64 protein-coding genes are annotated in these 53,328 nt (G+C 66.6%); 25 read left to right on the top strand and 39 right to left on the bottom strand.

What is annotated here, in order from left to right:
* Positions 1 to 134: 134 nt before the first annotated feature.
* Together ACWEFV_RS23375 and ACWEFV_RS23380 are read right to left on the bottom strand one after the other, a co-directional pair.
* Entirely contained in the window at positions 135 to 629 is a 495-nt protein-coding gene (locus tag ACWEFV_RS23375; protein WP_450071932.1) for a pyridoxamine 5'-phosphate oxidase family protein, read from the bottom strand.
* Positions 626 to 1,579 carry an AraC family transcriptional regulator gene (locus ACWEFV_RS23380; RefSeq protein ID WP_450071933.1) on the bottom strand — a complete coding sequence of 318 codons (954 nt, stop codon included), beginning with the start codon at positions 1,577 to 1,579 and terminating at the stop codon, positions 626 to 628. The genes ACWEFV_RS23375 and ACWEFV_RS23380 overlap by 4 nt, the downstream gene beginning before the upstream one ends.
* Positions 1,580 to 1,652: 73 nt before the next feature.
* Between ACWEFV_RS23380 and ACWEFV_RS23385 the strand changes: the two genes are divergently transcribed.
* Complete coding sequence (locus ACWEFV_RS23385; protein WP_450071934.1) at positions 1,653 to 2,648, top strand: SDR family NAD(P)-dependent oxidoreductase; 996 nt, start codon at positions 1,653 to 1,655, stop codon at positions 2,646 to 2,648.
* A gap of 128 nt (positions 2,649 to 2,776) precedes the next feature.
* On the top strand, positions 2,777 to 3,646 hold the full coding sequence (locus tag ACWEFV_RS23390) for an SDR family oxidoreductase (protein WP_135458342.1): 870 nt from the start codon (positions 2,777 to 2,779) through the stop codon (positions 3,644 to 3,646).
* Here ACWEFV_RS23390 and ACWEFV_RS23395 read toward each other — a convergent pair whose 3' ends face one another.
* From ACWEFV_RS23395 to ACWEFV_RS23415, 5 genes are all read right to left on the bottom strand, one after another.
* Positions 3,647 to 4,489 carry a polysaccharide deacetylase family protein gene (locus ACWEFV_RS23395; RefSeq protein ID WP_450071935.1) on the bottom strand — a complete coding sequence of 281 codons (843 nt, stop codon included), beginning with the start codon at positions 4,487 to 4,489 and terminating at the stop codon, positions 3,647 to 3,649.
* Positions 4,482 to 5,396 (bottom strand): agmatinase, encoded by a 915-nt coding sequence (gene speB / locus ACWEFV_RS23400; protein ID WP_450072078.1) that lies wholly within the window; start codon positions 5,394 to 5,396, stop codon positions 4,482 to 4,484. The genes ACWEFV_RS23395 and speB overlap by 8 nt, the downstream gene beginning before the upstream one ends.
* A gap of 79 nt (positions 5,397 to 5,475) precedes the next feature.
* Positions 5,476 to 6,237, bottom strand: a complete 762-nt coding sequence (locus ACWEFV_RS23405; protein ID WP_450071936.1) for an SDR family NAD(P)-dependent oxidoreductase — start codon at positions 6,235 to 6,237, stop codon at positions 5,476 to 5,478.
* On the bottom strand, positions 6,234 to 6,962 hold the full coding sequence (locus ACWEFV_RS23410; protein ID WP_450071937.1) for an SDR family NAD(P)-dependent oxidoreductase: 729 nt from the start codon (positions 6,960 to 6,962) through the stop codon (positions 6,234 to 6,236). Before ACWEFV_RS23410 ends, ACWEFV_RS23405 begins: the two co-directional genes overlap by 4 nt.
* Entirely contained in the window at positions 6,925 to 8,421 is a 1,497-nt protein-coding gene (locus ACWEFV_RS23415; RefSeq protein WP_450071938.1) for an APC family permease, read from the bottom strand. Before ACWEFV_RS23415 ends, ACWEFV_RS23410 begins: the two co-directional genes overlap by 38 nt.
* 164 nt (positions 8,422 to 8,585) lie before the next feature.
* Between ACWEFV_RS23415 and ACWEFV_RS23420 the strand changes: the two genes are divergently transcribed.
* Genes ACWEFV_RS23420 through ACWEFV_RS23430 form a run of 3 tightly spaced genes read left to right on the top strand, consistent with a single transcriptional unit; the run spans position 8,586 to position 10,980 of the window.
* Positions 8,586 to 9,962: a PucR family transcriptional regulator gene (locus ACWEFV_RS23420; RefSeq protein WP_450071939.1), complete on the top strand. Its 1,377-nt coding sequence runs from the start codon at positions 8,586 to 8,588 to the stop codon at positions 9,960 to 9,962.
* A gap of 48 nt (positions 9,963 to 10,010) precedes the next feature.
* Positions 10,011 to 10,394, top strand: coding sequence for a VOC family protein (locus tag ACWEFV_RS23425; protein WP_450071940.1), 384 nt, complete (start codon positions 10,011 to 10,013; stop codon positions 10,392 to 10,394).
* A gap of 13 nt (positions 10,395 to 10,407) precedes the next feature.
* Positions 10,408 to 10,980: a TetR/AcrR family transcriptional regulator gene (locus ACWEFV_RS23430; protein WP_450071941.1), complete on the top strand. Its 573-nt coding sequence runs from the start codon at positions 10,408 to 10,410 to the stop codon at positions 10,978 to 10,980.
* A 19-nt stretch (positions 10,981 to 10,999) separates the two neighbouring features.
* Here the strand turns inward: ACWEFV_RS23430 and ACWEFV_RS23435 are convergent, their stop codons facing one another.
* From ACWEFV_RS23435 to ACWEFV_RS23455, 5 genes are all read right to left on the bottom strand, one after another.
* Positions 11,000 to 11,452: a DUF5078 domain-containing protein gene (locus ACWEFV_RS23435; protein WP_450071942.1), complete on the bottom strand. Its 453-nt coding sequence runs from the start codon at positions 11,450 to 11,452 to the stop codon at positions 11,000 to 11,002.
* A 13-nt stretch (positions 11,453 to 11,465) separates the two neighbouring features.
* A complete protein-coding gene (locus ACWEFV_RS23440; RefSeq protein WP_450071943.1) occupies positions 11,466 to 11,804 on the bottom strand; it encodes a DUF732 domain-containing protein in 339 nt (112 codons plus the stop codon).
* A 14-nt stretch (positions 11,805 to 11,818) separates the two neighbouring features.
* Positions 11,819 to 14,719: an MMPL/RND family transporter gene (locus tag ACWEFV_RS23445; protein WP_450071944.1), complete on the bottom strand. Its 2,901-nt coding sequence runs from the start codon at positions 14,717 to 14,719 to the stop codon at positions 11,819 to 11,821.
* On the bottom strand, positions 14,716 to 15,144 hold the full coding sequence (locus ACWEFV_RS23450; RefSeq protein WP_450071945.1) for an MmpS family transport accessory protein: 429 nt from the start codon (positions 15,142 to 15,144) through the stop codon (positions 14,716 to 14,718). Before ACWEFV_RS23450 ends, ACWEFV_RS23445 begins: the two co-directional genes overlap by 4 nt.
* Positions 15,145 to 15,509: 365 nt before the next feature.
* On the bottom strand, positions 15,510 to 15,827 hold the full coding sequence (locus tag ACWEFV_RS23455; RefSeq protein ID WP_450071946.1) for a winged helix-turn-helix transcriptional regulator: 318 nt from the start codon (positions 15,825 to 15,827) through the stop codon (positions 15,510 to 15,512).
* A 15-nt stretch (positions 15,828 to 15,842) separates the two neighbouring features.
* Between ACWEFV_RS23455 and ACWEFV_RS23460 the strand changes: the two genes are divergently transcribed.
* Positions 15,843 to 16,190 (top strand): hypothetical protein, encoded by a 348-nt coding sequence (locus tag ACWEFV_RS23460; protein ID WP_450071947.1) that lies wholly within the window; start codon positions 15,843 to 15,845, stop codon positions 16,188 to 16,190.
* A gap of 66 nt (positions 16,191 to 16,256) precedes the next feature.
* On the opposite strand, the gene ACWEFV_RS23465 is transcribed toward ACWEFV_RS23460, so the two are convergent.
* Genes ACWEFV_RS23465 through ACWEFV_RS23475 form a run of 3 tightly spaced genes read right to left on the bottom strand, consistent with a single transcriptional unit; the run spans position 16,257 to position 18,127 of the window.
* Positions 16,257 to 16,556 carry a DUF3349 domain-containing protein gene (locus ACWEFV_RS23465; RefSeq protein WP_450071948.1) on the bottom strand — a complete coding sequence of 100 codons (300 nt, stop codon included), beginning with the start codon at positions 16,554 to 16,556 and terminating at the stop codon, positions 16,257 to 16,259.
* 7 nt (positions 16,557 to 16,563) lie between these two features.
* Complete coding sequence (locus tag ACWEFV_RS23470; RefSeq protein WP_135458361.1) at positions 16,564 to 16,848, bottom strand: hypothetical protein; 285 nt, start codon at positions 16,846 to 16,848, stop codon at positions 16,564 to 16,566.
* 25 nt (positions 16,849 to 16,873) lie between these two features.
* Positions 16,874 to 18,127, bottom strand: a complete 1,254-nt coding sequence (locus ACWEFV_RS23475) for an anion permease (RefSeq protein ID WP_450071949.1) — start codon at positions 18,125 to 18,127, stop codon at positions 16,874 to 16,876.
* A gap of 265 nt (positions 18,128 to 18,392) precedes the next feature.
* On the opposite strand from ACWEFV_RS23475, the gene ACWEFV_RS23480 reads away from it, so the two are divergent.
* From ACWEFV_RS23480 to ACWEFV_RS23490, 3 genes are all read left to right on the top strand, one after another.
* Positions 18,393 to 18,755 carry a DUF3349 domain-containing protein gene (locus ACWEFV_RS23480; RefSeq protein ID WP_450071950.1) on the top strand — a complete coding sequence of 121 codons (363 nt, stop codon included), beginning with the start codon at positions 18,393 to 18,395 and terminating at the stop codon, positions 18,753 to 18,755.
* Between the two features lie 41 nt (positions 18,756 to 18,796).
* Positions 18,797 to 19,891, top strand: a complete 1,095-nt coding sequence (gene menE, locus ACWEFV_RS23485; protein ID WP_450071951.1) for an o-succinylbenzoate--CoA ligase — start codon at positions 18,797 to 18,799, stop codon at positions 19,889 to 19,891.
* A gap of 67 nt (positions 19,892 to 19,958) precedes the next feature.
* Positions 19,959 to 20,573 (top strand): pyridoxamine 5'-phosphate oxidase family protein, encoded by a 615-nt coding sequence (locus tag ACWEFV_RS23490; RefSeq protein WP_135458370.1) that lies wholly within the window; start codon positions 19,959 to 19,961, stop codon positions 20,571 to 20,573.
* Here the strand turns inward: ACWEFV_RS23490 and ACWEFV_RS23495 are convergent.
* The gene (locus ACWEFV_RS23495; RefSeq protein ID WP_450071952.1) at positions 20,567 to 21,427 is read right to left on the bottom strand and encodes a GNAT family N-acetyltransferase; all 861 of its coding nucleotides are present in this window, start codon (positions 21,425 to 21,427) and stop codon (positions 20,567 to 20,569) included. The genes ACWEFV_RS23490 and ACWEFV_RS23495 overlap by 7 nt on opposite strands.
* Positions 21,428 to 21,484: 57 nt before the next feature.
* Positions 21,485 to 22,147: a TetR/AcrR family transcriptional regulator gene (locus ACWEFV_RS23500; RefSeq protein WP_135458374.1), complete on the bottom strand. Its 663-nt coding sequence runs from the start codon at positions 22,145 to 22,147 to the stop codon at positions 21,485 to 21,487.
* 188 nt (positions 22,148 to 22,335) lie between these two features.
* Here ACWEFV_RS23500 and ACWEFV_RS23505 point away from each other — a divergent pair, with 188 nt between their 5' ends.
* The 4 genes from ACWEFV_RS23505 to ACWEFV_RS23520 are packed head-to-tail and all read left to right on the top strand — an operon-like array spanning position 22,336 to position 26,471.
* Entirely contained in the window at positions 22,336 to 22,761 is a 426-nt protein-coding gene (locus ACWEFV_RS23505; protein WP_135458376.1) for an MmpS family transport accessory protein, read from the top strand.
* Positions 22,758 to 25,661: an MMPL/RND family transporter gene (locus ACWEFV_RS23510; RefSeq protein WP_450071953.1), complete on the top strand. Its 2,904-nt coding sequence runs from the start codon at positions 22,758 to 22,760 to the stop codon at positions 25,659 to 25,661. The genes ACWEFV_RS23505 and ACWEFV_RS23510 overlap by 4 nt, the downstream gene beginning before the upstream one ends.
* The gene (locus ACWEFV_RS23515; RefSeq protein ID WP_450071954.1) at positions 25,661 to 25,990 is read left to right on the top strand and encodes a DUF732 domain-containing protein; all 330 of its coding nucleotides are present in this window, start codon (positions 25,661 to 25,663) and stop codon (positions 25,988 to 25,990) included. The genes ACWEFV_RS23510 and ACWEFV_RS23515 overlap by 1 nt, the downstream gene beginning before the upstream one ends.
* Before the next feature lie 16 nt (positions 25,991 to 26,006).
* Positions 26,007 to 26,471, top strand: a complete 465-nt coding sequence (locus tag ACWEFV_RS23520; RefSeq protein ID WP_450071955.1) for a DUF5078 domain-containing protein — start codon at positions 26,007 to 26,009, stop codon at positions 26,469 to 26,471.
* On the opposite strand, the gene ACWEFV_RS23525 is transcribed toward ACWEFV_RS23520, so the two are convergent.
* Complete coding sequence (locus tag ACWEFV_RS23525) at positions 26,432 to 26,956, bottom strand: YkgB family protein (RefSeq protein WP_450071956.1); 525 nt, start codon at positions 26,954 to 26,956, stop codon at positions 26,432 to 26,434. The genes ACWEFV_RS23520 and ACWEFV_RS23525 overlap by 40 nt on opposite strands.
* Before the next feature lie 102 nt (positions 26,957 to 27,058).
* Between ACWEFV_RS23525 and ACWEFV_RS23530 the strand changes: the two genes are divergently transcribed.
* Positions 27,059 to 28,414, top strand: coding sequence for a hypothetical protein (locus ACWEFV_RS23530; RefSeq protein WP_450071957.1), 1,356 nt, complete (start codon positions 27,059 to 27,061; stop codon positions 28,412 to 28,414).
* On the opposite strand, the gene ACWEFV_RS23535 is transcribed toward ACWEFV_RS23530, so the two are convergent.
* From ACWEFV_RS23535 to ACWEFV_RS23555, 5 genes are read right to left on the bottom strand one after another with little or no spacing between them, the layout of a single operon-like run.
* Positions 28,340 to 28,807 (bottom strand): hypothetical protein, encoded by a 468-nt coding sequence (locus ACWEFV_RS23535; RefSeq protein WP_450071958.1) that lies wholly within the window; start codon positions 28,805 to 28,807, stop codon positions 28,340 to 28,342. The two genes, ACWEFV_RS23530 and ACWEFV_RS23535, sit on opposite strands and share 75 nt — an antisense overlap.
* Positions 28,804 to 29,904, bottom strand: coding sequence for a molybdopterin-dependent oxidoreductase (locus tag ACWEFV_RS23540; RefSeq protein ID WP_450071959.1), 1,101 nt, complete (start codon positions 29,902 to 29,904; stop codon positions 28,804 to 28,806). Before ACWEFV_RS23540 ends, ACWEFV_RS23535 begins: the two co-directional genes overlap by 4 nt.
* A complete protein-coding gene (locus tag ACWEFV_RS23545; protein WP_450071960.1) occupies positions 29,901 to 30,530 on the bottom strand; it encodes a methyltransferase domain-containing protein in 630 nt (209 codons plus the stop codon). Before ACWEFV_RS23545 ends, ACWEFV_RS23540 begins: the two co-directional genes overlap by 4 nt.
* A 1-nt stretch (position 30,531) precedes the next feature.
* Positions 30,532 to 31,188, bottom strand: coding sequence for a TIGR04282 family arsenosugar biosynthesis glycosyltransferase (locus ACWEFV_RS23550; RefSeq protein WP_450071961.1), 657 nt, complete (start codon positions 31,186 to 31,188; stop codon positions 30,532 to 30,534).
* Complete coding sequence (locus ACWEFV_RS23555) at positions 31,185 to 31,844, bottom strand: glycosyltransferase family 2 protein (RefSeq protein ID WP_450071962.1); 660 nt, start codon at positions 31,842 to 31,844, stop codon at positions 31,185 to 31,187. Before ACWEFV_RS23555 ends, ACWEFV_RS23550 begins: the two co-directional genes overlap by 4 nt.
* A 103-nt stretch (positions 31,845 to 31,947) precedes the next feature.
* Between ACWEFV_RS23555 and ACWEFV_RS23560 the strand changes: the two genes are divergently transcribed.
* Together ACWEFV_RS23560 and ACWEFV_RS23565 are read left to right on the top strand one after the other, a co-directional pair.
* Positions 31,948 to 32,634, top strand: coding sequence for a response regulator transcription factor (locus ACWEFV_RS23560; RefSeq protein ID WP_450071963.1), 687 nt, complete (start codon positions 31,948 to 31,950; stop codon positions 32,632 to 32,634).
* Entirely contained in the window at positions 32,618 to 33,646 is a 1,029-nt protein-coding gene (locus tag ACWEFV_RS23565) for a sensor histidine kinase (RefSeq protein ID WP_450071964.1), read from the top strand. The genes ACWEFV_RS23560 and ACWEFV_RS23565 overlap by 17 nt, the downstream gene beginning before the upstream one ends.
* Before the next feature lie 3 nt (positions 33,647 to 33,649).
* Here ACWEFV_RS23565 and ACWEFV_RS23570 read toward each other — a convergent pair whose 3' ends face one another.
* Genes ACWEFV_RS23570 through ACWEFV_RS23585 form a run of 4 tightly spaced genes read right to left on the bottom strand, consistent with a single transcriptional unit; the run spans position 33,650 to position 36,923 of the window.
* Positions 33,650 to 34,777, bottom strand: coding sequence for an NAD(P)H-dependent flavin oxidoreductase (locus ACWEFV_RS23570; protein WP_450071965.1), 1,128 nt, complete (start codon positions 34,775 to 34,777; stop codon positions 33,650 to 33,652).
* Between the two features lie 50 nt (positions 34,778 to 34,827).
* Positions 34,828 to 35,859, bottom strand: a complete 1,032-nt coding sequence (locus ACWEFV_RS23575; protein ID WP_450071966.1) for an NAD-dependent epimerase/dehydratase family protein — start codon at positions 35,857 to 35,859, stop codon at positions 34,828 to 34,830.
* A complete protein-coding gene (locus ACWEFV_RS23580) occupies positions 35,856 to 36,632 on the bottom strand; it encodes an S-methyl-5'-thioadenosine phosphorylase (protein ID WP_450071967.1) in 777 nt (258 codons plus the stop codon). Before ACWEFV_RS23580 ends, ACWEFV_RS23575 begins: the two co-directional genes overlap by 4 nt.
* A 6-nt stretch (positions 36,633 to 36,638) precedes the next feature.
* A complete protein-coding gene (locus ACWEFV_RS23585) occupies positions 36,639 to 36,923 on the bottom strand; it encodes a hypothetical protein (RefSeq protein ID WP_135458405.1) in 285 nt (94 codons plus the stop codon).
* Positions 36,924 to 36,982: 59 nt separating this feature from the next.
* Here ACWEFV_RS23585 and ACWEFV_RS23590 point away from each other — a divergent pair, with 59 nt between their 5' ends.
* Positions 36,983 to 37,855: a 1,4-dihydroxy-2-naphthoate polyprenyltransferase gene (locus tag ACWEFV_RS23590; protein WP_450071968.1), complete on the top strand. Its 873-nt coding sequence runs from the start codon at positions 36,983 to 36,985 to the stop codon at positions 37,853 to 37,855.
* Positions 37,856 to 38,020: 165 nt separating this feature from the next.
* Complete coding sequence (locus ACWEFV_RS23595; RefSeq protein WP_450071969.1) at positions 38,021 to 39,370, top strand: MFS transporter; 1,350 nt, start codon at positions 38,021 to 38,023, stop codon at positions 39,368 to 39,370.
* A 51-nt stretch (positions 39,371 to 39,421) separates the two neighbouring features.
* Here the strand turns inward: ACWEFV_RS23595 and ACWEFV_RS23600 are convergent, their stop codons facing one another.
* A complete protein-coding gene (locus ACWEFV_RS23600; protein ID WP_450072079.1) occupies positions 39,422 to 39,703 on the bottom strand; it encodes a DUF4229 domain-containing protein in 282 nt (93 codons plus the stop codon).
* A gap of 75 nt (positions 39,704 to 39,778) precedes the next feature.
* Here ACWEFV_RS23600 and ACWEFV_RS23605 point away from each other — a divergent pair, with 75 nt between their 5' ends.
* Positions 39,779 to 39,940, top strand: a complete 162-nt coding sequence (locus ACWEFV_RS23605) for a hypothetical protein (protein ID WP_167857985.1) — start codon at positions 39,779 to 39,781, stop codon at positions 39,938 to 39,940.
* Positions 39,941 to 39,946: 6 nt separating this feature from the next.
* Here ACWEFV_RS23605 and ACWEFV_RS23610 read toward each other — a convergent pair whose 3' ends face one another.
* From ACWEFV_RS23610 to ACWEFV_RS23645, 8 genes are all read right to left on the bottom strand, one after another.
* Complete coding sequence (locus ACWEFV_RS23610; protein ID WP_450072080.1) at positions 39,947 to 41,173, bottom strand: nucleotide-binding protein; 1,227 nt, start codon at positions 41,171 to 41,173, stop codon at positions 39,947 to 39,949.
* Between the two features lie 251 nt (positions 41,174 to 41,424).
* Complete coding sequence (ccsB, locus tag ACWEFV_RS23615) at positions 41,425 to 42,393, bottom strand: c-type cytochrome biogenesis protein CcsB (protein WP_135458413.1); 969 nt, start codon at positions 42,391 to 42,393, stop codon at positions 41,425 to 41,427.
* Entirely contained in the window at positions 42,390 to 43,916 is a 1,527-nt protein-coding gene (locus ACWEFV_RS23620; RefSeq protein ID WP_450072081.1) for a cytochrome c biogenesis protein ResB, read from the bottom strand. Before ACWEFV_RS23620 ends, ccsB begins: the two co-directional genes overlap by 4 nt.
* An 80-nt stretch (positions 43,917 to 43,996) precedes the next feature.
* Positions 43,997 to 44,788, bottom strand: coding sequence for a cytochrome c biogenesis CcdA family protein (locus ACWEFV_RS23625; RefSeq protein WP_450071970.1), 792 nt, complete (start codon positions 44,786 to 44,788; stop codon positions 43,997 to 43,999).
* Positions 44,785 to 45,393, bottom strand: coding sequence for a TlpA disulfide reductase family protein (locus tag ACWEFV_RS23630; RefSeq protein ID WP_450071971.1), 609 nt, complete (start codon positions 45,391 to 45,393; stop codon positions 44,785 to 44,787). Before ACWEFV_RS23630 ends, ACWEFV_RS23625 begins: the two co-directional genes overlap by 4 nt.
* Complete coding sequence (locus ACWEFV_RS23635) at positions 45,394 to 45,981, bottom strand: histidine phosphatase family protein (protein WP_450072082.1); 588 nt, start codon at positions 45,979 to 45,981, stop codon at positions 45,394 to 45,396. It lies immediately after the preceding gene.
* A gap of 23 nt (positions 45,982 to 46,004) precedes the next feature.
* A complete protein-coding gene (gene hemL / locus ACWEFV_RS23640; RefSeq protein WP_450071972.1) occupies positions 46,005 to 47,315 on the bottom strand; it encodes a glutamate-1-semialdehyde 2,1-aminomutase in 1,311 nt (436 codons plus the stop codon).
* A gap of 57 nt (positions 47,316 to 47,372) precedes the next feature.
* Positions 47,373 to 47,759, bottom strand: a complete 387-nt coding sequence (locus tag ACWEFV_RS23645; RefSeq protein ID WP_135458424.1) for a nitroreductase/quinone reductase family protein — start codon at positions 47,757 to 47,759, stop codon at positions 47,373 to 47,375.
* A gap of 80 nt (positions 47,760 to 47,839) precedes the next feature.
* On the opposite strand from ACWEFV_RS23645, the gene ACWEFV_RS23650 reads away from it, so the two are divergent.
* Positions 47,840 to 48,238 (top strand): nitroreductase family deazaflavin-dependent oxidoreductase, encoded by a 399-nt coding sequence (locus tag ACWEFV_RS23650; protein ID WP_135458426.1) that lies wholly within the window; start codon positions 47,840 to 47,842, stop codon positions 48,236 to 48,238.
* A 39-nt stretch (positions 48,239 to 48,277) separates the two neighbouring features.
* Entirely contained in the window at positions 48,278 to 48,658 is a 381-nt protein-coding gene (locus tag ACWEFV_RS23655; RefSeq protein WP_090424844.1) for a nitroreductase family deazaflavin-dependent oxidoreductase, read from the top strand.
* On the opposite strand, the gene ACWEFV_RS23660 is transcribed toward ACWEFV_RS23655, so the two are convergent.
* Positions 48,645 to 48,788: a hypothetical protein gene (locus ACWEFV_RS23660; RefSeq protein ID WP_167857986.1), complete on the bottom strand. Its 144-nt coding sequence runs from the start codon at positions 48,786 to 48,788 to the stop codon at positions 48,645 to 48,647. The genes ACWEFV_RS23655 and ACWEFV_RS23660 overlap by 14 nt on opposite strands.
* Before the next feature lie 259 nt (positions 48,789 to 49,047).
* Here ACWEFV_RS23660 and ACWEFV_RS23665 point away from each other — a divergent pair, with 259 nt between their 5' ends.
* Complete coding sequence (locus tag ACWEFV_RS23665; protein ID WP_450071973.1) at positions 49,048 to 49,329, top strand: WhiB family transcriptional regulator; 282 nt, start codon at positions 49,048 to 49,050, stop codon at positions 49,327 to 49,329.
* Between the two features lie 116 nt (positions 49,330 to 49,445).
* The gene (gene mddA / locus ACWEFV_RS23670) at positions 49,446 to 50,216 is read left to right on the top strand and encodes a methanethiol S-methyltransferase (RefSeq protein ID WP_135458430.1); all 771 of its coding nucleotides are present in this window, start codon (positions 49,446 to 49,448) and stop codon (positions 50,214 to 50,216) included.
* 67 nt (positions 50,217 to 50,283) lie between these two features.
* Here mddA and ACWEFV_RS23675 read toward each other — a convergent pair whose 3' ends face one another.
* The gene (locus ACWEFV_RS23675; protein ID WP_450071974.1) at positions 50,284 to 51,408 is read right to left on the bottom strand and encodes a hypothetical protein; all 1,125 of its coding nucleotides are present in this window, start codon (positions 51,406 to 51,408) and stop codon (positions 50,284 to 50,286) included.
* 417 nt (positions 51,409 to 51,825) lie between these two features.
* Between ACWEFV_RS23675 and ACWEFV_RS23680 the strand changes: the two genes are divergently transcribed.
* A complete protein-coding gene (locus tag ACWEFV_RS23680; protein WP_167857987.1) occupies positions 51,826 to 51,963 on the top strand; it encodes a hypothetical protein in 138 nt (45 codons plus the stop codon).
* 235 nt (positions 51,964 to 52,198) lie between these two features.
* The gene (locus ACWEFV_RS23685; RefSeq protein WP_450071975.1) at positions 52,199 to 52,831 is read left to right on the top strand and encodes a hypothetical protein; all 633 of its coding nucleotides are present in this window, start codon (positions 52,199 to 52,201) and stop codon (positions 52,829 to 52,831) included.
* On the opposite strand, the gene ACWEFV_RS23690 is transcribed toward ACWEFV_RS23685, so the two are convergent.
* The gene (locus tag ACWEFV_RS23690; RefSeq protein WP_135458435.1) at positions 52,815 to 53,297 is read right to left on the bottom strand and encodes a pyridoxamine 5'-phosphate oxidase family protein; all 483 of its coding nucleotides are present in this window, start codon (positions 53,295 to 53,297) and stop codon (positions 52,815 to 52,817) included. The two genes, ACWEFV_RS23685 and ACWEFV_RS23690, sit on opposite strands and share 17 nt — an antisense overlap.
* Positions 53,298 to 53,328 lie beyond the last annotated feature (31 nt).

The raw sequence follows: 53,328 nt of genomic DNA on the forward strand, positions 1-53,328 counted from the left end.
CATCCTCCAGGGTGCGAGCGCACTCGGAAGCGCTGCTTTCGCATCGGGGTTTGCGTTGTCAGACGGACAGACGTTCGATTTCTATGATTTCGGGGACGCTGAAACTCCACAAATCGCAGGGCTAGAACGCAGGGCTAGAAGCGGAAAACCGTCTGGCCGTGCGGTGACTTCGCGAACGCGAGCACCTTGGCCGGGCTGACCTGGTAGACGATCGCGGCCTCACCGTCCGGGTCGAAAACCTCGTCGTCGCAATCGAAATCCCAGTCGTCCCCGTACTTGCTCCGATAGGTGTCGGCCAGGGCGGTCAGCCGCTGCAGGCCGGTCACCCGTGCGGCGGTGCCCTCGACGACGATGTCGAGGCCCGCGTTCCACGTGTTGGTGCCGGTGGTGACGACGACGCCCGCGCCGGCCTGAAGGTTGCGGGCCTTCTGCTCGGTGGACCCGGTGCAGAACACGAACACACCGTCGGTCCACACCCCGACCAACGGTGTGACGTGCGGTCGCCCGTCACCGCGCACGGTCGTGAGCCAGTACAGCCCGGCGGCATCGAGGGCCGCCGCGGCGGACTCCCAACTCGTCGCTTCGGTCGCCTCGCTGAAGCGCTGGTCAAGCTTGCCGGTGATCGTCATACCGATACCGACCGGTCAGCGGCCGCCGATTCATCGCGGACGTGTGCCCGGTAGCGCAGTGGAGACATACCCACCTCGCGTTTGAATGCGTTGGAGAACGCACCTTCGGAGGAGTAACCCAGTGTGACGGCCAGTGCGCCGACCCGGGTGTCGTCATCGCGGAGGGCACGCTGCGCCAGCAGCATTCGCCAGTTGTTCAGGTAGGTCAGCGGCGGTACCCCGGCCACCGCACGGAACCGCTCGGCGAACGATGTCCGTGACATCGCTGCGGCACGAGCCAGCTCCTCCAGCCGCCAGGACTTCGCGGGTTGGTCATGCATAACGGCAAGGGCGGGGCGCAATCGCTCATCTGTCAGCACCCGCAGCCAGCCCGGCGGCAGGTGTTCACCCTGATCGATGTACGCCCGTAGCACCTCAAGCAGCAGCAGCTGGCCATGCTGGCGAATGGCGAACGCCGCGCCTATCCGGTCACCGGTCACCTCCTCCACCAGTCGGTCGAGCAGCCCGTGCAGGCTGCCCGCCTGTGCTGATGCGGCGCGGACGTGTCCCACCGGCGGCAGGGCATGCAGGAGCAGCGCCTCACCGGCAGGGTTGACGTCGACGTGCCCGCCGATGATCACGTCGGCGTCGCCGCAATCGGCGCCGTCGACGCGCACGAACGGATCGGATTCGCGCAAGACGATTTCGGTCGGCGGCCCCGTTCCCGGCCCACCCTCCAACGCGACCCATTTGCGGCTGTTGAGAATGGCCACATCACCGGCGAGTAACTCGATGGGCTGATCCATGCCGTCGGTGATGAGCCGGACACAACCGCACACCACGGCGGTCAACTTGAGCGGATACCTGATCGGCGCGTGAGCTCGCCAGTCTCCGCGCACGGCGAACCCCCCGGAAATCAGGCCACGGACCTCGACGAGGTCAAAGACATCGGAGAGCTGATCACGAACCATATCCGTACTATCGCGTAAAAAATGTGGACTCACAACCATTCAAAGTCCGGCCTAACGGAGACATCGTGGAGGCATGACACAGAACCAACGCCCCATCGGATCGGGATTCACCGCCGCCTCGACGGCAACGGACGTGCTCGCAGGCATCGACCTGTCTGGACGCAACGTCATCGTCACCGCCGGCCATGTCGGACTCGGCCTCGAGACCACCCGGGCTCTGAGCCAGGCCGGAGCTTCGGTGGTGGTCGGCGCGCGCTCCCCGGAACGGGCGGCACATGCACTGGCCGGCATCGACCGCGTCGAGGTATACCCGCTCGACCTGATGGACCCACGATCAATCGATACGTTCGCAGTCAGATACCTCGACTCACGTCAGCCACTGCACATCCTGGTGAACAACGCCGGCATCATGGGCGGCGAACTGGTCCGCGACGCCCGCGGCTACGAATCACAGTTCGCCACCAATCACCTCGGCCATTTCCAACTGACGCTGGGTCTGCTCCCCGCATTGCGCGGGGCTTCGGGCGCCCGGGTGGTGGAGGTTTCATCCTGGGGACACCATCTGTCCGACATCCACTGGGACGACCCGCATTTCGACACCGGCGAGTTCGACGGCATGGTGGCGTACGGCCAGTCGAAGACGGCCAATGTGTTGTTCGCAGTGGAACTCGACCGCCGCTTCGCCGGCGAAGGAATCCGCGGCTACGCACTACATCCCGGTGGGATCGTGAGTACCAACCTCGCACCGTGGCTCGGCGAAGACGGCTGGCGCGCCATGGGCCTGGTCGACGACGACGGACAGCCGGTGATCGATCCGGAACGGGATCGCAAAACTCCGGAACAAGGTGCGTCGACCAGCGTTTGGGCAGCCACCAGCCCGCGGCTCGACGACCTCGGTGGCGTGTACCTGCAGAACAACGACGTCGCACCGCTGGAAGACATCACCGAACCGTTGACGCTCGACATCACCGCCGGACCGATGGAGACGACGGTCGGCGTCACGCGGTACGCGGTCGACCCGCAATCCGCGCAGAGACTGTGGGAACTCAGTGAAAAATTGACCGCCTGACGCGTCGGCTCACGGCGCGCAGAACACTTTTCCCCGGCGAGCAGACGCAGCGGTACATGAGAATGCCAGGTCACGGCTGCCGCGACGTCCGCTCGCCGGGGAAAATCTAGGTCTCCTAAACTCACGGCATGAGCAAGAACCCGCTGCGCCGAATCTCCGAGCAGCTGCTGTTGACCAGCATGCGCCCGCCGCTGACCGAGCGGCTGCAGGCCCGGGACGATGTCAACGTCGCCGGCAAGCGGATCCTGCTGACCGGTGCTTCTTCGGGCATCGGTGAGGCCGCGGCCGAGAAGTTCGCCGCGAAGGGAGCCACCGTCATCGCGGTGGCCCGCCGGCAGGAACTGCTCGACGACCTGGTCGGGCGGATCACCGCCAAGGGCGGCGACGCCCGCGCCCACGCGGTGGACCTGTCCGACATGGACGCCATCGACGAACTGGTCGCCACCGTGGAACGCGATCTGGGCGGTGTCGACATCCTGATCAACAACGCGGGCCGGTCGATCCGGCGCCCGCTGGCCGAATCGCTGGACCGCTGGCACGACGTCGAGCGCACCATGACGCTCAACTACTACTCGCCGCTGCGGCTCATCCGCGGCCTGGCCCCGGGCATGCGCGAGCGCCGTGACGGGCACATCATCAACGTCGCCACCTGGGGCGTGATGAACGAATCCTCGCCGCTGTTCGCGGTGTACAACGCCTCCAAGGCCGCCCTGGCCGCGGTGAGCCGGGTCATCGAAACCGAATGGGCCGCCGTCGGCGTGCATTCCACGACGCTGTACTACCCATTGGTGAAGACCCCGATGATCGCCCCGACCCGGGCCTACGACGGGCTGCCGGGACTGTCCGCGGCCGAGGCGGCCGACTGGATGCTGACCGCGGCCCGCACCCGGCCGGTGCAGATCGCCCCGCGCATGGCCGTGACCGCCAAGGCACTCAACACCGTGGCACCCGGACTGGTCGACGCCGTGATGAAACGGCAACGGGTCCAGCCCGTCTGATCACGGCTCGGTGATGCTCCGCGGCTGGAGCCCGAGTGAGCGCACATGCTCGGCGATGGCCCCGAGGTTGGTGGTCCACACATCGGTGTGCTCAAGCACGTAACGCATGAGGTCGTCGAGTTCGGCTGCCCGCGAAGCCCGTCCGGTCAGGAAGGGGTGATTGGTGAGTACCCAGCAGGCCCCCACGCGGCGCAGCGCGTCGAACTCCAGCTGCCAGAGTTCCCTTGCCTTGCGCGGGCTTTCGATCAGACCGGATCCGGAGATGTCGGGCAGATAGCAGTACTGCTCCCAGTCGTCGAGCGCCCACTGGATCGGGATCTCGACCAGCGAGCGGTCACCGACGGCCAGCTCATAGGGGCAGTCGGCGTCCATCAGGCTGGAGTCGTACAGGAATCCACGTTCGGCCAGCAGCGCCGGGGTGTGCCAGGACAGGTCCCACATCGGCGCGCGGTAGCCGACCGGCCGCACGCCGGCCACCTCGGCCAGCGCCTCCAGGCCGCGGTCCAGTGCGTCGATCTCCTCTTGCAGCGTCAGTGCAGTCGGTTGCTCGTGCAGGTAACCGTGGTGGGCGATCTCGTGCCCGGCTGCGACGATCGCGCGCACCGCCTCGGGGTACCGGTGCGCGGTGTGACCGGGGACGAAGAACGTCGACGGAATCTGGTGGCGCTCCAGCAGTTCCAGGATCCGGGGAATTCCCACCAGCGGCCCGTAGGCCTGGTGGGACATCACGCTCATCCGCGCGGCGGCACCCTCGTTGCCCCACAGTACGGCCGACTCGGCATCCACATCGAACGTGAACGCCGCCGCCGCGGTTTTGCCTTCCGGCCAAGAGAATTCAGCCATGGTCAGCCATCAGCGTAACCAGCTCGTAGGCCAGATTGGCCCCCGCCACGGCGGTGACGTCACCGCTGTCGTAGGCCGGAGCGACCTCCACCACGTCGGCACCGACGATCTGCAACCCGCGCATGGCACGCAACACCGCCACCAACTCACGACTCGTCATTCCACCGATCTCGGGCGTTCCCGTGCCCGGCGCGAATGCCGGGTCCAGCACGTCGATGTCGATCGAAACGTACACCGGGTGGTCCCCCACCCGGTCGCGGATCCGCTCGATGACCCCGTCGACACCGATGCGGTCGATATCGCGGCAGTGGACCACCGTGAAGCCCAATGACTCGTCGTCGAGCAGGTCGGCGCGGTCGTAGAGCGAGCCGCGGATCCCGACGTGCGCCGAGTGGCCCTTGACGATCAGGCCCTGTTCGGAAGCCCGGCGGAACGGGGTGCCGTGCGTGCAGGGCGCACCGAAGTAGGTGTCCCAGGTGTCGAGGTGGGCGTCGAAGTGCACCAGCGCCACCGGGCCGTGGACCGCATGCATCGCCTGCAGTGCCGGCAGCGCGATGGTGTGGTCCCCGCCGAGGAGCACCACCCGCTGTCGCGGTGTGGTCAGCAGGTCGGCGATGCCCTCGCGCACCTGCTCCACCGCCGCCTCGATGTCGAACGGATTGGCCGCGATGTCGCCGGCATCGACCACCTGTGCCTGCGCGAACGGGCTCACGTCCAGCGCCGGGTGGTAGGGCTTGAGCAGACGCGAGGCCTGCCGGATCGCGGCCGGGCCGAACCGGGCCCCCGGCCGGTAGGTGACGCCGGTGTCGAACGGCACCCCGACCACCGCGATGTCGTAGTCGGAGACCTCGTGGCGTTGCGGCAGCCGGGCAAAGGTGGCGATGCCCGCATACCGCGGCACCGCCATCGCATCGACCTGCCCGACATTTCCGGTCTCCGACCGCACATACGGTTGGCTTGCCACCTGATTCCCTTCTCTCACTGCGTCACGCCCTGGTCCGGGTCGCCCCGCCATTGCAGGCGATCACCTGCCCGACGACCGCCGACATCTCGAAGTCGGCCAGGAACTCCACCGCGGCCGCGATCTCGTCGACAGAACCGATGCGGCCCAACGGAATCGACTCGGCGTAACGCTTGTGCATATCTGTCAGTGGGATTCCGGCGGAGTCTGCGTCGACCTGCAGCTGCGGGGTGTCGGTCACGCCGGGCGCCACCGCGTTGACGATGATCCCCTCCGGCGCCAACTCCCGCCCCAGCGTCTTGACCAACGAGATCAGCCCGGCCTTGGACGCCGCGTAGGCCGTGGCCTCGGGCCAGCCGGTGACACCCCACTCGCTGGAGATCACGACGATGCGCCCCGCGCCGAGCCGGCGCATGTGCGGCAACACCGCCTGCACCAGATGAAAGGTGCCACCCAGATTGGTGTCGACGACCCGCCACCAGTCCGCCTCGTCGTGCTGAAGCAGAGGGGCCATGGTCATGTAGGCATGATTGGCGACCAGCACGTCGAGCCTGCCCGCCGCGGCCACCACCGCATCTGCGATCTCGGCACAGGTGGCCGGGTCACTGACGTCACCGGGCACAGCCAAGCCGCCGATCTCGGCAGCCAGCGCATCCAGCGCGGCACCGCCACGAATGTCGTTGACCGCGACCGTCGCTCCGGCCGCGGCCAGCCGGCGCGCGTGGGCGGCACCCATGCCCTGCGCCGCACCGGTGACCAACACGGCCCGGCCCTGCAACGAGCTCATATCACCGCTCCCGCATTCACGTTGACGACGTCGCCGACGCTGAAGGTGGCGTCGCACACCAGGTACTGCACACAGCGCGCCACCTCGGCCGGGGTGACCAACCGCCGCAACGGCAGCGTGGCCAGGTAATCCGCTGCCCGCCAAGGAGAATCATCGGCGAGAAGCGGGGTGTCAGTCGGCCCGGGAGCCACCGCATTCACCCGCACACCGCGATCGGCGACCTCGGCGGCCAAGCTGCGCACCAGACCGAGGATGGCACCCTTGGCCGCGGCGTAGTGAGCGTCGCAGTCGCCGCCGCCGACCGCGAGTTCACTGGCCACCGCGACCACCGCACCCGAGCCCCGTTCGAGCATGTCGGGCAGGCAGGCCCGGGCAGCGTGGAACAGCCCGCCCACATGCACCCGCAGCATGCGCTGCCAGGCCTGGGCGCTGATCTCGCTCACCGGAGCCATCTCGTAGTACCCGGCCGAGGTCACCAGCGCGGCGATCGGGCCGAGTTCGGCGCGGATCTCGGCGACCGCGCCGGCGACGGCGGTGCCGTCGGAAACATCGGCTGCCACAGCGTGATCCGCCTCGGTTGCGCCCGACAGATCGAGCGTTCCGATGACGTAGCCACGCTCGCGCAGCGCGGAGACCACGGCAGCGCCGATCCCGCTGGCGCCACCCGTGACGACGGCGACAGGAGCCTCAGTCACCGGCCACCGCCTTGACGTCGGCGCGCTCATCGAGGATCTCGACCCCATCGATCACCGCGGCGCTCACGATCCGCTTGCGCACACTGAGCAGGATCCCGAGACCGATCACACCCAGCACCGCGAGCCCGATCCACACCGACCAGTCCAGGTAGCGCTGCTCGAAAACCGGCCTCGGCCAGGCGATGTTGAGGGTCTGCAGGATCGCCCACACCGCGGCCACGGCGGCAACCGGAACCGTGGCCCGGCCCAGGCTGAATGCACCGTCGGTCCAGCCGCGGCGGGCCAGCACCACCACGAACCCGATCAGCGGGAACAGGAAGGCCAGATAGAAGCCGCCGGCGGTGAAATTGACCATGAGCGAATAGATGTCGCCGGCCACGATGCTGAGCAGGAACAGTGCCCCGCCGACGACGGTGGTGACCAGGATCGCCACCACCGGGATCCGGGCCCTGCCGCGCAACCGGGCCAGCGCGGCCGAGGCCGGCAATGCACCGTCACGGGCGTAGGCCCAGATCACGCGTGAGGCCGAAGTCTGCAGGGCCAGGAAGCTGGCCAGGAAGCCGATCACGAAGAGCACCTCGACCGGTTTGGCGATGCCGTGTCCCAGTGCCGCCGTGAGAGTTTCGTACACCGGGTCGGCCACCGAACCCGATACCACCGCATCGAGATCCGGGATCGCCAGGATGATCGCCAGGCTCGAGTAGGCCACCACCAACGCGATGAACCCCAGCGAGAAGATCACCGCCTTGGGCAGATCCCGCCGCGGCTCATGCACCTCCTCGGCGATCGCGCCCGCGCTTTCGAACCCGACGAACGAGAACCCGATGAAGGCCACCGCGATCAGGAACGGCCCGCTCAGGTAGCTCCAGGTATCCAGCCCGGGACCGCCTCCGTCGAACAGCACCGACAACGAGTTGTTGCGATGGAACACCAGCAGCCATGTGCCCAGCCCGATGGAACCGATCACTTCGGCCACGATGCTGGCGGTCATGAACACCTTGAGCGCGCCGCGGCCGATCAGATTGATCGCTGTCCCGCCGAGCAGGATCATCAGCGCGATGACGGCCCGCAGGCCCCCGGACGGAGATTCCACCCCGGCGATGTTGGCCACGAACCCGGCCGCGCCGAGCGCCACCGTCGCCATCGCGATCACCAGCGTCCACATGTACACCCAGCCGGCGAACCAGCCGTAGGTCGTGCCCAGCAGCCGCCGCGACCACTGATAGATGGAACCCTCCAACGGCCAGCGGGACACCAGCATCGCGAAGACCAGGGCCACCAGCAGCTGGCCGCCGAACACCAGCGCGAAGCCCCACCAGAAGCTCGGGCCGGCCGCTGCCAGTGCCAAACCGAAGATCCCGTAGAGCGCGACGATCGGCGAGATGAACGCGAAAGCGAAGGCAAACGCTGACCACAGCGAGAATTCGCGCCGTAGAACATGGGGTCCGTCGGGGTCGTGCGCGGGCGCCGAGATCGGCGATGCAGTCATCTGTGCTCCCTCTGACGTGGTTGCAGGAACTATCACGCCGCGGTGGTGCAACCGCCAAGCAATCGCGGCGAACACGCTGCAAACCCACTGTTGCCCCATGGCGGCATTGGAGGATCCGACAATGCCCGCCGACACGGGTGTGACGTCGGCGTTACGCTCACCCCATGTCGGACCGCAGCGACGTCATCCCGACACTGCGCGATCTCCTCGAGTCACACCGAGGGCTGCTCACGCCCGACGAACCCACCGGCGACCTGGACCGCCGGATCAGCTGGGTGCACACCACCGAGTTGCGGGACCCGTCGCGGTATCTGCACGGTGGCGAGCTGGTCTGCACGGTGGGCATCAGCCTGCAGACCGCCGAGGACTGCGCGGCATTCGTCGAGTCGTTGACCCGGGCCGGGGCCGCCGGCCTGTGCTTCGGCATCGGCGATGTGCACGACACGGTCCCCGGCGCGCTGATCACCTCGGCCGCCCGAGACGGCCTGCCGATCCTCATCGCCCCTCCCAATGTGCCGTTCTCGTCGGTGAGCCGCTATGTTGCCGACTTCCAGGTCGGCGGTGAGATATCCGTCGCACGGGCCACCAATTCGCTGATGCCCGAACTACTTTCGTCACAACGACGGCGCGAATCGGTGAGGCAGCTGTTGGACCGAGCAGGTGAGGTGCTGAGCGGCTACCTCCTGCTGGATCCTGATGGGGCACCCGAGGACACCGGCACCACCACCGTGGTCGACGGGTTGGGCGCCCTGACCTGGGTGGGCAGCGGCGACCCGCCCGAAACCGCTGTCCTGCAGCTGATCGCGCGATTCGCCCAGGCCGCCCAAGGTGATCGCGACATCGAAACCACGCTGACCCGCGAACGGGTCGGACAGCTGCTGTCGTTGATCGAGCGACGCATGCTGCTGCCCGACGCCCTCAATCAGCTGTTGGACTGGGCGGGGCTGAGCTCACCCGAACTGACCTGCTCGGCCTGGCCGGCCGGGGCCGGCGCCGTGCTGTCGATGGCGTTTCCCGATGCCCTGGTCGGCGACGCACCCGAGGTCTGTCTGGTTGTTGAGGCCGGCGCCCGCGCTCAGGCCGCCACCGAACTCTCGATGCCCTCGGGGCACGCCGCGGCCGTACCGCTCGCCGAGCTGGGGGCGGCGATAACCCAAGCCCGCATCGCCCTCGACCTGGCCCAGCAGCACGGCGGAAGCATCGGACCCGATCAACTGAGCACCTTCGACAGCCTGGTCGAGGGTTTACCGCTGAGCCGGCTGGCCCCGTTCAAGAATCAACTCATCGACCCGCTCGAGCGCCTGGACAACGATCGGGGCACCCAGCACGTGCGGACTCTTCGGGCCTTCCTGGCCACCAACGGGTCACTCATCGACACCGCCCGCGAACTGTTCCTGCACACCAACACCGTGCGTCACCGGCTGAGTCGCATCCACGAGATCACGGGACGTAACCCGATGAATTTCGAGGATCAGGCCGCGTTCGCCATCGGCTTGCGCGCCAGCGACCGCGCCCGCCGGATGCCCGGGCACCCTGCCTGATCCGTGTCGCGGATTCGCCCCGACACCTGGCGGTGGTAGACAAGGGACATGGAAATCCTGGCCAGCCGGATGCTGATCCGGCCGGTCGACTACCCGAAGTCCGTCGAGTTCTACCGCGACGCGATCGGTCTGGCCATCGCGCGCGAATACGGCGCCGGCACAGTGTTTTACGCCGGGCAGTCACTGATCGAGCTGGCCGGTCACCACAGCCCCACCAAATCCGGGGTGTTCCCCGGAGCGCTGTGGCTGCAGGTGCGCGATGTCTACGCCACCCAGGCGGAACTGGAAAGCCGCGGCGTGGCGATCGCCCGGGCCGCGGCCCAGGAGCCGTGGGGTCTGCATGAGATGCACGTGACCGATCCCGACGGCATCACCCTGATCTTCGTGCAGGTGCCCGACACCCATCCGCTTCGCCGGGACACTCGGGACTGACGAGGAGACCGTCGTGGCGAAATCAGTGCTCGGCCGTGGAACCGCCCGCGCACGCGTGCTTGAGGCCGCGCTGACGCTGTTCGGTGAACACGGCGTCAGCGGCACCACATTGCAGATGATCGCCGACAGCATCGGCGTGGGTAAGGCGTCGGTCTACTACCAGTTCCACTCCAAGGAAGACATCGTGGCGGCCGCGGCGCAACCGATGTTCGACGACATCGCGCGGGTGGTGGCGATCGCCGAGGCCGTCTCCGACCCGGCCACCGGCCGGGAGATCAGCATCAGCGGCCTCATCGACCTGAGCGTGCGGCACCGCCGGCTGGCCGCGGTGCTGGCTGGTGACCCGGCGCTGGAAAGCCTGATCCAGTCACGCGAGGACCTCACCGAGATGACCGAGCGGTTCACCAACCTGCTACTCGGCGGCGCCGACGGGCCTGCGGGCAGAGTCGTCATCTCCATGGTCACCAGCGGCATCTATGCCGCCGTGACCGACAAGACACTGGAGGACGTCAGCGACGAGGATCTGCGCCGGACGCTGTTGGCAGCGGCGCAGCAACTGATGCGCACTTCATCCTATTTCGAGTGAGCGCAGTGCGAATCGAGCGCTACCAGGTCCAGACGGTCGGATCCACGGGTGGGTACGTTGCGCAGTTCTGCGTGCCGTGCGCGACGACGCCCTTGTTGTTGAAGAACAATTTGGCCCAGTTCGGCCAGCGCCAGGACATGTTCTCGAAGAACGCGTTGGTGGCGGTGTTCTCCGAGTACTGGCGACGGCCGGGGTAGTCCATCGAGAAGAACCAGTAGATGCGGTCCCGGGCGCCCTGCTGATCGGCGGCGGGTTTGTTGTTGTAGTCGATCATGTAGCGCTCGTAGTACACCGGATTGGTGTCCCGCACCGCAGCCATGTACTGGTCGACCGTGCAGGTGGTCCTGAGCATGTTGCTCGGGATCGGGTACTCGTCGGTGGCATCAGCGGCCGCGATGCCGGGCGTGAACACCAGAGTCGTGGCCGTGGCGGCCACTGCCAGGCAGGTACCGATGGATTTCTTGCGGCGCATGGGGTTTGGCTCCTCAGCGTTGGTCGGTGGCGTGTTGCAGCACGGGCGCCTGTTCGGGGCAGTAGGTCGGTATCGCGCCGCCGATGAACTGCCAGGCCTGGTCGGTGGTGGTGTCCCTGTTCAGCTGGGCGTGCACGAACTTCGCCGACGCGAACGCGTCCGGGTCGAGCCCGTTGCGCAGCCGCTTGCACATGATCTTGGCGATCCAGGCGTTGTAGTCCTTCTGCCCGTAAATCCCGTGGGTGTGCAACTGCTCGGCGAACTCCTGATCGGGATCGGCGTGGGCCACCGGCACGGCAGCGCCCATCAGACCCGCCGCGATGGCAACTGCCGCGATTGTTCCGCGCTTCATCGACGAGATCCGCATCAGACCAGAGCCTCCTGTGGGTGACGTTGAACCGGGGGCCACGGCTGCGGTATCGGCCGGGGCCGCACCCGCTGCGGCCACCAGAACCATTTGCCGAGCAGCGCGGCGATCGACGGCGTCATGAACGCGCGGATCACCAGGGTGTCGAACAGCAGACCCAGACCGATCGTCGTACCGACCTGGCCCATGATCGTGAGATCGCTGACCGCCATCACCATCATCGTGAAGGCGAACACCATGCCCGCCGCGGTCACCGTCGAACCGCTGCCACCCAACGCCCGGATCATGCCGGTGTTCAGGCCCGCGTGTATCTCCTCCTTGAGCCGGGAGACGACCAGCAGGTTGTAGTCCGCACCGACCGCCAACAGGATGATCACCGCCATTGGCAGCACCATCCAGTGCAGCTCGATTCCCAGCAGGTACTGCCACAGCAGTACCGAAAGGCCGAACGACGCACCCAGCGAGAGCACCACCGTGCCGACGATCACCGCCGCGGCGACGATCGCCCGGGTCAGCAGCAGCATGATCAGGAAGATCAGGGCGATCGCGGCGATTCCGGCGATCAGCAGGTCGTACTGCGTGCCGTCGGCCATGTCCTTGAAGGTGGCCGCGGTGCCGCCGAGGTAGATGGTCGCCCCCTCGAACGGTGTGCCCTTGATCGCCTTCTTGGCCGCATTCTTGATCGAGTCGATCCGTTCGATACCCGCCGCGGACATCGGATCACCTTCGTGGTTGATGATGAACCGCACCGCATGCCCGTCCGGGGACAGGAACTGCTCCAAACCTTTTGCGAAATCTGGGTTTTCGAACGCTTCGGCCGGCAGATAGAACGAGTCGTCATTCATCGCATCGGTGAAGGCCTTCCCCATTTCGGTCGACGTCTCCTGCATGATGCGCTGCTGTTCCTGCATACCCTGCTGGGTCTGCTGCATGGTCAGCATCATCTCCCGCATGTTCACCATGGTCTGCTTCATCTCGGGCATGATCGCGATCATCTGCGGCATCAACTCGTTGAGCCGATGCATCTGCGGCATCATCTTGTTCATATCGCTGGTCATCACGTCCATACCGTCGATGACGTCGAAGACCGACCGGATCGACCAGCACATCGGGATGTCGAAGCAGTGCGGTTCCCAGTAGAGGTAGTTGCGCATCGGCCGGAAGAAATCGTCGAAGTTGGCGATGTTGTCGCGCAGCTTTTCGATGTTGCCCACCATGCCGTCCATGGACGCCACCATCTGACTGGTGGTGTCGGCCATCTCGACGGTGATGGCGGTCATCTTGTCCATGGTCTCGATGGTGTTCTGCATATCCGCAACCTGATTGGTCATATCGGCGGTGCGGTCGGTGTTGTATTTCTCGTTGAGCCGCTGCAGGGTGCCCTGTTGGCTGATCATGTACGGGATCGAGGTGTTCTCGATCGGCGTGCCGTCGGGGCGGGTGATGGTCTGCACCCGGCCGATGCCGTCGACCTGGAAGACGGCCTTGGCGATCTTCTCGATGACCAGGAAGTCGGCGGGGTTGCGCAGATCGCGATCGCTCTCGATCATCAGCATCTCGGGATTCAGCCGGGCCGGCGAGAAGTGCCGCTCGGCGGCCGCGTAACCCTGATTGGACGCAATGTCAGCGGGTAGGTACAGCCGGTCGTTGTAGCTGGTCTGGTACCCCGGCAGGGCCAGTAGACCGATGAGCGATACCGCGATGGTGGTGATCAGGATCGGGCCGGGCCACCGCACCACGGCGGCACCCACCTTGCGCCAACCGCGCACCCGCATCGAGCGTTTGGGATCCATGAACCGGCCGGCGACGGTGACAATGGCCGGACCGAATGTCATCGCCGTGATGATGAGCACCAGCATGCCGATGGCCAGCGGCACACCGAGCGTCTGGAAGTACGGCAGCCGGGTGAAACTCAGGCAGAAGGTGGCACCGGCGATCGTCAAACCGGAGCCGACGATGACATGCGCGGTGCCCCCGAACATGGTGTAGTAGGCCGATTCTCGATCCTCACCATTCCCTCGTGCCTCCTGGTAGCGGCCGACGAAGAAGATCGCGTAGTCCACCGAGATCGCGATTGCCAACGTGACCAGCAGGCCGGTCGCGAAGGTCGAGAGGCCGATGATCTCGTAGTACCCCAGGAATGCCACCGCGCCGCGCACGGTCAGCAGGCTGACCATGACCATCCCGATGATCAGCAGCGTGGTCATGATCGACCGGAAGATGACCAACAGCATGACGATGATGACCAGGAAGGTCAGCGCCTCCACCAGCCGCATGCTGCCGTGGCCGGCCTCGGTCTGTTCGGCGGTCATCGCCGCGGAACCGGTGACGAAGACCTCGACGCCCTCGGGCGCAGAGAGACTCTCGGCGATGTGCTTGACGGCCTCGACGGATTCGAGCGACAGCGCCTCTCCCTGGTTGCCGGCCAGGTTGGCCGAGACGTAGACGGCCTTACCGTCACCGCTCTGCACCCCGGACGCGGTCAGCGGATCGCTCCACAGGTCCTGGACATGCTCGACATGAACCGTGTCGGACCGCAGCTTGTCGATCAGCTCGGAGTAGTAGCGGCGGGCGTCCGCACCCAGCTTCTCCCGACCTTCCAGGACGATCATCGCCGAGCTGTTGGACTCATATTCGCCGAACACCTCGCCGATGTGCTCGGTGGCGACAACCGCCGGAGCCTCCTTGGGGCTCATCGAGACCGACCGCATCTCGCCGACGTCCTCGAGCTGCGGCACCGCGACGTTCAAAAAGACGGCGATACCCACCCAGATCAGGATGATCGGAATCGACAGCTTGCGGAGCACTCGGGCGATCCGGCCGAAGTGCGCGGTTTCGTGTCGGGCCGGGGCGACGGTGGCGATGGGCCCGGTGGGCGGCTCGCCGCCGTGCGCGCTCACGCGGACTTCACGATGCAGTAGGTCTGAACATTGGTACCGGTAGTCGTGCGCTCGTCCTTGAGCTCACCGTCGACGATCACCCGGCATCCCAGGAAGCTGGTCTTGCCCTGCGCCACGATGTTGGCCGCAGCCGACGGATCCGTGGTCTGCAGCGTGATGGACCACGGCAGGATAGCGTCGTCGACCCGCTGCGGCTCGCCTTCCAGATCCACATAGTTCACATCCACAGCCGCTCCTTCAGGACCAAAGATCTCGTACGTCAACACTTTTGGATCGAACGGTTCCGGATCGTTCGCGAACTCCACCGGCGTGGTCAGAGGCGGGTCGGATGCGAACACGCCGCGGACCCGATCGACGGCCAGCCCCGCTATGCCGATCACCACCACGAAGACCAAGGGCAACCACGCCCGCTTGAGCAATTGCATTGCCACTTCCTCCCGCACCCTGCCGTCGTCCCCGGTACCCGAACCAGACAGCCTCGGCCATCAATGGCACTTAAGTTATACAACTGGCCGACTTGAAACAAGCCGATCGGCTAAGTGCCATTTATCTAGTAGCAATAGATGAACTAGCCATTAGGCGAACTGCTCACGATGATGGGAGCCAGTTGCCCAGCAGACATGGCACGGCCGGGGATCGTGCGATCGCCTCAAGGGTGCGGCTTAGGGCGAGTTGATCGTCGGATCCGACGTTCAACGACATCGCCGACACAGAGGCATCCTGCGCCGGCGTTACAGGAAGTGCGCCGCTGCGACCAGCACCTATCCGTGAATTCTCGACGGTGTCGTGGTCATGCCTGCCCTTCGCCTTGGGCGTCGTAGGCCGCGCGAGCGGCACCGATTTCATCGGCGGTGGCCAAAGCCCAATCGATCAACGGCTGGACGGCCAGACGCAGGCCGTCGCCGGTCTCCGTAAGCGCATAGGTGACCTGCGGCGGCACCGTGGGGACCACTGTGCGCGTGATCAGTCCGTCGCGAGCGAGACGACGCAGGGTCACGGTGAGCATGCGCTGGCTGATCCCGACTACGACCCGCCGGGCCTGGCTGAACCGCAACGGGCCATGCCCCAAAGCGGCCACGACGTAGAGCGACCACTTGTCCGAGACCAAGTCGTGGAGCTGCAGATGCGATACCTGGTCTACGGTGCGATCGCAGCAACCGGCGTGGTGCTGCCCGCAATGCGGCAAGCCGGTTCGGGCACACTGCTGTTCACCACCGGGGCCGGGTCGGTCGATCCCACCCCGATGCTCAGTGACATCAACACCGCCGGCGCGGCCCTGCGCTCATGGGTGCTGAACTTGCACAAGGAGCTCGAGCCCGAGGGCATTCAGGCCGCACATGTAGCCATCGGGGCATGGATCGGCGACCGCGCTCCTGAGGGCACCCCTAGCGCGTCCGCAGACCAGATCTCCCCGCTGTACTGGGACCTGCATGTCCAGCGTGACCAGACCGAGAAGATCTTCACCCCCTGACCCGGCATGGTGCCCGGACCAACGCATTCCGCCCTGGATGAAGGAATTGCCTTGCGAACGTTGCCCTTAAATCGCCAGCGGCCAACCCACCGAGGCCAGCCGAGCGGCGACCTGGTTGATCTCTTCCGGATTGGGGTCCTTGTCGATGACATTGTGCACCGCCAGACGGATCTCGTCGTCGGTGACCGGGCTGTCGCCATTGCTGGACCGCAGGATGTCGTGGGTGGCCTTGACCACCTCATCCTCGGTCAGCGACCGGGTCAGCAGCGCCAGCAAGGCGAACTGATCCTTGTGCGGCACTCCCTCCGGATAGCCGGCCCGCAGCCAGCTCAGCACGTTGTCCAGGAAGCTCGTCGTTTCGGTCATGCTCAGCTCACTTACCCGGAATGAAGGGGACGGGGTTGAATCCGAAGTGGTGAATGATCGTGGTCTTGGTGATCCAGAGGATCGCGATCACGATCACCGCAGCGACGATGGTGAAAAGCGCCAGACCGAGGACCTTCAGCGCGGGGTTGGGCGCCACGACGGTGCCGTCCTCGTGTGTACCGCCGGCACCGTTCGAGTAGGCCACCAGGCCCGTGGCGAACACCGCGGGCAGACCGGCTCCGAGGATCAACCCCACAACCAGCACCTTGAAGATGGAGTCCACATAAATCATCAGCTGATTCCTTAGCTAGATCCGGTCAGACTGCGGCTTTGTCGGCGGTGGCGGCGGGCTTGGCGGCGTCGCGTACCTCAGCCGGCACCACCGAGTTGGTGGAGTCGTCCCAATCGGCATTGACGTTCTTGTGGTCGACCTTCTGCTGCTGGGCGCGCCACCACATGTACCCGGACAGGGCGACCAGGACCAGGAAGATCAGGCCGTCACCGGCGAGCGCTGATCCGGTGAGCGACTCGACACCGTGCGACAGCCAGAAGGCCAGCGCGCCGACGAGACCGGCGGCGGGCAACGTGATCAACCAAGCCATCGCCATGCGCCCGGCCACGGCCCAGCGCACCTCGGCGCCGGGCTTGCCGACGCCGCTACCGAGGATCGAGCCGGTGGCGACGTGAGTTGTGGAGAGCGCCATGCCCGCCGCGCTGGAGCTCAAAATGATTGCAGCCGACGATGCTTCAGCGGCAAGCCCCTGCGGGGATTCGATCTCGACCAGGCCCTTGCCCAGCGTGCGAATGACGCGCCAGCCGCCGATGTATGTGCCGAGGCCGATGGCCAGCGCGCAAGAGGCGATGATCCAGATCGGTAGGCCGTTCTCCTTCACGTCCCCGGTGAGGTGGCCGGTGGTGATGAGGGCGAGCGCGATGACGCCCATGGTCTTCTGGGCGTCATTCGTTCCGTGCGACAGTGCGACCAGCGAGGCGGTGGCGATCTGGCCCCAGCGGAAGCCCTGCTCACGACGCTTCTTCAGCACGTTGCGAGTGATGCGGTAGACGAGCCAGGTTCCGGCGGCGGCGACGAGGCAGGCGATGAAGGGAGCCGCGATCGCGGGGATGAGCACCTTCTGGAGCACGCCGGACCAGTTGACCCCGGACAGGCCGATGGCTGCCAGCCCGGCGCCGATCAGCCCGCCGAAGAGCGCATGCGACGAGCTGGACGGAATACCGAAGAGCCAGGTCAGCAGGTTCCACAGGATGCCGCCGATCAGACCGGCGAAGATGATCGTGAGACCCGTCGAGGCATCGATGCCGGATACCAGCGACCCGGTCTTGCTGTCCTGGATCTTGAGCACCGATGTGGTGACCGTGACGGCCACCTCGACCGAGAGGAACGCGCCGACAAGGTTGAGGACACCCGCCAGGATCACAGCGGTCTTCGGCTTCAACGCCCCCGTGGCGATCGAAGTGGCCATGGCATTGCCGGTGTCGTGAAAGCCGTTTGTGAAGTCAAAAGCCAGTGCAGTTGCTATCAACAGCACCAGGACGATCAGCTCAGCGCTCATGGCGGTAATTCTGTCGGACCATTGGCGTTTTTGACCAGCCGGAAACACCTCGCTGAGCTGGGAATTCGAATACGCTACGAATGAGTTCACCGAGTGTTCATCTCCGCACCCCGGGCTGTTCGCCGGGGCGGTTTGCCGATCCCCGAGCGGCCGATAAGTTCACTGCGAGCCAGAGTCGGCTGGCACCACTAACATCAATGCGGTCTTCCGGCTCAAACTCGTTTGTCCGGAGGAACCTCGCTCGGGTGCATCAGGAGTAGGCACAGTGAACGCATTTCTCGCGAAGATCGCGGCCTGGCTGAACGCCGGGTACCCCGAGGGGGTGCCTGGGCCAGACCGGGTGCCGTTGTTGGCCCTGCTGACCCGGCGCCTCACCAACGACGAAGTCAAAGCCGTCGCACGGGATCTCATCGATCGCGGTGACTTCGATCACATCGACATCGGCGTACTCATCACCCAGATCACCGACGAGCTGCCCCGCGCGGAAGACGTCGAGCGGGTCCGGGAACGACTGGCGGCCAAGGGGTGGCCGTTGGACGATCCGCGCGATGCCGAGGACTCGATCGACTCCGATGACGCCGGCCGCCAGAACGGTGACGACCCGAAAGAGCCAGGGGGCCCGGCATAGCTGTCCTACGCTCCGTCACCGTCGGATCCGCGACGGACGAATTGCCGGCAGTCCTCGATGACGTCCTGACCGGGCGCGGGTCGGCGATCCTGCCCGTCCCTGCCGACGACGAACGTCAGAGTTCTTTGTTGACAACCACTTTGCGCGCCGGGGAAGAAATCGACGACGACGTCGCAGTGGTGATCTCGACCTCGGGCACCACGGGCGAGCCCAAAGGCGCGCTGCTGACCGCCGACGCGCTGCGGGCCAGCGCCGCGGCCACGCACGCCCGGCTGGGCGGTGACGGCCGGTGGCTGCTCGCCCTGCCCGCCTATCACATCGCGGGCCTGCAGGTCCTGGTGCGCAGTGCACTGGCCGGCACCACGCCCGTCACCATCTCCGCGTCCTTCGATCCGTCCGAATTGCCTTCTGCGGTGGCGGCTCTGGGCAATGGACGTCGTTACGCCTCACTGGTGGCGGTGCAGCTCGACAAGTCCTTGCGTGACCCGGCCGCCGCGGACGCGCTGGCCCAGCTCGACGCCGTTCTGATCGGCGGCGGGCCGATGCCGGCTGGGGTGGCCGAACGCGCGGAGTCGGCCGGGGTGAACGTGGTCCGCACCTACGGGATGAGCGAGACCGCGGGCGGATGTGTGTACGACGGCGTGGCACTCGACGGGGTGAAGGTGCGTATCGACAATTCCCGCATCCTGCTGGGCGGAGCCACCGTGGCCCGCGGCTATCGCAACCCGATCAGCCCCGACCCCTTCGCCGAGCCGGGGTGGTTCCGCACCGATGACCTTGGCACCGTGGATGATTCGGGCGTGTTGCGGGTTCTGGGCCGGGTCGATGAGGCGGTCAGCACCGGCGGGTTGACGGTGCTGCCGCAACTGGTCGAATCGGCACTCGCCGACCATCCGGCGATCGCCGACTGCGCGGTCTTCGGGGTCCCCGACGAGCGGCTCGGCCAGCGCGTGGTCGCCGCACTGGTACTGGCCCCGGGTTCATCGGTCCCCGATGTGGCCGAGTTGCGGGCCCATGTGGCCCAGACCCTTGATGCCACCGCGGCCCCGCGGGAGGTGCACATCGTCGACGAGTTGCCCCGTCGCGGCATCGGCAAGCTCGACCGGCGCACGCTGGCCGCCCGCTACGGCGGCTGAGCTCCGGGCGCCGGCCGGCGAATTCCTGGTCAGACAATTCAGTTGTCGGCTTGGGCATGATGGAGGCATGCGCCGAGAAGTGACCTCCGCGGATGAGCTGCGCGCCATCGTCGGGCAACCCACCGCAGCCGTCGCCAAGAAGGTGACGGACCGACTGTCGGAAGCACAGCAGGTCTGGCTCAAGCAGTCACCGCTGGGCTTCGTGGCGACCACCGATGCACACGGCCGCGTCGACGTCTCCCCCAAGGGCGACCCACCGGGCTTCGTCCAGATCATCGACGACACCACGATCGCGATCCCGGAGCGGCCCGGCAACCGGCGCGTCGACGGTTTCCTCAACGTGCTGCAGCGCCCGCACGTGGGCACGGTGTTCGTTATCCCCGGCCGCGGTGACACCCTGCGGATCAACGGCACCGCCCGGATCCTCTCCGACGCAGACTATTTCGAGGACATGGTGGTCGACGGCAAGCGGCCGATCCTCGCGCTGGAGATCGCCGTCGAAGAAGTGTTCTTCCACTGCCCCAAGGCATTCCTGCGCTCCGACACATGGAAACCCGAGACCTGGAATCCGACGTCGGTGCCCTCGGTGGCGCAGATGGCCAAGGCGTTCAAGCCCGACCAGAGCCAGGCCGAACTCGACGCGTATTACAGCGAGGACAACCTGCGCAAGATCCTTTACTGAACTTCCTCAGCCGGTTTCACCAGGACCGCCCGCGTGTAAAGCAGCTGGAAGCCCCGGCGCTGCACGTTGTGCTGGGACTTCGAGCCGGGCGCCGTTGTCACCACGGCGATCTCGCATCCGGCGTCGGCCGCCTCGGCCAGCCGAGCCGCCAGCAGCGCGGCCTGCACCCCGCGGCGCCGGTAGGCCGGCGCCGTCGCGGCCCCGGCCAGCTGAGCGACCCCACCGGCCAGCCGCATCATCCCGCCACCGGCGACCGCTCCGTCCAACAGCGCGATATACGCGGTGGCCCCGGCCTTTTCCATGTCCCGTTCGGCCCGCTCAAGGATGTCAGCGGGGAACTGCTCGTGACTGATGGGACCCTCACCATCGGGATGGGCGAAGCCCTCCACCACGACGTTCACCCATGCGGCGAGATCGTCGGCCCGGCGCACCTGCACGTCTGACGCCGGCGGGCGCTCGTCGTGAATCGGCCTGCCCAGCACGTTCTCGAACTCGACGAGGCGATAGCCGCGGCCGGACAACAACTCGGTGATCTCCGGGTCGGCCAAGTTGGACAGTTCCACCCGCGTGGAGCTGCCTCTGCCCGCGAACGCGCGCTCGATCTCACCCAGCACCGCTTCATCGGGCAACCCGTCGAAGCCGAGGCCGACCACCTTGTTCATCGGCGATTCCGCCTCGGCGAAACAGGCGTACCCGCCGGCGACGGGCAGGACCAGCCCATCGGCGCCACGGTGTCCGGCAGCGCGCGTCGCCGCCGCGATCAGGTCCGCCTCGGCCTTCTCGATGCGGCGGGCCAAATCGACACCGCAGAACAATTGGTCCGAGCCCTGGTCTGAGTCACCTTTGATAGCCACGTCGATATTGTGCCCGCACAGGCTTTTCCGAAACGTGGGTACCAACCCCGGCGTCGGTCAGCGGGGCGGCCCCGCGGGTTCCCACGTCTGCATCGCCGTATCGAGCTCATCGCTGTCGAGCGCCTTCACCGGAATCGGCGCCTGGTCGTCGTGGTAGCGCATGCCGTCCAAAAGAATGGCCACATACCGGCGCCACAGGTCGGCATCGACATGCCCGGCGTATTCACTCACGGTGCCGGCCAGCAGCCCGAAGAGCGGCATGTCCGTGGACGACACCTCCGGACGCAGATAGCCGTCGCTCTGCGCCCGCTCGACAAGTTTGGTCAACGCCGGGACGAGCCGCTCCTGGCAGGCCTTGACCCGGTCGCCCCCATAGCATTTGCTGAACGCGATCTCCCTCAACCCGCGGTCGGTGGCCGTGATCTTGCACATGCTCTCGACATACCACGAGAACCCCTGCCATGAATCTTCTTGCTGCAGTGCAATTTCAGCCAATGCGGTGAGTTGATCCATACCGTCCACGAAGATCGCCTCGAGCAGCTCCTCTTTGGTGGCGAACCGTCGATACACCGTTCCGACCCCGACATTGGCGTGATGTGCCACGTCGTTGAGCGTCGCCTCAAGACCTTTTTCGGCAAACAGCTCCCGCGCGGCATCGAGCACCCGCTGCCGGTTGCGCTCTGCGTCCCTACGCAGCACGCGACGTGTTTCCTCGGTCATATCTCTCAGCTTAAGTGATCGGGGTCATAAGTGGATTGATCCTATCCACTTGTTCGACTAACTTTACCCTTCGGACTGCGTAGGCCGCCTAACTGACAGGTCGTCGCGAACGCATCGAACGTCGGGAGGCCCACAATGACAGCCGTCAGCGCTCCGCCAGCCGCGGCCCGATCCCCAAGGCGGGCGCGATGACCAAGGCAATCCGACGGATATGGCTTCCGGTACTGATCGTCATCGCCATGGTGGCCGGCGTGCTGATCGTGATGAACGTCCGCAAGGTCTTCGGCGCACATCCGGTCATCATCACCGAAACCACGTCGGACAACGCCGAGGACTTCAACCCCAAGTTCGTGAAGTACGAGATCTTCGGCACGGGCGGCACTGCCGTCATCAACTACATGGACCTTGAAGGCAAACCCCAGCGCACCGGAACCGTGCCGCTGCCATGGACTTTGACACTGCAAACCACGTTGCCCTCGGTGCAGCCCAACATCATGGCGCAAGGCGACGGGCACAGCATCAGTTGCCGGGTCACCGTCGATGACGCGGTCAAAGAAGAGAGAACGGCTACTGGAGTGAACGCACAAACCTTCTGCTTTGTGAAGGCAGCATGAGCGCGCCGACCGACGACGCCCCGACCGACGCCATCGCAACGGGACGCCACGCGGCACCTCCGCGCCCGCGGCTCCCGCGATTCATCCGGGCGTTCGCCCTGCCGATCATCCTGGCGTGGATCGTGATCGTTGCACTGCTCAACACCGTCGTCCCTCAGCTCGAGGTCGTCGGAAAGATGCGCGCGGTGTCGATGAGTCCCAACGACGCGCCGTCGATGATCGCGATCAAAGAGGTCGGCAAGAAGTTCCAGGAGTACGACACCAGCAGCTCGGTGATGGTCGTGCTCGAAGGCGACCAGCCGCTGGGCCTCGAGGCGCACGTCTTCTACGACAAGATGGTGCGCGACCTGCGCGCGGATACCACCCACGTGCAGCATGTGCAGGACTTCTGGGGCGACACCCTGACCGCCAAGGGCGCGCAGAGCCGCGACGGCAAGGCCGCTTACGTGCAGGTCTACATCGCCGGTGACCAGGGCGAGACGCTGGCCAACGAGTCGGTCGAGGCGGTGCGGCGCATCGCCACCGACAGCCCCGCACCCGACGGTGTGAAGGCGTATGTCACCGGATCCGCGGCATCCAGCACCGATCAGAACATCGTCGGTGACGAGAGCATGGAGCTGATCGAGCTCGTCACCTTCGGTGTCATCGCGGTGATGCTGCTTGGCGTCTACCGGTCGATCATCACCACCCTGATCGTGCTGGTGATGGTCGTGCTCGAATTGTCCGGCGCCCGTGGCCTCGTCGCGTTACTGGGCTATCAGAACTTCTTCGGCCTCACGACGTTCGCGACCAACATGCTGGTGACCCTGGCCATCGCCGCGGCCACCGACTACGCGATCTTCCTGATCGGCCGATATCAGGAAGCACGAAGAGCCGGCGAGGACAAGGAAGCGGCCTACTACGACATGTTCCACGGCACGGCCCATGTCGTGCTCGCGTCGGGCCTGACCATCGCCGGTGCGACGTTCTGCCTGCACTTCACCCGCCTGCCGTACTTCCAGACCATGGGCATTCCGCTGGCGATCGGAATGACGATGGTGGTCGCCATGGCCCTGACCCTGGGGCCGGCCGTCATCTCGGTTGCCAGCCGATTCGGCAAGATCCTTGAGCCCAAGCGGTTTTCGAAGTCCCGCGGATGGCACCGGGTGGGCACCGCCACGGTTCGCTGGCCGGGCGCAATCCTGGTGTGCGCCATCGTCGCGGCGTTGATCGGCCTGCTCGCCCTGCCGGGCTACCACACCACCTACAACGACCGCATCTTCCTGCCCAAGGACGTCGGGACGAACGTCGGATACGACGCCGCGTTCCGGCACTTCTCGCAGGCCAAGATGAACCCGGACCTGATGATGATCGAGTCCGATCGCGATCTGCGTAACCCCGCCGATTTCCTGGTGATCGACAAGATCGCCAAGGCACTCAAGAGCGTGCACGGAATCGCCCAGGTGCAGACCATCACCCGTCCCGATGGCGATCCGATCAAGCACTCGACGATCCCGTACACGCTGGGCCAGAGCGGCACGACCCAGCTGATGAACAACGACTATGCGCAGGCCAATCTGCAGAATCTGCTCGACCAGGCCGACGATCTGCAGACCAGCATCGATGCGATGACCGAAATGATGTCCATCCAAACGGATCTGGCAGCGGTGTCGCAGCGCATGGCCGACAAGATGAAGACCACGTCCAGCGACATGAACGACGTGCGCGATCACCTGGCGGACTTCGACGACCAGTTCCGGCCGCTGCGCAACTACCTCTACTGGGAACCGCACTGCTTCGACATTCCGATGTGCTGGTCCATCCGGTCGATCTTCGACGCGCTCGACGGCATCAACACGATGTCGGATGACTTCCAGGACCTGGTTCCCGAGATGCAGCGCATGGCCGACCTGATGCCGAAGATGGTCGCCACCATGCCGCGGCAGATCCAGTCGATGAAGCATCAGAAAGAGCTGCTGCTGAACCAGTATCAGGTGCAGAAGGCCCAACAGGATCAGACGATGGCGATGCAGAACACCGCCACCGCCATGAGCGAAGCATTCGATACGGCCAAGAACGACGATTCGTTCTACCTGCCGCCGGAGGCATTCGAGACCGAGGACTTCCAGCGAGGCATCAAGCTGTTCATGTCGCCTGACGGACATGCGGTGCGGTTCACCATCATTCACCAGGGTGACCCACTGACTCCGGAAGGCACCGCACGCATCGCGCCGCTCAAGATCGCAGCGGCCGACGCGATCAAGGGAACCCCGCTCGAGGGATCCAAGATCTACCTCGGCGGCAGCTCGGCGACGTACAACGACATGCAGCAGGGCGCCGACTACGACCTGATCATCGTCGCCGCGGCGGCACTGATCCTGATCTTCATCATCATGTTGGTGCTCACCCGTGCGGTGGTGGCCTCCGCGGTGATCGTCGGCACGGTAGTGCTGAGTCTGGCCTCGGCCTTCGGTCTGTCGGTACTGCTCTGGCAACACATCGTGGGGATCCCGTTGCACTGGATGGTGATGCCGATGTCGGTCATCGTCCTGCTGGCCGTCGGCGCGGACTACAACCTGCTGCTCGTCTCACGAATAAAGGAAGAGATCCACGCCGGGCTGAAGACCGGGATCATCCGTGCCATGGTCGGCACCGGTGCCGTGGTCACCTCGGCAGGCCTGGTCTTCGCCTTCACCATGGCATCGATGGCGGTCAGCAGCCTCATCGTCATCGGTCAGGTCGGAACGACGATCGGCCTGGGCCTGCTGTTCGACACCCTGGTGGTCCGGTCGCTGATGACACCGTCCATCGCCACGCTGCTCGGGCGCTGGTTCTGGTGGCCGCAACACGTCCGCCAGCGTCCGTTACCGCAGCCCTGGCCGAAGCCCATCCAACGCGAGCCTGAGGAGGCCCTGGTCTGATGAAACGCATGTTGATCGCCCTGTCATTCTGTGCCGCAACCAGTGTCGCGCTGTCCGCACCGGCCTACGCCGATCCGGACACGGAGTTCGCCAACGAATTGCACACCTACGGCGTCTACGGGCAGAAGGACTACAACGCCTGGATCGGCAAGCTGGCGTGCAAGCGGTTGCACAACGGCGTCGACCACAATGCCCAGGACTCGGTCGGTTTCGTGAAGAAGCAACTGGCCAAGGACAGCACCGACGCTCAGTCGTGGCAGTTCCTGGGTACCGCCATCAACTACTACTGCCCCGATCAGCGCTTCGTCTACGAACAAGCCGCGCACTGAACGACTTTGGAGCAACATGTCGAACCGCAAGAGTGTCAGTAACCTGATCCGCACCGGCCTGGCCGCCTGTGCGGTCGCCGGCAGCCTGGCCGGGGCCGGCATCGCTAACGCCGACGCCACCGACGACTACCCGATCCCCAACCGGATCCTCAAGACGCCGTGCACGGCCGAGCAGATCATGGCCGCCGCCCGCGACGTCGAACCGGTGTACTACGAGCGCTACATGATCGACTACAACAACAAGCCGGTCGCCGATCAGCAGGGCGCCCAGGACCGGATCCACTGGTTCTTCTCGATGGACTACGCGGGCCGCCGCCAGTACTCCGAGAACACCGCCACCAACGCCTTCTTCGAGAACATGGCCTGGCGCTGGCCGAACTGGGCCAAGCTGTTCTTCAACAACAAGGGCGTCGCGGCCAACACCACCGACGTCTGCATGAATTACCCGCCCAACGACATGTCCGTCTGGGACTGGCACTGACGGACCCTATTCGGCTGTGCGCCCAGCGCCTCTCCCAGTGTCCAGAGCGCAACGCCGATGAGCACCAGGTCCTTCAACAGGAACTGACCGGGTTGTGCGCCGAGCACCGGGATCGGCCCGGCGTGGTTGACCACCACGCCGGGCGTCGTGAACAGGAAGCTCAGGGTGCCGAGGAACAAGACCACGGCCAGGGCGCTGCCGGCGGCGGAAAGCCGAGGCCACCACGGGCGCAGCGCAATCAGAACCGCGGCAACGATCTCCATGGTCCCCAGCGTCACCCCCACCGCTCCGGCGCTGAGGAAGTGATAGATCCACGACATCAAGGGGCTGTGCTCGATGAGGGCACGGGCCTCGAACTTCACGTACTTGCCGATGCCGATCCACGCCAGCACGATGACGAGCCCGTAGCGGCTCACACCTTGTCCGATGGCGGTGAGGCGCTCAGGCAACGCTGCACTCATCGTCTCGAATTGATCCGATCTCATGAGTTCCACGATGCGCCGGACGACGGCCGAATCCCATGGCTGCGCACCCGACGTCACCGAAACGTCAGACACGCCCCGGCGGCGCCCGCCTAGGCTTGGCGCATGCAGATCAGCCGCCGGGACGCTGTCGCGGTGGTCATCGGCCTGATCCTGGTGGTAGCGGCGTTCGTCGTGCCCCACCTGCACCTGGGTATCGTCACACCGCTGATCAACAGCACACCGGAGGAGATCCACAGCTTCACCGACACCGCACCGATTTTCGGCTGGTGGAATGCGCATGTCGGCTGGGGAACCATCCCGGCGATCGTCATCGGGCTGGCCGCGGTGTGGTGGGGTCCCGCACTCGCACAACGGATTCCATGGCGGGCCGTGCCTGTGACGGCGTGGGCGGTATCGTGCGCCTGGGCGTTCTCGCTGGCCATGATCGACGGTTGGCAGCGCGGCTTCGCCGGCCGCCTCACGGCGCGCCACGAGTACCTGCGCCAGGTTCCGACGATCACCGACATTCCTGAGGCGCTCCGCACGTTCTCCTCGAGAATTCTCGACTACCAGCCCGATTCATGGATCACCCACGTATCGGGGCACCCACCCGGCGCGCTCTTGAGCTTCGTCTGGCTGGACCGTATCGGATTGGGTGGCGGCGCGTGGGCCGGGCTGCTGTGCCTGCTCGCCGGGTCCAGCGCGGCCGCGGCGATCGTCATCGCGGCGCGTGCCCTCACCGACGAGGCCACCGCACGGCAGGTGGCGCCGTTCGTGGCGGTGGCACCGACGGCCATCTGGATCGCGGTCTCGGCCGACGGGTATTACGCGGGCGTGGCCGCATGGGGAATCACGGCGCTGGCCATTTCTGTGCACGGATCGGGCCGCCGTCAGATCCTGTGGGCCGGTGCGGCCGGCCTGCTGCTGGGCTGGGGGATCTTCCTCAACTACGGACTGGCCCTCATGGCGCTGCCGGCACTGGCCGTCCTCGCGACGGCCACCGACCGGCGGGCCGCCCTCCGTGTCATGGTGCCGGCCGCGGTGGCGGCGCTGGCGGTGGTCGCCGTGTTCGCGGCGGCAGGATTCTGGTGGTTCGACGGTTACACCCTGGTCCAACAACGCTATTGGCAAGGTATCGCCGCCGACCGTCCGTTCCAGTACTGGTCATGGGCCAACCTGGCCTCCGTGGTCTGTGCCATCGGCCTGGGCAGCGTCGCCGGGATCGGCCGGCTGTTCGATCTCGCGGCGATCCGGCGCCAGCCGGGGCTCCGCCTCGTGCTGATCGCCGCGCTCGTGGCGATCGTGTTCGCCGATCTCAGCATGCTCAGCAAGGCCGAAACCGAACGCATCTGGCTACCGTTCACGGTGTGGCTGACCGCGGCGGGCGCATTCCTACCGGCTCGGTCACAGCGCTGGTGGCTGGCGGTCAACGTCCTCGGTGCGCTGGCGCTGAACCACGTCATCCTCACCAACTGGTAGCCGCCGCAGCAGCAGCTGATACAGCAGCACGCTCAGCCACACCGCGGCCAGTGAAACCGCCAGTCCCAGTGGATAGTTGCGATCGAGCACCGTCATGTTGTCGGGCCGCATACCCGGCCGGCCGTACACCGGGACAGCCAGCAGAACCAGCACCACACTGCATAGTGCGGCCACCGCGATCGGCGAGCGGGAACCGGCCGGGATCAGCCGACGGCCCGCCCATCCCACCGCGGCGCACAACGGTGCGAAGACGAAATCATGCACCACCACCCCGACGACCACCCACACCAGGATCCGCACAACGATCACCGGCGGGTTCTCCGACAGCAGCAGCCCACCGTAGCCGGCCAGCCCGATTCCGATCACCGCGAGCAGCAGCCGCGTCGCCGTCATGTCATCACCTCGATCCTGGACAGCCACTTCGTCTGCAGCACACCGGGCCTGCTCGGAGCGATGAGCCGGCACGGATACCCGTGGTCCAGATCGAGAGGCGCACCATTGAGCCGCAACGCGATCAACGTGGCGCCGTCACGGGCATGCCGCGCGGGCAGCACCGTACGGGAGTACGGCCCCGGCGGTTCCAGCGAGACCATCCGCACATCGGAGTCCGGCGCACCGCCGACCGCGGCGATCAGATCGGCCAGTACCACCCCGGTCCACTCCGCATCGACACTCCAGCCTTCGACGCACGCGATCGGCAGTCGCCGAGTCGTCTGCGGTAGTGCCGACAACTCTGTCAGGCTGAACGCCCGCACGACCTCTCCCCTGGTCACCGTCAGCCGGTAGTCCGGTGCGGTCGCGCTGCGCAGCACACCGGCCGCGATCGCCGATCGGTTCACCGGAACTCCTTGCGGCCCTTGCCCGGAACGCGGCGCCAAGACGGAAACACGGCGCAGGAACGGCACCGTCTGCCCTGCGGTGACAACCGTCGCCAGCGCCACCGCCACCCAGGTGGCACGCAGCACGGTGCGCCGGGTGGGACCCACCGGTGGATTCGTAACCACGTCGCCGAGCGGTTCGCCCAGCACCCGGCGGATCACCGGCAGTTTCACCGCGAGGTGCACCAGCACAGCGCCGGCCGCCACATAGGCCATGGCGTAGTGCGCGGTGGTGAAGAAGAACCTGAATGCGTACCACTGTGCGATGTTCATCAGTCCGGTGGACAGTTGGAACAGCATCGCACCGACCAGCACCAGGATCGACAATCGCTCGAGCTGGCGGGTGAGCCCGCCGATCAGCGGACGCTCGAACAGCTTCGGCCAAACCGACCACAGCTTGACCACCAGCAGCGGGATCGCCGCGATACCCGAGATCACGTGCAGCCCCTGGGTGAGCCGGTACAGCCAGACCGGCCGGGTCGGCCAGAAGAACCACGGCTGCGGATGCTGGATGAAATGGCTGATCAGCCCGGTGACGAAGCAAACCGCCACCGCGATACCCAGAGCCGTTCCGACCCGGACGGTCACCGCGGTCGACCGCAGGCCGCTCATATCGCTTCCAGTGCCGCGATCGCCCGGTCACCGACGGGGTACACCGCCGCCACACCGAGGCCGACATCCCCGGCAAGCCGGGCCGCGCAGTCCAAACCCACCGTCGCCCAACGGAACCACGGCCCGATGCTGCGCAGAGTCTCCAACCGCACCCACGCCGCGTCGACACCCGTTGCCACCGTGTCGAATTCGACCAGGCAGCGGCCACCGCTCCGAAGCAGCTCACCGGCCCGCTGCAGCACCCGCCACGGATCACCGCCCAGCCCGACGTTTCCGTCGGCCAACAACACGTTGTGCCAGCGACCGGTTCCCGGCAGCGGTTCGAACAGGTCGCGGCACAACACCGGTGCCCCACTGCCCCGCGCCAACTCGACGGCCGTGCGGGACAGGTCCACACCGAGCGCGGGCAACCCGCGCCGCACCAGACCGGCGACCAGGCGCCCCGGCCCACAACCGAGATCGAGCGTCGGACCCGAACACAGGTTCACAATCGTGCGATCGAAGCGGCCGTCGGCGCGCGCACCGCCCAGCCAGCTGCATACCGGCAGCTGACGTAGGCTGCCGTCGGCGCGGCGGATCCAGCAGCTTTCCCCGTCGAGTGCCCGGTCGTAGAGCCGGCCGTGCATGTCAGAATCCTTCAGCCGCGCGGACGAATCGGCTGCCCGGCGCACACGCCCGGCGCACCTCGGCGATGTCGTCGACCGTGTCGAAGTCGGCCAGTTCGGCGGCCAGGGCCACCGTCGCCCCGGTGTCGCGCAGTGCGGCAAGGGTTTCCACACCGGTGTGCGACGTGGACATCTCGACGTCGGCCAGGCACCCGGCCGTGCGGCAGTCTCGGACACCCAGCACCCACCAGCCGCCGTCATGCGCCATCCCGAGCACTGCATCGGCGTCCGCCAACGCCCGCCCGCACTCGTCGAGCAACGCGGCGGTCACCTGCGGGGTGTCCATCCCGATCTGCAGCACGGGCAGCCCCGTCGCCGTGGCGGCGTCGGCGTGCGCATTGGCCAGTCGCTGGGCGAAGCCGGCGCCCCGCTGGGGCACGACGATGAAATCGTCCAAGCGGTCCCAGATTTCCCGGCCACAGCGGGCCCGCCCAAGGTCACCGGTCAGCGCCACCACTCGCGCCGAGACCGCCGCGGCGGCCACCGCGTCGAGGGTATCCAGCAGCGCCGCCGCCGCGATGTCGGCGGCCGCCTGGTCGCCGACCCCCGCGGCCAGCCGGGTCTTGGCCAACCCGGGCACCGGGGCCTTGGCAACCACGAGCACCGCAAGGGGTTTCACCTGATCACCCGCCAGAAGTCCAGCGCCGCAATGACACTGCCCCGCACCGATCCACTCACCTTGGATTGCCCGCCGGTGCGGGGTCCGTAGGCCACATCGCGCTCGACCACCCGCCAACCTTGCTGAGCGGCGCGGACCAGCAACTCCAGCGGGTAACCCGACCGGCGATCGGTCACCCCGAGCCCGATCAGCGCGTCCCGGCGGGCCACCCGCATCGGCGCGATGTCGTGCACCGGCAGCCGGTGCCGCCGACGGAGCCGCCAGCACACCGCGGCGGTACCCAACCGGGCATGCCAGGGCCAGCGCAGGCCGGGGACCGGACGGCGCCTACCAATGACCAGGTCGGCACCGCGGTCGAGTTCGGCGACAAGCGCCGGGAGCTCCCCCGCATCGAGCGACCCGTCCGCGTCCAGCACCGCCACGATCGGCGTCGCGGCCGCGACCACACCCGCGTGCACGGCCGAGCCGTACCCGGGACGAGACTCGACCACCACTGTCGCTCCGAGCGCCCGGGCCACCTCGGCCGTGCGGTCGGCGCTGTTGTTGTCGACCACCAGCGGCCGGTACCCCTGGGGTATAGCGGCCAGCACGCCGGGCAGCGAGTGCTCCTCGTCCAGGCAGGGCAGCACCACCGTCACGTGGCCGGCAGGGGTCATGTGATCCGACGCTAGGCCGCTCACGGCTCGCTGACCAGGGCCCAACCATGACGAAACTGTGACATAGCCGCAGGTCGCGGCGCCGCGGCAGTAACCTCGAAGGGTGACCCGGGTACTGATTGCCGACGACGACACCGTGGTGCGCGATGTCGTACGGCGCTACCTGGAACGCGACGGCCTGGACGTCTCGATCGCGCACGACGGCACCGAAGCGCTGCGGTTACTCGACTCCGAGCAGATCGACGTCGCGGTTCTGGACGTGATGATGCCCGGCTCCGACGGGCTGTCGTTGTGCCGTGTCCTACGGCGCGACGGCGACTACAGCATGCCGGTGATCCTGCTGACCGCCCTGGGCGAGGAGGACGACCGCATCGCGGGCCTGGAGGCCGGCGCGGACGACTACCTGACCAAACCGTTCAGCCCTCGTGAACTGGCGTTACGGGTGCGGTCGGTGCTGCGACGCAGCACGGGGCCGGTCGGCCCGGCGCCTCCGGAACTCACCGTCGACGATCTGCACGTCTTGCCCGCGGCGCGCTCGGTCACCCTCGCCGGACGCCCGGTCAACCTGACCAATCGCGAGTTCGATTTGCTGGTGTTCTTCCTGACCAACAACGACGTCGTGTTCTCCCGCGAGGATCTGCTGAAACGGGTCTGGCACTGGGACTTCGGCGACCTGTCCACCGTGACGGTGCACATCAAGCGGCTGCGGTCAAAACTCGGTGATCAGCACCGGATCCAGACCGTATGGGGACGGGGCTACCTGTGGAGTTCTGGTGCAGAATCTCGCTGAGATCATCGGCTGGGCGCTGGCTTGCTCGCTGCCGGTGGTGGTGGCCGGGGCGATCATCATCCGGTTCGCCCGGTCCTGGTCGCTCGCGCTGAGCATGGTGGTGCTGGTGCTGATCCCGACGCTGGCCACGTTCACCGGAGTGCTGGGCGCCAGTGGGTTCATGATCACCGAGACCTTCGAGCAGACCGCTGTCGTGCTGGTGATCGTGTCGGTGGTGACCATCCCCGCAGCCGTCATGCTGGCCCGCTACCAGGCCCGGCGCACGGTGTGGGAGCAGGAGATCCGCGATTCCGAGCGGGCGGCCGAGCATTCCCGCCGCCAGCTGGTGGCGTTCGTCAGCCACGACCTGCGCACCCCGCTGGCCGGTATCCGCGCGGTGTCCGAGGCCATCGCCGACGGTGTGGTCACCGACGACGAGGTCAGGACGCAGGCCAAACATATTGAGCAGGAATCAATCCGGTTGTCGGAGATGGTCGATGACCTGTTCGAGATGTCGAAGATCAACGCCGGTTCGGTGCAGCCCGTACGCGAACAGGTGGCCCTCGACGAAGTGGTGGCCGATGTGATCGCCGCCCACCGGATACCGGCCGACCGGGCGGGCGTGCGGCTGACCGCGGAACTTCCCCCGCAACCGGTGCAGGTGCTGGGCAGCGACCGTTCCCTGGTCCGCGTGCTGTCGAACCTGGTGGCCAATGCCATCGCCCACACACCGGACGGCGGCAGCGTGACGCTGTCCCTCGGTTCCGATGCCGACGGCGCATGGGCCCACGTCGATGACACCGGCGTCGGCATCGACGAGGCCGACCTACCCCGGGTGTTCGACGTGGCCTACCGGGGCTCCAACGGCCGTGTGCCACGCGTGGATTCGTCGCTACCGAGCGGGTCCGGACTGGGGTTGACCATCGCGGCAGGCCTGGTGCAGGCGCACGGTGGCACGTTGTCCGCCCGCAACCTGGACACCGGGGCGCGCTTCGAGGTGCGACTGCCACTGGCGGCCGGTTCTGCCGATTAGGCGTCAGTCCGGCAGCGAGTTGCTCAGCCGCTCGGTGGCGGCCACGTAGTCCTCGATGAACTCGCGCACGATCTCGCGCGCCGGTTTCACCTTGTTCATCAGCCCGACGCCCTGCCCCACGAAATACGTCGCCAATGCCTGCGCGCCCGGATGCCCTTGCGCGGCAAGCACATCCACCCGGCGGATGACGGGCTCGGCCAGCATGTTCTGCAACGGCAGTGGAAGCGTCTGGTGGCCACTGGGATTCGGCTGCCAGGCATCGGTCCATTCCGATTTCAACTGGCGGGCCGGCTTGCCGGTCCGCCCGGTCGAGCGCACGGTGTCTCGCGAGGTCGCGGCGAGCATCTTCTGCACCGTGTGCGGCGCCGTCTCAGCCTCTTCGGTGGTCAGCCAGACCGAACCGGTCCAGGCACCGGCCGCCCCCATCGCCACGGCGGCCGCCATCTGCCGTCCGGTGACGATGCCACCGGCGGCAAGCACCGGAATGTCGCTGCCGGCCTGCTCCAGCGTCTCGAGGACTTCGGGAACAAGCACCAGCGTCGACACCTCACCGCAGTGCCCGCCGGCCTCGGTGCCCTGCGCGACGATCAGGTCCACCCCGGCCTGCACCTGCTTGAGGGCATGCTCGCGGGCACCCACCAGGGCAGCGACCGGGACTCCGCGCTCGCGGCCGGCCTCGATCATGTAATCCGGCGGCACCCCGAGCGCGTTGGCGATGAGCTTGATCGGATGGCTCATCGCCACGTCCAGCAGCTCGTGGCCGGTGTCGCCCGACAGCGAGGACCCACCCAGGCGCTGCTCGGACTCGGGCTCGATGCCGTGATCGGCCAGCAGTTTCGCGACGAACTCCCGATACTCGCCGGGGATCCGGTCGGTGAGTTGACTGCGGGACAAGTTCTCGCCCTTGCCCTCGAACTTCGCCGGGACAATGATGTCGGCGCCGTAGGGCTTGCCGCCCACCTGCTGGTCGATCCAGGTGAGCTCGCGGTCCAGCTGCTCGGGTGTGTACGCCGTCGCGCCGAGGACACCGAAGCCGCCGGCATTGGTCACCGCGGCCACCACGTCGCGGCAATGACTGAAGGCGAAGAGGGGAAAGTCGATCCCGAACTGCTCACAGATGGCGGGTTTCACCCCGTCAGTATTGGCACGCGGACTTGACGGGTGTCAAGAGTGGCCCGTGGTCAGGCGCGCAGCGGTGCGAACGCGAACTCGGCCAACCCGTCGCTCGGGTCGATCGCCGCCTCGAAACCCAGCACCGCTGCGGCGCGCGCGGGCGAGGCCACGATATGGCGGACGTCGCCGCTGCGGTACTGACCGGTGACGACGGGCCGCTCCGCACCGCGGGCCTCGGACAGCCGGGTGGCCACCTCCATGATCGAGACGGGCCGCCCCGAGCACACGTTGAACGCATTGAAGCCGTCGAGCCCGGCACCGACCGCGGCCACATTGGCGGCCGCCACATCGTCGACGTGAACGAAGTCGCGCATCTGACCGCCGTCCTCGAAAACCCTTGGCTGCTTTCCGGATTCGAGTTGTGAGCGGAAGATCGCCGCGACCCCGGAGTACGGGGTGTCGCGCGGCATGTTCGGGCCGTAGACGTTGTGATAGCGCAGCGCGATCACACTCCCCGCGCCGGTCTCCGCCCAGGCCAACGCGTAGTGCTCCTGTGCGGCCTTGCTGGCGGCGTAGAGACTGCGGGGGCGCAGCGACGCGTCCTCGCCGACGAGCCGCCACCGCAACTGCTCCCCGCCGACCGGGCAGCGGTGCTCGAACACGCCGGCGTCCAGGTCGGCGCGGGTGCGCGGCGCCGGGTCGACGACGCCGTGCTCGGGACAGTCGTAACCGCCCTGCCCGTACACCACCATCGACGAGGCCAGCACGAGACGCGTGCAGCCCGCGGCGAACATCTCGGCGAGCAGCACCGCCGTCCCGAAGTCGTTGTGGCCGGCGTAAGACGGCGCGTCGGCCGCGTCGACCCCGGCTCCCACCACCGCGGCCTGGTGACACACCACATCGACCCCGGCGAGCAGTGGCTTGAGCGCATCGCGGTCGCGGACGTCGGCCACCCGACACCGCGGCGGGGGTTCGGCGCCCGGACCGTGCGCGGCCGCCAGCAGGGTGTCGACGGCGATGACCTCATGCCCGGCGGCCTCCAACGCGGCCCAGGTGCGGGTGCCGATGAACCCCGCCGCGCCGGTGAGCAGAATCCTCACGGCAGCTCGAATGGCAACTTCACGCCGTCGTGGGCCAGGCAGTGCGTGCAGGCACGCTCGGTATCGACCGCTTCCAAGGCCTCGTGCACGAGCTTCTTGAACGGCACCAGATTGCGTTCGAACTCGGCGAAGACGTCCACCGTCGTGACCCCGGCACCCGCCTCGATCCCGGCATCCAGATCGGTCACCAAAGCGATTGCCGCATAACACATCTCAAGCTCACGCGCCAGCACAGCCTCGGGGTAGCCCGTCATGTTGACCAGGGTGAAACCCTGATCGGCGAACCACCGGCTCTCGGCCCTGGTGGAGAACCGCGGCCCCTGGATCACCACCATGGTGCCGCCGTCGACCACCCCGGGCAGCCCGGCCGCGGCGGACCGCAAGGCCGGGCAGTACGGATCGGCGAAACCGACGTGGACGCCGCCGGAATCGAAGTACGTGTCGGCGCGGGCACGCGTGCGGTCCACCAGCTGATCGGGCACCACGATCGAACCCGGACCCAACTGCGTCGTCAGACTGCCCACCGCACACGGACCGAAGATCCGTCGCACCCCCAACGTGCGAAGCGCCCACATATTGGCCCGGTACGGGACCGTGTGCGGCGAGAACTCGTGGTTGACCCCGTGCCGAGGCAGAAAGGCCACCTCGTGCCCGCCCACCGCGCCCACCGTGATGGGCGCGCTCGGCGGACCGTAGGGGGTGTCCACAGTGACGGAGCGGGCCTCGGGCCCGAAGAACGAATAGAACCCACTACCGCCGATGACGCCGAGCATGCAGTGCTATTCGGCCTCGTCGGGGGCCTTGACGTCCGCCGGGCCCTCGTCAACGTCCGGGCCGACGCCTGCGTCGAGGTCGTCGTCGAAGTCGTCGAAATCCTCATTCGCCTTGCGGGCGCCGTCGGCGATCTCGAAGACATCGGTGGCCAGGCCACCGATGGCGGTCGCGACGTCCTTGACGGCCGTGGTGATGATCGAGGTGACCTGCCCGACCGTGGAGGCCACTGCCTCGACGGATTCCTGCAGCACGTCCTTGCCGATCTCGGTCTTGCTGAGCTGCTCCTTCATGAGGCTCAGTGTAGGAGTCCGCGCGGGATGGCACCGGGTCAGCTCATACGATGACGGTCGTGGCCAGTTTCTCGCAATGGATCGAGGGCGCCCGCCCCCGCACGCTGCCCAACGCCGTCGCCCCGGTGCTCGCCGGTACCGGCGCCGCCGCCTGGATGGGCTCCGCCGTGTGGTGGAAAGCGTTGCTGGCGCTGGCCGTATCACTCGCGTTGATCATCGGCGTGAACTACGCCAACGATTACTCCGACGGCATCCGCGGTACCGATGACGTGCGGTCCGGCCCGCTGCGTCTCGTGGGGTCCAAGCTGGCCTCGCCCCGGGCCGTCCTGACCGCGGCGGTGGTGAGCCTGGCGATCGGCGCGGTGGCCGGACTGGTACTCGCGGCGGTCAGTGCACCGTGGCTGATCGTGGTCGGCGCGGTCTGCATCGCCGGCGCCTGGCTGTACACCGGCGGCAAGAAGCCCTACGGCTACCTCGGCCTGGGCGAGGTAGCCGTGTTCATCTTCTTCGGCCTGGTCGCGGTGCTCGGCACGCAGTACACCCAGGCCCTGCGCATCGACTGGGTCGGGCTGGTCGCCGCGGTGGCCATGGGCTCGCTGTCGTCGGCCGTGCTGGTCGCCAACAACCTGCGCGACATCCCCACCGACAGCGAGTCCGGCAAGATCACCCTCGCAGTGCGACTCGGCGACGCCCGCACCCGGCTGCTGTATCAACTGCTGGTGGGCGTGGCCCTGGTGCTGCCCCTGGTGCTGATCCTGGCCACCCCATGGTGTGCGGTGGGCCTGCTGGCGCTGGCGCCGGCGGTGCGGGCACTGCGGCCGGTACGCGACGGCAGTACGGGAGCCCAGCTGATCCCGGTGCTGCGCGATACCGGGCTGACCATGCTGGTGTGGTCGGTCGCGGTCTCTGCGGCCCTGTTCCTGGCGGCCTAACGAGGCGCTCTCTTCCCCGACTTCTACGTGAGGGTCGTTGCACGTCGACATCCACGACCCAGACGTAGAACTCGGCGAACCCCGGGTCTGCAAACCGCGCGTGGCACAGCCGCGGTGCACTAACGTGGCCGTCGGCCTGCAACGCCAACCACCTGGGGGATGTGCATGACCACTTCGACCGAGGCGCACCAGCCCGCACCGTCGGGCCGCGCCGAAACCCGTCGGGCCATCTGGAACACCATCAGAGGATCGTCGGGCAACCTCGTCGAGTGGTACGACGTCTACGTCTACACGGTGTTCGCCACATACTTCGAAGCGCAATTCTTCGACAAGGCCGACAAGAACGCCACCGTCTACGTCTACGCGATCTTCGCGATCACGTTCCTCACCCGCCCGATCGGCTCGTGGTTCTTCGGCCGCTTCGCCGACCGCCGCGGCCGCCGCTCCGCACTGACCGTCAGCGTCTCGCTGATGGCGCTGTGCTCACTGGTCATCGCGTTCGTACCCTCACGCGAAACCATCGGTGTCGCAGCGCCCATCGTCCTCATCCTGTGCCGGCTGGTGCAGGGCTTCGCGACCGGCGGCGAGTACGGCACCTCGGCGACCTACATGTCCGAGGCCGCCACGCGGGAACGACGCGGCTTCTTCTCCTCGTTCCAGTACGTGACGCTGGTCGGCGGTCACGTACTGGCACAATTCACCCTGCTGATCATCCTGACCACGTTCACCACCGACCAGGTGCACGAATTCGGTTGGCGCATCGGCTTTGCCGTCGGTGGCGTGGCTGCGATCGTGGTGTTCTGGCTGCGCCGGACCATGGACGAATCACTGTCCGAGGAACAACTCGAAGCAATCAAGGCCGGCGAGGACACGAACTCCGGCTCATTGCGCGAACTGCTCACCCGCTACTCCAGGCCCCTGGTGCTGTGCTTCCTGATCACGATGGGTGGCACCCTGGCGTTCTACGCCTACAGCGTCAACGCCCCGGCGATCGTCAAGACGACGTACAAAGACCAGGCGATGACGGCCACCTGGATCAACCTGATCGGGTTGATCTTTCTGATGGCCATCCAACCCATCGGTGGGATGATCAGCGACAAGGTGGGCCGCAAGCCGCTGCTGGTGTGGTTCGGTATCGGCGGGGTGATCTACACCTACGTCCTGTTCACCTATCTGCCCCAGACACATTCACCGATCCTGTCGTTCCTCCTGGTCGCCGTCAGCTACGTGATCCTGACCGGGTACACCTCGATCAACGCCCTGGTGAAATCCGAGCTCTTCCCCTCACATGTGCGCGCGCTCGGGGTGGGAGTTGGCTATGCCCTGGCCAATTCGATGTTCGGCGGGACCGCGCCGGTGATCTATCAGGCGCTCAAGGACCGCGACCTCGTGCCGTGGTTCATCGCCTACGTCACGGTGTGCATCGCCATGTCACTCGCGGTGTACGTGCTGTTCCTCAAGAACAAGGCCGAAACCTACCTGGACCAGGAGAAGGGCTCGGCCTTCATCCGGTAGCTCAGGCGAAACGAAAGTTGCTGCGCCGGAAAGGCGCCGCGCGCCGGCGCCTCAGCCCTCGTCGGGCGGCTCATCGCCGCGCAACCGGGCCTGCAGCTGCTCGCGATCCTTGCGGCGCCGCTCGTCGACCATCGCGATAGAGGCCGTCGCCCGCTCACGCAGCGGGCGGAAGAGCCATATTCCCACGGGCAGCGCGATCACGATGGCGAACAACAGCGCCACCACGACCGGGAAATCCGCCACGACCAGACTCCCCACGCCGTAGATCGCTCCGGTCAATACAGCGACCAGCACCAGCCGGGCGATGAGGTAAACCACGACGTCGGTGACCATGCGGGAGGTCGAACCACTTCCTGACACGCTCCGAGCCTACCGACGGCGCGTATATTCGGATCAAGGAGGTTTCGAGTGGCGTATCTACTCCTGTTCATTGTCGCAGCAAGCCTGGTGTACATCGGCTGGCGGCTCGCGCGGGTTTCCGGCAGTCAACCCAAGACGCGGGTGATCGGCCCTGATGACGACCCAGAGTTCCTGCGTCGGCTCGGGCACGGCGACAATCCGCGCAGCTAGCCTGCGTCAGGCGCGCGAGTCCGTCGATCGGCGCGCCCCCACGAAGTCGGATGCCACCACCGCTGCCAGCTCGATCAGCGCCTCCCGGGTGCCGGGCTTGAGACGATCCAGGCTGATCTCGGCGCCCTCCTCCAGATGCGGATCGAACGGCACCAGCCGCACCGCACGGCAGCGCCGCGAGAAGTGGTCCACCACCTTGGACAGGTCGACCTTGCCCGAGCGCGGCCGCACCGCGTTGATCACCGCGATGGAATTGCGCACCAGATCCTGATGTCCGTGGGCGTCGAGCCAGTCCAGCGTCGCCGACGCGCTCCGCGCCCCGTCCACCGAACCGGAGCTGATCACGACCAGCACGTCGGCCTTGGACAGCACTGCCGACATCGCCGAGTGCATCAAACCCGTCCCACAGTCGGTGAGCACGAGGCTGTAGAACCGCTCCAGCACCTCCAGCGCGCGCAGATAGTCGTCCGAGCTGAACGCCTCCGACACCGCCGGGTCACTCTCCGAAGCCAGCACCTCCAGGCGGCTCGGCCCCTGTGACGTGTAGGCCCGAACGTCGCTGTAGCGCTCGATGCCTTCGGCGTCGCGCAGCAGATGCCGCACTGTCGCAGCCGTCTCCAGCGGCACCTTCTGGCTCAGCGTGCCCCGGTCCGGATTGGCATCCACCGCTACCACCCGATCGCCGCGAATCGAGGCGAACGTGGCACCCAGTGTCGCGGTGATCGTGGTCTTGCCCACGCCGCCCTTCAAGGACATCAACGCGATCCGGTAACAACCCTGCAGCGGCTCACTGACCTCGGCCACCAGGTTGTTGCGGTGCGTGATCTTGGGGCTCTCGCCGACGTTGACCTGCTTGAACGACGCGACGTAGAGGGCCTTGCGCCAGCCCGAGGTGGGCGGGTTCTTGCGTTGGCCGAGCAGCGCGGCGGTGGACAGATCCCGGTACGGGGTGGCGAAGTCGGGCCCAGCGGCGGGCCGCTCATGGTGCCCGGGGGCAGGCGGCGCAACCAACCCGGCAGCGGGCCGCTCAAATGTCCCCGCGACGGGCCCCGAGAAGCTTGCGGGCACCGGCGGTGCGGTGATCACCGGAAGGCCGTGCGGCGGCGTCGGGGCGGTCCACTCCGCGGGCAGCGGGGTGGAGACTCCCGGCTCGGCGGGATTGCTGAACCGCTTCTGACTGCGGAACCCGGGCACCGGGGCGAACACCGACGGGACGGGCGGCAGTTCGGCCACGGGCGGGGATGCCGGGGAAACGGCGGGCGGTGGGTCAGCGGCGGGTGGGGCGGCCTCATGGACCACGGTCGGCTGGTCGGCTGGGGCGTCCGTTGACGGTTCGCTGTTGTCCTGCGGGGCAGGCTCCTGCGTTTCGGACGGCTCAGACACTGGTTCGGACACGAAATCCCCTCTTTTCCAAACACTCCCGACCGGACCGCAGCCGCGCCACAACCTCAGGGCGCACGGTCATCTCACCAATCTGGCGGTGTCTAGCCAACCCCCGCGTACGAATGCAGGCCAACGGTCACCAGGTTGATGAAGAACAGGTTGAACACCATCGCGACGAAGCCCACGACGTTGATCCAGGCCGCCTTGCGGTCCCGCCAACCCGCGGTCGAACGCGCATGCAGGTACGCCGCGTACACCACCCACGCGATGAACGACACCGTCTCCTTGGGGTCCCAGCCCCAGTACCGGCCCCAGGCCTCCTCGGCCCAGATGGCGCCGAAGATCACGCCGAAGCCGAAGATCGGGAACGCGAAGATCGTGGTGCGGTAGGCAATCCGGTCCAGGGTCTGCGCGTCGGGTACGCGCTGCATGATCCGCCCGAACGCATTGTCGCGGTCGGCCAGCGGCGACATTTTGAGCAGGAACAGGATGCTGGCCACACCGGCCACCAGGAACACCCCGGAGCCGAGACTGACCACCGACACGTGGATGGGCAGCCAGTAGGACTGCAGCGCGGGCATCACAGGCGCGGCGTTGGAGTACAGCCAGCGCCCGGACACCGTCAACAGGATCAGCACCGGAACCAGCACGAACACCCACAGCGCGCGGTACTGCGGCTTGCGCAACACGACCGCGCCCGCGATCAGGCCGCAGAAGCTGGTCAGGTTGATGAACTCGTACATGTTGCCCCAGGGCACCCGCGAGGTGGCCAGGCCGCGCAACACGATGCAGATGAACAGCATGCCGATGCCGACGTAGGTCAGCGCCAGGCCGGTCTGGCCGACCCGCTCGTCGAATGGGCGCCGGGGTTCCTCGGCGACGACGCCGGGGGTGACGCTGTCGGCGCCGACGGTGGCGCCGACCAGCTCACGATTTTCGACCCGACGGCCGCGGCTGTAGGCGAGTTCGACGGCGAGCAGGATCAGCGCGCCGACCAGAACCACCACCGACGACGTGAACGCCCAGTCGGAGTACCTGGCCAGTCCGATGTCGATGTGCTCGGTATTCACTGCTCCGCCTTCTCTTCTACCGCCGGCACGTCGTCGTACCCCTCCAACAGCCGCGCGGTCAGCTTCTCGAACTCATCGCCCCAACCGGAGTTGTCGGTACGGGCCAGCCCGCCCAGCTCGACGTTCACCGTACCCGCAGTAGCGGGCTGGATCCGAACCCAGATCCGGCGCCGGCGCACCACCAACGACACCAGCAACCCGGCCATCATCGACATCGCGAACACCAGCACCCAGACCTGGGCCGGGTCGTGCGAGACCTGCAGGTTGACGAACGGGACCGCGCCGTCGAACCGGACCTTGGTGCCGTCATCGAGCCGGGTGTCCTGGCCTTTCACCAGGTTGACCCGGGCCACCTTGTTCAGCTGCTTGCGCTCGATCAACCGGGGATCGAGCGAGAACAACGATTGCGGCCGGCCGGTGTCCAGGCCGGTGTCACCCCGGTAGATGTCGATGGCCACCGCCGGGTCGTTCAGCGCCGGGAAACTCGATGACAACAGCGTGCCCTCAAGTTCCTTCGTGGGCGCGAACAGGCCCTGGATCGCGATCTGGTGCTTGCGACGCTCGTCGGGATCCGGATAGGTACCCGCCGGCGGATCGATGCGCACGACCCCGGAGGACAGCAACGTCATCTGTTCCTCGGGCCGCCACTGGATGGTCTGGCTGCGTTGCTGACCGTCGGGGAAGGTCACCGTGAACGACGGCGCGTACCCGTGCCCCTGCAGGTAGATCCGGTTTCCACCGATCCGCAGCGGGTGGTTCACCTCGAGGCGGTAGGGCTGCCAGGTGTCGCTGACCAGGTGGTCTCCGGCCTGATAGTCGATGTTGGCGGCGAACGACAACGCCTGCCCGGTGGGCAGATAGTGCGCGTCGAAGCCGTTTACCCGCAGGCAGATCGGATCGAGGGAGGTGCCGTCGACGGTGTTGCCGGCCCGGAAGGAGTCGAAGGCGGCCGGTGAGGCGGTGCAGAACCCGGGGCCGCCGTCGGCGATGACAATGACGTTGCCCTCGTAGCCGAACAGCTTGCCCATCGCCACCGCGGCGAGCAGCCCGAGCAGTGAGAAGTGGAAGACGATGTTGCCGAACTCGCGCAGGTAGCCCTTCTCCGCCGAAATTTCGGTGCCGGCGTCGGTCTCGCGGGTGACGGTGCGCCAGCCCTTGAGCCGTCGGGTCACGGTGTCGGTGACCTCGGCAGGCTCGGCGTTGACGTGCTCGATGTGGTGTTTGGGCAGCCGACCCAGGTTGCGCGGCGCGGGCACCGGCATCGCGCGCAGACTGCGGAAATGCTCGATCATCCGGGGGGTCAGGCAACCCACCAGGGAGATGAACAGCAACACGTAGATGGCGGTGAACCAGAAGCTGGAGAACACGTCGAAGGCCTGCAGCCGGTCGAGCCACGGTCCCAGCGTGGGATGGGCGGCCAGGTACTCGTCGACCTTGGATTCGTTGAGGCTGCGCTGCGGTAGCAGCGCGCCGGGGATCGCGCCGAGCGCCAGCAGGAACAGCAGCACCAGCGCGGTGCCCATCGACGTCAGGGTCCGCCACGTGTTCCGAATCAACGCGAACAATCGGGAGAACACTCCAGGGCGCCGGGTTTCGGCGTCGGTCATATCGGCAGCCTCACATCACTGACGAAGGCGTCACGCACCCACGACACGAACTCATTCCACAGACCTGTCACGAGTGCGGTGCCCACCAGGATCAGCAGGACCCCGCCGAAGATCTGGATGGTCCGGGTGTGCCGGCGCAACCAGCCCAGGCCGGTCACCGCTCGCGCCGAACCCAGGGCCAGCAGTACGAACGGGATGCCCAGACCGAAGCAGTAGGCCAGCACCAGCACCACTCCGCGGGCCACGGTGGCGCCGTCGGTGGCCGAGGCCACCGCGATCACCCCGGTCAGCGTCGGACCGAGGCACGGGGTCCAGCCCAGCGCGAACACCGCGCCCAGCAGCGGGGCGCCGGCCATCGTGGACCACTGCCGCGGCGCGAACCGGGCCTGACGTTGCAGCGCCGGGATGAAGCCGACGAACACCAGGCCCATCACGATCGTCACCACACCGCCGATGCGTTGCAGCAGAACCTGATTGACGATCAGCGTGGTGGTCATCCCGAGCACCGCCACCGCGCCGAGCAGGAACACCACGGTGAAACCCGCGACGAACAGCCCGGCCGCGCCGGCCACCCGCAGCCGCGCAGCCCTGGTGGCCTGCTTCGTCACCCCGGCCCCGGTGGCCGCCGGGTCCTCCTGGACCCCGACCACCGCGGCCAGATAGGACAGGTAGCCGGGCACCAGCGGCACCACACACGGTGAAGCGAACGACACCAGCCCGGCCAGCACGCTGATCCCCAGCGCCAGCAGCACCGGTCCGGCCGCGGCGATCTCGGCGAACCCGGTCATTTCTGCGGTCCCGGTTCGGCCGCCAACCGCTCCACGAGCGGCTGCAGATCCTCGGCCAGCAGCTCGCGCAGGAATACCGCGGCCACCCGGTGCTGACGGTCCAGCACCACGGTCGACGGGATCACCGTCGTCGGGTACTTACCGCCGAACGCGATCATCGTGCGCATCGCCGGGTCGTAGATGGACGGGAAGGTGACCTTGCGGTCGGTGACGAAATCGACTGCGGCATCGCGGTTGTTGTCCCGTACGTCGATGCCGAGGAAAGCCACGCCCTTGTCGCGAGTCTGCTCGTACACCTTTTGCAACTGACCGATCTCGGCCCGGCACGGCCCACACCACTGGCCCCACACGTTGATCACCACGACCTTGCCGGCGAAATCCTCCAGCGAGATGGTCTTGGTCGGGTCGGTGAGTTCGGGCCCGCTCAGTTCGCCTGGGGTGCCGCGCTTTTCAGGTGGATCGTAGAAGATGTCGGTCTTGCCGCCGGGGGCGACGAACTCGAAGGTGCCACCCTGGGCCACCGCGTCGTCACCCGTCGAACATGCGGTGAGCAGCACCAGCCCTGCCAGCACCGCCGCACTCACCCGGGCGACCAACGACCTCATTCAGATTCCCCAGGGCTCCGTGTAGCCCCATCGGATCAGCTCGTCGTCGTCGAACGTGAACGACGTGATCGAGGACAGATTGCACAGCCGGCTGTGCGGCAACGGCAGGTGGGCGAGCTTGCGTCCGGTCATCGCCCGGCGCAGCGTCTCGACCGGAAGCTGGTGGCTGACGCACACCGCCTCGTGCCCGGCCGCCTTCTCCCGGGCCCGGTGCATGGCCGCCATCATCCGGGGCGCGATCTCGTCGTAGGGCTCACCCCACGACGGTTTCATCGGATTACGCAGCCGGAGCCAGTTCCTCGGGTCGCGCAGGGCACCGTCGCCGGGGGCCACCCGCTCCCCCTCGAACGTGTTCCACGACTCGATCAGCTCGCCGTCCGTGGCGATCGGCAGCCTGTGACTCTCAGCGATCGGCGTGGCCGTCTCCTGCGCCCGCTCCAGCGGTGAGGCCACCACGTAGACGATGTCCCGGCCGGCCAGCCAATCGGCGGCGGCCTGCGCCTGGGCCCGCCCGCGGTCGGACAGGTGGTAGCCGGGCAGCCGGCCGTAGAGCACCTTCTCCGGATTGAACACCTCGCCGTGACGCATCACGTGCACCGTGGTTCTGGTCGTCACGGGCGGGCCTCCGCGGCGGCGCGGGCCGCACCGGGCAGCGCGTCGGCGATGCGAGAGAACGCCTCGTCATCCAAAGCCGCTGAGACGAACCAGGTTTCGAACGCACTGCAGGGCGGGTACACCCCGGACTCCAACAGCGCATGGAAGAACGGCGGGAACCGCCAGGTCTCGGTGGCCTTGGCCGCGGCGAAGTCGTCGACCTGCTCGTCGGTGAAGAACACGCTGAGCATGTTGCCCGCGCGCTGCACGCGGTGGACCACCCCGGCGTCGGTGAGAGCACCGGTCAGCAGGCCGGCCAACCGGTCGGCGTTGGCATCCAACCGGGCGTAGGCGGCGTCGTCGGCGTTGCGCAGCGTGGCCAGCCCGGCGGCCATCGCCACCGGGTTACCGGACAGGGTCCCGGCCTGGTAGACCGGCCCGAGCGGGGCGAGCCGCCCCATCACCTCGGCACTGCCGCCGAACGCCGCGGCCGGCAGGCCACCGCTCATCACCTTTCCGAAGGTGAACAGGTCGGCGTCGACGGGGTCGAGTCCGTACCAGCCGGCCCGGCTCACCCGGAATCCCGTCATCACCTCGTCGAGGATCAGCAGGGCACCGTGAGCCGCGGTGATCCGGCGCAACGCCGCGTTGAACCCGGGCAGCGGAGCCACCGTGCCCATGTTGCCGGGGCTGGCTTCACTGATGACACAAGCGATCTCGTCACCGAACCGGCCGAAGATCTCTTCCACCGCGGCGACGTTGTTGTACGGCAGCACGATGGTGTCGGCCGCCGCCGCGCCGGTGACACCGGGCGAGGACGGCAGACCCAGGGTCGCGACGCCCGAACCGGCGTCGGCCAGCAACGCATCACTGTGGCCGTGGTAGCAGCCGGAGAACTTGATGATCTTGGCGCGTCCGGTGTACCCGCGGGCCAGCCGGATGGCGCTCATCGTGGCCTCGGTGCCGGAGTTGACCAGACGCAGCCGCTCGACGGGGGCGACCCGGTCGATGATCTCGGCGGCGAGCTCGGTCTCCGACGGAGTCGGGGCGCCGAAGCTCAGCCCGTTGACCACCGCCTTCTGCACGGCCTCCACCACCGCCGGGTGAGCGTGACCCAGCAGCATCGGGCCCCACGAACAGACCAGGTCGACGTACCGGTTGTCATCGGCATCGGTCAGCCAGTAGCCCTTGGCCGAGGTGATGAACCTGGGGGTGCCGCCGACCGAGCTGAAGGCACGCACCGGGGAGTTCACTCCACCGGGGATGACGGCGCAGGCATCGGCGAACAGCTGGGCCGATCGCTGGGTCTGTGGATTGTCCACACGCATGGCCACCAGTGTCCCAGCCGGTGCAAATGCGTCAACTACAGGGTGTAGTGGGCGCGGTCACCCGGCCGGCGTCAGCGCGAACACCGGATGATCGGCGTCGTCGGGCAGGTCACGGAAGTAGCCCTCCACCACCTTGCCGGCCAGCGGGCGGTAGGCCGCGATGATCGGCGCCCGCTGATCCACCGAAACCTCCGCCGCCAGGTAGCTGGACTTGCCCAGCGTTACGCGCGGGTTGGCTCGGATATTGCGCACCCATTCCGATTCACCACGGGTCGAGACCAGATACTTGACGCCGTCGACCTCGGGAACCACAACGGGAATCTGCTGCGGCTGTTTGCTGACCCGGGTGGTCACGGTCAGGGTCTCGCTGTGTCCCACGCCGGTCGCCATCGCGATCCGGTTGAACACCTTCCGGACAAACCAAGGGGGCTTGAGGTAGGCCATGGCTCCAGTCTCGGCACATATCGCCCGGCGCGCCAGAGGTGGACATGCTCATGAACAACGAGGCCCGGCAAGATGACACGATGGTCCGATTCTCAGAACGCCGCGCTCGGTTCAATCGACGCGTCACCAACCGGATCTTCCGCCCCGTGTCGGGTTACCTACCGATCTGGTCGATCGTCGAGCACACCGGGCGACGCAGCGGTACCACCTATCGCACGCCGGTGACCGCATTCAGCACCGCCGATGGGGTGGCCGTGCTACTGCCCTATGGGCGACAACGGGATTGGGTGAAAAACCTGCAACGCGCGGGCGGTGGCCGGGTGAAGTTCGAAGGGCGGACCTTCGCCGTCGATCAACCGCGAATCGTGCCCACTGCCGAGGCGCTGCCACGGCTGAAGGCGCCGTGGCGCCAACTGATGGCGCGCGCAGGCGTCGAGCACACGCTGTTGCTCAGGCGTTCGGACAAAATCCGACCGTAGTAGGTTGTGACCGCCGTCACGACTGCGATTGAATCGGGCATGCAACTTCCGCAATCGCTGGCCAGGTTCAACCGCCATGTGACCAACCCCATCCAGCGCCTGTGGGCAGGCTGGGCGCCGACGTTCGGGATCCTCGAGCACGTCGGCCGGAAATCCGGCAAGACCTACCGGACCCCTTTGAGCGTCTTCAGTACCGACGACGGCGTGGCCATCATGCTGACCTACGGTCCGGATCGGGACTGGCTGAAGAACATCACCTCAGCGGGTCACGCACGGATCCGGCGCCACGGTAAGACCATCGAGGTCAGCGGGCCGCGGGTGGTATCCAAGGCCGAAGCCGCCGAGCATGTGACCGGTGCGATGCGTCGCCCGTTCGCGCGTCTGCCCTTCGAACAGGCCGTGCTGCTCAAAAAGGTGTAGTGGTCACCCGCGGAACCGGAGACGCCTGCGAATCCAGTCGACGGTTCTGACAGATCACCACGCGGCGTAGGCCGAGCATCGTCGCGACGGGCACCGCCATCAACGCGATGATCTGGAACATCTCGCTCATCGCGGATTGCGCCTTGCCCGCCCGGGTGGAATCGGGGCAACGGCGGGGGCGGGCAACTCAGTCGGTGTCTTGTCTCGCATACCTGCCGGTCTACCCGGGCCCCGGGGCACCCGTCATCGATCTCAACGGTTTCTTGATGGCCGACGCTCGAATCCTTACAGGACCTGAAGATCATGCGCGCCAACAGCCCGTGCAGAATCTCGTTGCACCCGTAAAGAAGTCGTGAACAACCCGAGAAGCGAGCACCGAAGCCGCTGGGATGGTGTCCATGGCACATGACGACGCGGACGGATGGCACTGGCAACTGCACGCGAGGTGTCGAGGCATGGACGCTTCGGTTTTCTTCTCCCCCGAGGGTGAACGCGGGCGCGCTCGATTGAATCGTGAGCAACGGGCCAAAGCGCTGTGCCGGGATTGTCCGGTACTGGCGCAATGCCGCACACACGCGCTGGCCATCGGCGAACCGTTCGGGGTGTGGGGCGGATTGTCAGAGGCGGACCGACACGGCCTGCTGGATCCGAAACGGTCCGGAACCGGCTGATTCAGCAAACCCACAAACCCCTGTTCACCTGGGGATTCAAGGTCTACCGTAGATAAGTCACTGCTGCGATCTGCGGCAGGGCGCGGCATCTGTCCCATCGGTGGCAGGAGGTCACCATGAAGCGCCTACTCATCATCGGTTACGGGGTCGCAAGCTATCTGGCGTTCCTCGCGGCCTTCCTCTACGCGATCGCGTTCGTCGGCAATTTCGTGGTGCCGCGCACGGTCGATGCCGGTATCGCCGCACCGACCAGTGAGGCCGTGCTCGTCAACCTGCTACTGCTCGCGGTGTTCGCCATTCAGCACAGCGTGATGGCCCGGCCCTGGTTCAAAGACCGGTGGACGCGGATCGTCCCGCAAGTCATCGAGCGCAGCACCTACGTACTGTTGGCCAGCCTGGCGCTGTTCCTGCTGTACTGGCAGTGGCGCACCATGCCCGCGGTCGTGTGGAACGTGGAATCCACTGCGGGACGGGTGATTCTGTGGGCGCTGTTCTGGGCCGGCTGGGCAACCGTGTTTGCCTCGACGTTCATGATCAACCACTTCGACCTGTTCGGGCTCCGCCAGGTGTGGCTGAACTGGCGCGGCCGACCCTATGACGAACTGGGGTTCCGCACGGTGATGTTCTACCGGGTGATCCGGCACCCGATCATGGCCGGATTCATCGTGGCCTTCTGGGCCACCCCGACGATGACGGCGGGGCATCTGCTGTTCGCGGCCGTCAGCACCGCCTACATCCTGGTCGCGATCCAGCTCGAGGAGCACGACATGGTGGTCAAGATGGGCGATCAGTACCGCGACTACCGGCACCGGGTGGCGATGCTGACTCCAGGACTGCACCTCGGTCACGACCATCCCGCCCCGAGGGCCAGGCACCGCCCGGCGTAACCGCCGGGAGCTCGCGACCAGCCGGGTGTGGTGAGCGACGTCCGCCCAAACCACACCCGGCATGCGACTACTCCTGGCCGCCGTCTGCGTCGCCCGAGGACTCGTTCCCTCCGGAAGCCTTGGCAGGTTTGTTCAGACCCGACTTCACCTTCTTCACAAAGGATTTCACTGACGTCGCCGCCGGAGATTCGGGCTTGCCCTCCGCCGGTGCACCTGCGCTGTCCGTATCCGTGTCACCGAGGCTCGCCACGGTCTGCCCGGGCCGAACCTTGTTGCCCTTGCCGAAGATCGAGCGCAGCGCGGGACGGGCATGCGTGGTCGAATCCGAGGTGTTGACCGTTGCCGCCACCCGGGCAGCGGGTGCGACGTCCTGATCGTCACCTGTACCGGTGGCAGGACCGGCTTCAGCCCTACGCTCCAGTGCGAGATTCGGTGTCACGGGCTGGGTTTGGAGGGCGGTCTTGATCGCCTGCCGGGTGTCGTGACCAACCGCCGCAGTGGCGTTGGCCAGATCGATCGTGCGCATGGCGACGTCTTTCACCCCGTGCTGGAACGCGTTGATGGTGGCGCCCGGGTCAAGCGTGGCCGCCGCTTTCAGCACCTCACCTATCGAATAGACCGCCTGGTCGATGAGCGGCTTCACATAGCCGATCCCGAGGTAGATCGGTATCGAGATCGCACTCTCCACCAGCACGGGGACCAAGGCCTGGGCGACGGCCAGCGGGCGTTGCAGCAGGTACTCCACCGACGGGACCGACCGAATCACATACTGGATGACCGGCGTTCCGACTGCATTGAGGATCTCGATGGGTGCCTGCCCGGGGTTACCGTGCACGATCGCGTCGGCCGCCGCTGAGAGACCGGCGGGTAGCCCGGTAACGACGTCCACGGCGGTCTTGATGCCGTCGACCACAATCGCTCCCGTCGTGTTGACGGTGGCGAGCTGGTTCATCAGGAGCTGATTGAGAATCGGGGCCGGGTCACTGAGTTCAGCGGCGATGAGTCCGGCGATGACTTCCTGCGAGAACTCGAGGACCGGGGCGAACACCTCGACCGGATTCTCCACCGCGGCCACGAGTTCGACACTGCCCGAATGGATCTGCGGTGGCGGGTTGACGGGTGCCGTGGCGATGACACCGGCTCCGACAAGCGCGATTCCGGCAGTGAGATAGGGCCGAACACCTGCGTGCATGTAATCCCCTTCGTCCGAGTTGACATTCCGGACGGGGCCCGACGCACCGCACGCAGCCAACGACGAGGAAACGTACTCGACGGGTTGTAACGTGTTGCAGTTTTTGCCGAGGTGGAGCGGAGGCCGTTTGCACCCGCAACATTTAGCAACGTGAATCAATCGCCACTATCTGCACTTTCGACAATATAGCTACTTACGGTAGCGTAAAGAATTCTCACAGCTACTCGCTAGTAGCATTCGCCCATTTCGTCCTGGACACCCGGCGAGCAACACGCCCAACCCACCGCCGACCACAGGCCCGCCAGACTCCGCCGGACGGAGCGCCGTACGCGTCAACGCCGAAAAACGCCGACTGGCTTTTATTTTTTTCTGATGTATGGTCGGGCTCAGTGATTGTTTGCGAGTAAAGGAGCAACGATGGCTGATAAATCCCACAGTCGCGCGCCCAAGAAACCGGCGGCAATGTCCATCAAGGAACGGCGGGCAGCGAAGCGAGACAAGGCCGCCGAGGCCGGGGAGACCATTCCCAAGAGGAAGCGGCCGGACCGCGCATAGCCTTTGAGCTGCGGCTTCTTACGATTTTTCGGCATCCACGCACCGACTGAACGCACCACACACCGGGTCGGCAGAAATTGATTCGCATCGAATTATCGCCTTTTCATTGAACATCGAAATCCGCGCGTTAATCGCTCGTCCAATTTATTGATCAGCGTGGATCAATTTGCGAAATAATGGTCGGCCGAAGCATGACAATTTCCGGCCAATATGGAGAATGGCGGGTGGAATTGCTGTGGCGGATCGAGAAGCCGCCGGCCCGCAGGTACTGGTGCTCGGTTGGCTGACCGACCTGTCCGGGTCGATTGCCGCGGCCCTGGGGCGCGACGACATCGTGACCAAACATGCGCATCCGCCGTGTACCCGGGTGCCGATCCGGACACGCTGGCGCGCAACCGATTCGGCAGCGCTGCCATTGAGTGCAGCTGAGATCGAGTCGATCGAATCGGTGATCGCCATTTTCGACGGGCATTTCATGCATTCCCGGTTCGGCGGGCGCCAGAACTGCGCTTCGCGCAGGCGGTTGCGCGCGTGCGCGAGCGAAGCGTGTGAGATGGCGACCACCGCCGCACTCACCGTGGGCGCGCGACGGGCCCTGTTGATCGGCGACGCACGCCGGCTGCCTCCGAGCCGGCGTGCGTCCGCCACCCGTTGGACCCGCAATCTGGCGCACCGGGTCGGTTACGAATGCGCGGTCAACGGACTGCCCGGCCACTCGGCCTCATATGCGGCGATCGACACCGACGACGATGTCCCCGATGTCGCCGATGCCGTTGTGTCATGGCATACCGGTCACAGCACCGAGCAGCCGCGGCGATCGCCGCTGCACCCGGTAGTGGGCAATTCAGGCTTCACGCCCGCCAGGTGAGCACCTCACCGGACCCCGCTGTCATGACCGTGCCCGGCATCACCCGCAACCGGTACGGGGTCAGCCGCAAGGCCGCGAACTGATCCGACGTCGGCCCGTCGCTCCACTGCGGGATGACGTACGGGTCGTACCCCACCGGCGCGGGGCCATTGGCGAAGCGGTCCCACACCTGTGTGCAGGTCTCGTCGTCGGTGTACCACTCCACCAGGCAATCGGCGGCGCAGGTGTCGTGATTGGTGGTCCAGTAACTCACCGAGACGTGCGGGTGCACCGCCAGATGCGCCCGCTTCACCGGACTGGGAACGGTGGCGACCCAGCCGAACAGGTCGGTTCCGTCCCATTCCCAGATCGGGTGCAGGATGCGGCTTCGGGGTTGACCGTCGGCGTCGACGGTGGCCACCGAAGCCCACACGATCTCGTGGGCCATCGTCACGAAGGCAGGGGCAATCCGGTCCAGCGGGGTCACGTCAGCCACATTAGGCAAGGGACCCCCCTCA

It is taken from the genome of Mycobacterium sp. NPDC004974, from assembly GCF_053600815.1.

Excerpts from the sequence above, each read along its gene's own strand:
- ACWEFV_RS23675 (WP_450071974.1), bottom strand. The coding sequence starts at position 51,408 with ATGCACGCAGGTGTTCGGCCCTATCTCACTGCCGGAATCGCGCTTGTC.
- speB (WP_450072078.1), bottom strand. The coding sequence starts at position 5,396 with ATGGCGGTGCCGCGGTATGCGGGCATCGCCACCTTTGCCCGGCTGCCG.
- ACWEFV_RS23385 (WP_450071934.1), top strand. The coding sequence starts at position 1,653 with ATGACACAGAACCAACGCCCCATCGGATCGGGATTCACCGCCGCCTCG.
- ACWEFV_RS23510 (WP_450071953.1), top strand. The coding sequence starts at position 22,758 with ATGAGCGCGCCGACCGACGACGCCCCGACCGACGCCATCGCAACGGGA.
- ACWEFV_RS23545 (WP_450071960.1), bottom strand. The coding sequence starts at position 30,530 with ATGCACGGCCGGCTCTACGACCGGGCACTCGACGGGGAAAGCTGCTGG.
- ACWEFV_RS23460 (WP_450071947.1), top strand. The coding sequence starts at position 15,843 with ATGCGATACCTGGTCTACGGTGCGATCGCAGCAACCGGCGTGGTGCTG.
- ACWEFV_RS23410 (WP_450071937.1), bottom strand. The coding sequence starts at position 6,962 with ATGAGCGCGCCGACGTCAAGGCGGTGGCCGGTGACTGAGGCTCCTGTC.
- ACWEFV_RS23630 (WP_450071971.1), bottom strand. The coding sequence starts at position 45,393 with ATGAGGTCGTTGGTCGCCCGGGTGAGTGCGGCGGTGCTGGCAGGGCTG.
- hemL (WP_450071972.1), bottom strand. The coding sequence starts at position 47,315 with ATGCGTGTGGACAATCCACAGACCCAGCGATCGGCCCAGCTGTTCGCC.
- ACWEFV_RS23540 (WP_450071959.1), bottom strand. The coding sequence starts at position 29,904 with ATGAGCGGCCTGCGGTCGACCGCGGTGACCGTCCGGGTCGGAACGGCT.
- ACWEFV_RS23660 (WP_167857986.1), bottom strand. The coding sequence starts at position 48,788 with ATGAGCGAGATGTTCCAGATCATCGCGTTGATGGCGGTGCCCGTCGCG.
- ACWEFV_RS23415 (WP_450071938.1), bottom strand. The coding sequence starts at position 8,421 with ATGACTGCATCGCCGATCTCGGCGCCCGCGCACGACCCCGACGGACCC.
- ACWEFV_RS23530 (WP_450071957.1), top strand. The coding sequence starts at position 27,059 with ATGCAGATCAGCCGCCGGGACGCTGTCGCGGTGGTCATCGGCCTGATC.
- ACWEFV_RS23555 (WP_450071962.1), bottom strand. The coding sequence starts at position 31,844 with ATGACCCCTGCCGGCCACGTGACGGTGGTGCTGCCCTGCCTGGACGAG.
- ACWEFV_RS23490 (WP_135458370.1), top strand. The coding sequence starts at position 19,959 with ATGCGCCGAGAAGTGACCTCCGCGGATGAGCTGCGCGCCATCGTCGGG.
- ACWEFV_RS23475 (WP_450071949.1), bottom strand. The coding sequence starts at position 18,127 with ATGAGCGCTGAGCTGATCGTCCTGGTGCTGTTGATAGCAACTGCACTG.
- ACWEFV_RS23600 (WP_450072079.1), bottom strand. The coding sequence starts at position 39,703 with ATGGTCACCGACGTCGTGGTTTACCTCATCGCCCGGCTGGTGCTGGTC.
- ACWEFV_RS23500 (WP_135458374.1), bottom strand. The coding sequence starts at position 22,147 with ATGACCGAGGAAACACGTCGCGTGCTGCGTAGGGACGCAGAGCGCAAC.
- ACWEFV_RS23620 (WP_450072081.1), bottom strand. The coding sequence starts at position 43,916 with ATGGGCACCGCGCTGGTGCTGCTGTTCCTGCTGGCGCTCGGCGCGATC.
- ACWEFV_RS23595 (WP_450071969.1), top strand. The coding sequence starts at position 38,021 with ATGACCACTTCGACCGAGGCGCACCAGCCCGCACCGTCGGGCCGCGCC.
- ACWEFV_RS23395 (WP_450071935.1), bottom strand. The coding sequence starts at position 4,489 with ATGGCTGAATTCTCTTGGCCGGAAGGCAAAACCGCGGCGGCGGCGTTC.
- ACWEFV_RS23635 (WP_450072082.1), bottom strand. The coding sequence starts at position 45,981 with ATGCGTCACGGCGAGGTGTTCAATCCGGAGAAGGTGCTCTACGGCCGG.
- ACWEFV_RS23440 (WP_450071943.1), bottom strand. The coding sequence starts at position 11,804 with ATGAAGCGCGGAACAATCGCGGCAGTTGCCATCGCGGCGGGTCTGATG.
- ACWEFV_RS23380 (WP_450071933.1), bottom strand. The coding sequence starts at position 1,579 with ATGGTTCGTGATCAGCTCTCCGATGTCTTTGACCTCGTCGAGGTCCGT.
- ACWEFV_RS23580 (WP_450071967.1), bottom strand. The coding sequence starts at position 36,632 with ATGCTCGGCGTCATCGGCGGTAGTGGGTTCTATTCGTTCTTCGGGCCC.
- ACWEFV_RS23435 (WP_450071942.1), bottom strand. The coding sequence starts at position 11,452 with ATGCGCCGCAAGAAATCCATCGGTACCTGCCTGGCAGTGGCCGCCACG.
- ACWEFV_RS23425 (WP_450071940.1), top strand. The coding sequence starts at position 10,011 with ATGGAAATCCTGGCCAGCCGGATGCTGATCCGGCCGGTCGACTACCCG.
- ACWEFV_RS23375 (WP_450071932.1), bottom strand. The coding sequence starts at position 629 with ATGACGATCACCGGCAAGCTTGACCAGCGCTTCAGCGAGGCGACCGAA.
- ACWEFV_RS23655 (WP_090424844.1), top strand. The coding sequence starts at position 48,278 with ATGCAACTTCCGCAATCGCTGGCCAGGTTCAACCGCCATGTGACCAAC.
- ACWEFV_RS23470 (WP_135458361.1), bottom strand. The coding sequence starts at position 16,848 with ATGATTTATGTGGACTCCATCTTCAAGGTGCTGGTTGTGGGGTTGATC.
- ACWEFV_RS23645 (WP_135458424.1), bottom strand. The coding sequence starts at position 47,759 with ATGGCCTACCTCAAGCCCCCTTGGTTTGTCCGGAAGGTGTTCAACCGG.
- ACWEFV_RS23680 (WP_167857987.1), top strand. The coding sequence starts at position 51,826 with ATGGCTGATAAATCCCACAGTCGCGCGCCCAAGAAACCGGCGGCAATG.
- ACWEFV_RS23465 (WP_450071948.1), bottom strand. The coding sequence starts at position 16,556 with ATGACCGAAACGACGAGCTTCCTGGACAACGTGCTGAGCTGGCTGCGG.
- ACWEFV_RS23515 (WP_450071954.1), top strand. The coding sequence starts at position 25,661 with ATGAAACGCATGTTGATCGCCCTGTCATTCTGTGCCGCAACCAGTGTC.
- ACWEFV_RS23525 (WP_450071956.1), bottom strand. The coding sequence starts at position 26,956 with ATGAGATCGGATCAATTCGAGACGATGAGTGCAGCGTTGCCTGAGCGC.
- ACWEFV_RS23520 (WP_450071955.1), top strand. The coding sequence starts at position 26,007 with ATGTCGAACCGCAAGAGTGTCAGTAACCTGATCCGCACCGGCCTGGCC.
- ACWEFV_RS23420 (WP_450071939.1), top strand. The coding sequence starts at position 8,586 with ATGTCGGACCGCAGCGACGTCATCCCGACACTGCGCGATCTCCTCGAG.
- ACWEFV_RS23585 (WP_135458405.1), bottom strand. The coding sequence starts at position 36,923 with ATGAAGGAGCAGCTCAGCAAGACCGAGATCGGCAAGGACGTGCTGCAG.
- ACWEFV_RS23450 (WP_450071945.1), bottom strand. The coding sequence starts at position 15,144 with ATGCAATTGCTCAAGCGGGCGTGGTTGCCCTTGGTCTTCGTGGTGGTG.
- ACWEFV_RS23390 (WP_135458342.1), top strand. The coding sequence starts at position 2,777 with ATGAGCAAGAACCCGCTGCGCCGAATCTCCGAGCAGCTGCTGTTGACC.
- ACWEFV_RS23535 (WP_450071958.1), bottom strand. The coding sequence starts at position 28,807 with ATGACGGCGACGCGGCTGCTGCTCGCGGTGATCGGAATCGGGCTGGCC.
- mddA (WP_135458430.1), top strand. The coding sequence starts at position 49,446 with ATGAAGCGCCTACTCATCATCGGTTACGGGGTCGCAAGCTATCTGGCG.
- ACWEFV_RS23665 (WP_450071973.1), top strand. The coding sequence starts at position 49,048 with ATGGTGTCCATGGCACATGACGACGCGGACGGATGGCACTGGCAACTG.
- ACWEFV_RS23650 (WP_135458426.1), top strand. The coding sequence starts at position 47,840 with ATGGTCCGATTCTCAGAACGCCGCGCTCGGTTCAATCGACGCGTCACC.
- ACWEFV_RS23505 (WP_135458376.1), top strand. The coding sequence starts at position 22,336 with ATGACCAAGGCAATCCGACGGATATGGCTTCCGGTACTGATCGTCATC.
- ACWEFV_RS23405 (WP_450071936.1), bottom strand. The coding sequence starts at position 6,237 with ATGAGCTCGTTGCAGGGCCGGGCCGTGTTGGTCACCGGTGCGGCGCAG.
- ACWEFV_RS23625 (WP_450071970.1), bottom strand. The coding sequence starts at position 44,788 with ATGACCGGGTTCGCCGAGATCGCCGCGGCCGGACCGGTGCTGCTGGCG.